Source organism: Roseburia sp. AF15-21, assembly GCF_003479505.1.
In the GTDB taxonomy this organism is placed as follows: Bacteria; Bacillota; Clostridia; order Lachnospirales; family Lachnospiraceae; genus Roseburia_C; species Roseburia_C amylophila.
Map to the genome: position 1 here is coordinate 1 of NZ_QUHG01000014.1, position 47,742 is coordinate 47,742.

General features: G+C 41.5%; 50 protein-coding genes and 15 tRNA genes. 59 read left to right on the top strand and 6 right to left on the bottom strand.

Annotated features, from left to right (window positions below; all coding sequences use genetic code 11):
* Nucleotides 1–102: 102 nt before the first annotated feature.
* The 33 genes from DWW33_RS14475 to DWW33_RS14630 all read left to right on the top strand — a co-directional run bounded on the left by DWW33_RS14475 (nucleotide 103) and on the right by DWW33_RS14630 (nucleotide 19,909).
* A tRNA-Asn gene (locus tag DWW33_RS14475) sits at nucleotides 103–174 on the top strand.
* A 30-nt stretch (nucleotides 175–204) separates the two neighbouring features.
* Nucleotides 205–276, top strand: a tRNA-Glu gene (locus tag DWW33_RS14480).
* A 75-nt stretch (nucleotides 277–351) separates the two neighbouring features.
* Nucleotides 352–424 (top strand) — tRNA-Thr (locus DWW33_RS14485).
* Between the two features lie 6 nt (nucleotides 425–430).
* Nucleotides 431–504, top strand: a tRNA-Ile gene (locus tag DWW33_RS14490).
* A gap of 18 nt (nucleotides 505–522) precedes the next feature.
* Nucleotides 523–596, top strand: a tRNA-Asp gene (locus DWW33_RS14495).
* Nucleotides 597–600: 4 nt separating this feature from the next.
* A tRNA-Val gene (locus tag DWW33_RS14500) sits at nucleotides 601–673 on the top strand.
* 3 nt (nucleotides 674–676) lie between these two features.
* A tRNA-Leu gene (locus tag DWW33_RS14505) sits at nucleotides 677–760 on the top strand.
* Between the two features lie 31 nt (nucleotides 761–791).
* Nucleotides 792–865: transfer RNA gene (locus DWW33_RS14510), tRNA-Arg, on the top strand.
* A 75-nt stretch (nucleotides 866–940) separates the two neighbouring features.
* The gene (gene nudC / locus DWW33_RS14515; RefSeq protein WP_118639748.1) at nucleotides 941–1,882 is read left to right on the top strand and encodes an NAD(+) diphosphatase; all 942 of its coding nucleotides are present in this window, start codon (nucleotides 941–943) and stop codon (nucleotides 1,880–1,882) included.
* Between the two features lie 79 nt (nucleotides 1,883–1,961).
* The gene (locus tag DWW33_RS14520; protein ID WP_118639749.1) at nucleotides 1,962–2,570 is read left to right on the top strand and encodes a hypothetical protein; all 609 of its coding nucleotides are present in this window, start codon (nucleotides 1,962–1,964) and stop codon (nucleotides 2,568–2,570) included.
* A gap of 39 nt (nucleotides 2,571–2,609) precedes the next feature.
* Nucleotides 2,610–3,053: a DUF1700 domain-containing protein gene (locus DWW33_RS14525; protein WP_118639750.1), complete on the top strand. Its 444-nt coding sequence runs from the start codon at nucleotides 2,610–2,612 to the stop codon at nucleotides 3,051–3,053.
* 54 nt (nucleotides 3,054–3,107) lie between these two features.
* A complete protein-coding gene (locus DWW33_RS14530) occupies nucleotides 3,108–5,477 on the top strand; it encodes a Crp/Fnr family transcriptional regulator (RefSeq protein ID WP_117841677.1) in 2,370 nt (789 codons plus the stop codon).
* Between the two features lie 359 nt (nucleotides 5,478–5,836).
* Nucleotides 5,837–6,013, top strand: coding sequence for a hypothetical protein (locus DWW33_RS15745; protein ID WP_158561539.1), 177 nt, complete (start codon nucleotides 5,837–5,839; stop codon nucleotides 6,011–6,013).
* A gap of 115 nt (nucleotides 6,014–6,128) precedes the next feature.
* The gene (locus DWW33_RS14535) at nucleotides 6,129–6,419 is read left to right on the top strand and encodes a rhodanese-like domain-containing protein (RefSeq protein WP_117698510.1); all 291 of its coding nucleotides are present in this window, start codon (nucleotides 6,129–6,131) and stop codon (nucleotides 6,417–6,419) included.
* Between the two features lie 63 nt (nucleotides 6,420–6,482).
* Nucleotides 6,483–7,640 carry a THUMP domain-containing class I SAM-dependent RNA methyltransferase gene (locus tag DWW33_RS14540; protein ID WP_117947596.1) on the top strand — a complete coding sequence of 386 codons (1,158 nt, stop codon included), beginning with the start codon at nucleotides 6,483–6,485 and terminating at the stop codon, nucleotides 7,638–7,640.
* A complete protein-coding gene (locus DWW33_RS14545) occupies nucleotides 7,637–9,352 on the top strand; it encodes a lectin like domain-containing protein (RefSeq protein ID WP_118639751.1) in 1,716 nt (571 codons plus the stop codon). The genes DWW33_RS14540 and DWW33_RS14545 overlap by 4 nt, the downstream gene beginning before the upstream one ends.
* Nucleotides 9,353–9,363: 11 nt before the next feature.
* Nucleotides 9,364–10,443 (top strand): N-acetylmuramoyl-L-alanine amidase family protein, encoded by a 1,080-nt coding sequence (locus DWW33_RS14550; protein WP_118639774.1) that lies wholly within the window; start codon nucleotides 9,364–9,366, stop codon nucleotides 10,441–10,443.
* A 1-nt stretch (nucleotide 10,444) separates the two neighbouring features.
* Nucleotides 10,445–11,044 carry an XTP/dITP diphosphatase gene (locus DWW33_RS14555; RefSeq protein WP_022243474.1) on the top strand — a complete coding sequence of 200 codons (600 nt, stop codon included), beginning with the start codon at nucleotides 10,445–10,447 and terminating at the stop codon, nucleotides 11,042–11,044.
* 13 nt (nucleotides 11,045–11,057) lie between these two features.
* A complete protein-coding gene (locus tag DWW33_RS14560; RefSeq protein ID WP_118639752.1) occupies nucleotides 11,058–11,567 on the top strand; it encodes a metallophosphoesterase family protein in 510 nt (169 codons plus the stop codon).
* Between the two features lie 124 nt (nucleotides 11,568–11,691).
* Nucleotides 11,692–11,766 (top strand) — tRNA-Pro (locus DWW33_RS14565).
* A 6-nt stretch (nucleotides 11,767–11,772) separates the two neighbouring features.
* A tRNA-Gly gene (locus DWW33_RS14570) sits at nucleotides 11,773–11,843 on the top strand.
* A gap of 22 nt (nucleotides 11,844–11,865) precedes the next feature.
* Nucleotides 11,866–11,939, top strand: a tRNA-Arg gene (locus DWW33_RS14575).
* Nucleotides 11,940–11,985: 46 nt separating this feature from the next.
* Nucleotides 11,986–12,059, top strand: a tRNA-His gene (locus tag DWW33_RS14580).
* Between the two features lie 36 nt (nucleotides 12,060–12,095).
* Nucleotides 12,096–12,167: transfer RNA gene (locus DWW33_RS14585), tRNA-Gln, on the top strand.
* A gap of 70 nt (nucleotides 12,168–12,237) precedes the next feature.
* Nucleotides 12,238–12,310 (top strand) — tRNA-Lys (locus DWW33_RS14590).
* 306 nt (nucleotides 12,311–12,616) lie between these two features.
* The gene (locus DWW33_RS14595) at nucleotides 12,617–12,844 is read left to right on the top strand and encodes a hypothetical protein (protein WP_117841681.1); all 228 of its coding nucleotides are present in this window, start codon (nucleotides 12,617–12,619) and stop codon (nucleotides 12,842–12,844) included.
* Nucleotides 12,841–13,329: a pyridoxamine 5'-phosphate oxidase family protein gene (locus DWW33_RS14600; protein ID WP_118639753.1), complete on the top strand. Its 489-nt coding sequence runs from the start codon at nucleotides 12,841–12,843 to the stop codon at nucleotides 13,327–13,329. The genes DWW33_RS14595 and DWW33_RS14600 overlap by 4 nt, the downstream gene beginning before the upstream one ends.
* A gap of 226 nt (nucleotides 13,330–13,555) precedes the next feature.
* On the top strand, nucleotides 13,556–14,224 hold the full coding sequence (locus DWW33_RS14605) for a response regulator transcription factor (protein ID WP_118639754.1): 669 nt from the start codon (nucleotides 13,556–13,558) through the stop codon (nucleotides 14,222–14,224).
* The gene (locus DWW33_RS14610) at nucleotides 14,212–15,132 is read left to right on the top strand and encodes a sensor histidine kinase (protein ID WP_118639755.1); all 921 of its coding nucleotides are present in this window, start codon (nucleotides 14,212–14,214) and stop codon (nucleotides 15,130–15,132) included. Before DWW33_RS14605 ends, DWW33_RS14610 begins: the two co-directional genes overlap by 13 nt.
* A complete protein-coding gene (locus DWW33_RS14615) occupies nucleotides 15,108–15,815 on the top strand; it encodes an ABC transporter ATP-binding protein (RefSeq protein ID WP_022243468.1) in 708 nt (235 codons plus the stop codon). Before DWW33_RS14610 ends, DWW33_RS14615 begins: the two co-directional genes overlap by 25 nt.
* Nucleotides 15,808–18,360, top strand: coding sequence for an ABC transporter permease (locus DWW33_RS14620; RefSeq protein ID WP_158577498.1), 2,553 nt, complete (start codon nucleotides 15,808–15,810; stop codon nucleotides 18,358–18,360). The genes DWW33_RS14615 and DWW33_RS14620 overlap by 8 nt, the downstream gene beginning before the upstream one ends.
* A gap of 101 nt (nucleotides 18,361–18,461) precedes the next feature.
* On the top strand, nucleotides 18,462–18,980 hold the full coding sequence (locus tag DWW33_RS14625; RefSeq protein WP_118639757.1) for an RNA polymerase sigma factor: 519 nt from the start codon (nucleotides 18,462–18,464) through the stop codon (nucleotides 18,978–18,980).
* Between the two features lie 110 nt (nucleotides 18,981–19,090).
* Complete coding sequence (locus DWW33_RS14630) at nucleotides 19,091–19,909, top strand: hypothetical protein (RefSeq protein ID WP_118639758.1); 819 nt, start codon at nucleotides 19,091–19,093, stop codon at nucleotides 19,907–19,909.
* A 47-nt stretch (nucleotides 19,910–19,956) separates the two neighbouring features.
* On the opposite strand, the gene DWW33_RS14635 is transcribed toward DWW33_RS14630, so the two are convergent.
* Together DWW33_RS14635 and DWW33_RS14640 are read right to left on the bottom strand one after the other, a co-directional pair.
* Nucleotides 19,957–20,036, bottom strand: a tRNA-Leu gene (locus DWW33_RS14635).
* Between the two features lie 49 nt (nucleotides 20,037–20,085).
* Entirely contained in the window at nucleotides 20,086–20,337 is a 252-nt protein-coding gene (locus DWW33_RS14640; protein ID WP_117698552.1) for a kinase to dihydroxyacetone kinase, read from the bottom strand.
* A 259-nt stretch (nucleotides 20,338–20,596) separates the two neighbouring features.
* Here DWW33_RS14640 and dltA point away from each other — a divergent pair, with 259 nt between their 5' ends.
* The 11 genes from dltA to DWW33_RS14695 all read left to right on the top strand — a co-directional run bounded on the left by dltA (nucleotide 20,597) and on the right by DWW33_RS14695 (nucleotide 30,480).
* Nucleotides 20,597–22,135 carry a D-alanine--poly(phosphoribitol) ligase subunit DltA gene (gene dltA / locus DWW33_RS14645; RefSeq protein WP_118639759.1) on the top strand — a complete coding sequence of 513 codons (1,539 nt, stop codon included), beginning with the start codon at nucleotides 20,597–20,599 and terminating at the stop codon, nucleotides 22,133–22,135.
* Nucleotides 22,132–23,286, top strand: coding sequence for a D-alanyl-lipoteichoic acid biosynthesis protein DltB (gene dltB / locus DWW33_RS14650; RefSeq protein WP_118639760.1), 1,155 nt, complete (start codon nucleotides 22,132–22,134; stop codon nucleotides 23,284–23,286). Before dltA ends, dltB begins: the two co-directional genes overlap by 4 nt.
* An 86-nt stretch (nucleotides 23,287–23,372) precedes the next feature.
* Nucleotides 23,373–23,612 (top strand): D-alanine--poly(phosphoribitol) ligase subunit DltC, encoded by a 240-nt coding sequence (gene dltC / locus DWW33_RS14655; protein WP_117947585.1) that lies wholly within the window; start codon nucleotides 23,373–23,375, stop codon nucleotides 23,610–23,612.
* Nucleotides 23,613–23,614: 2 nt separating this feature from the next.
* Nucleotides 23,615–24,811 carry a D-alanyl-lipoteichoic acid biosynthesis protein DltD gene (dltD, locus tag DWW33_RS14660; protein WP_118639761.1) on the top strand — a complete coding sequence of 399 codons (1,197 nt, stop codon included), beginning with the start codon at nucleotides 23,615–23,617 and terminating at the stop codon, nucleotides 24,809–24,811.
* On the top strand, nucleotides 24,780–24,929 hold the full coding sequence (locus tag DWW33_RS14665) for a teichoic acid D-Ala incorporation-associated protein DltX (protein WP_117698525.1): 150 nt from the start codon (nucleotides 24,780–24,782) through the stop codon (nucleotides 24,927–24,929). Before dltD ends, DWW33_RS14665 begins: the two co-directional genes overlap by 32 nt.
* Nucleotides 24,930–25,143: 214 nt before the next feature.
* Nucleotides 25,144–26,295 carry an ABC transporter substrate-binding protein gene (locus DWW33_RS14670; RefSeq protein WP_117698526.1) on the top strand — a complete coding sequence of 384 codons (1,152 nt, stop codon included), beginning with the start codon at nucleotides 25,144–25,146 and terminating at the stop codon, nucleotides 26,293–26,295.
* A 97-nt stretch (nucleotides 26,296–26,392) separates the two neighbouring features.
* Nucleotides 26,393–27,268 carry a branched-chain amino acid ABC transporter permease gene (locus DWW33_RS14675; RefSeq protein WP_117698527.1) on the top strand — a complete coding sequence of 292 codons (876 nt, stop codon included), beginning with the start codon at nucleotides 26,393–26,395 and terminating at the stop codon, nucleotides 27,266–27,268.
* A 9-nt stretch (nucleotides 27,269–27,277) separates the two neighbouring features.
* Nucleotides 27,278–28,357 (top strand): branched-chain amino acid ABC transporter permease, encoded by a 1,080-nt coding sequence (locus DWW33_RS14680; protein ID WP_118639775.1) that lies wholly within the window; start codon nucleotides 27,278–27,280, stop codon nucleotides 28,355–28,357.
* 1 nt (nucleotide 28,358) lies between these two features.
* On the top strand, nucleotides 28,359–29,117 hold the full coding sequence (locus DWW33_RS14685) for an ABC transporter ATP-binding protein (RefSeq protein WP_022243456.1): 759 nt from the start codon (nucleotides 28,359–28,361) through the stop codon (nucleotides 29,115–29,117).
* A 13-nt stretch (nucleotides 29,118–29,130) separates the two neighbouring features.
* The gene (locus DWW33_RS14690) at nucleotides 29,131–29,841 is read left to right on the top strand and encodes an ABC transporter ATP-binding protein (protein WP_117698529.1); all 711 of its coding nucleotides are present in this window, start codon (nucleotides 29,131–29,133) and stop codon (nucleotides 29,839–29,841) included.
* 9 nt (nucleotides 29,842–29,850) lie between these two features.
* The gene (locus DWW33_RS14695; protein WP_118639776.1) at nucleotides 29,851–30,480 is read left to right on the top strand and encodes a cytidylate kinase-like family protein; all 630 of its coding nucleotides are present in this window, start codon (nucleotides 29,851–29,853) and stop codon (nucleotides 30,478–30,480) included.
* A 128-nt stretch (nucleotides 30,481–30,608) separates the two neighbouring features.
* Here the strand turns inward: DWW33_RS14695 and DWW33_RS14700 are convergent, their stop codons facing one another.
* Nucleotides 30,609–31,259, bottom strand: a complete 651-nt coding sequence (locus DWW33_RS14700; protein WP_118639762.1) for a potassium channel family protein — start codon at nucleotides 31,257–31,259, stop codon at nucleotides 30,609–30,611.
* A 33-nt stretch (nucleotides 31,260–31,292) separates the two neighbouring features.
* Complete coding sequence (locus DWW33_RS14705) at nucleotides 31,293–32,636, bottom strand: TrkH family potassium uptake protein (RefSeq protein WP_118639763.1); 1,344 nt, start codon at nucleotides 32,634–32,636, stop codon at nucleotides 31,293–31,295.
* Between the two features lie 216 nt (nucleotides 32,637–32,852).
* On the opposite strand from DWW33_RS14705, the gene DWW33_RS14710 reads away from it, so the two are divergent.
* Nucleotides 32,853–33,380 carry a hypothetical protein gene (locus tag DWW33_RS14710; protein WP_118639764.1) on the top strand — a complete coding sequence of 176 codons (528 nt, stop codon included), beginning with the start codon at nucleotides 32,853–32,855 and terminating at the stop codon, nucleotides 33,378–33,380.
* Nucleotides 33,381–33,409: 29 nt separating this feature from the next.
* Complete coding sequence (locus tag DWW33_RS14715) at nucleotides 33,410–33,964, top strand: DUF1653 domain-containing protein (protein ID WP_118639765.1); 555 nt, start codon at nucleotides 33,410–33,412, stop codon at nucleotides 33,962–33,964.
* Here DWW33_RS14715 and DWW33_RS14720 read toward each other — a convergent pair.
* The gene (locus DWW33_RS14720; protein ID WP_118639777.1) at nucleotides 33,957–34,412 is read right to left on the bottom strand and encodes a CYTH domain-containing protein; all 456 of its coding nucleotides are present in this window, start codon (nucleotides 34,410–34,412) and stop codon (nucleotides 33,957–33,959) included. The genes DWW33_RS14715 and DWW33_RS14720 overlap by 8 nt on opposite strands.
* Before the next feature lie 179 nt (nucleotides 34,413–34,591).
* On the opposite strand from DWW33_RS14720, the gene DWW33_RS14725 reads away from it, so the two are divergent.
* The 11 genes from DWW33_RS14725 to DWW33_RS14775 all read left to right on the top strand — a co-directional run bounded on the left by DWW33_RS14725 (nucleotide 34,592) and on the right by DWW33_RS14775 (nucleotide 45,077).
* The gene (locus DWW33_RS14725; protein WP_118639766.1) at nucleotides 34,592–35,143 is read left to right on the top strand and encodes a DJ-1 family glyoxalase III; all 552 of its coding nucleotides are present in this window, start codon (nucleotides 34,592–34,594) and stop codon (nucleotides 35,141–35,143) included.
* Nucleotides 35,144–35,267: 124 nt separating this feature from the next.
* Nucleotides 35,268–35,483, top strand: a complete 216-nt coding sequence (locus DWW33_RS14730; protein ID WP_118639767.1) for an alpha/beta-type small acid-soluble spore protein — start codon at nucleotides 35,268–35,270, stop codon at nucleotides 35,481–35,483.
* 245 nt (nucleotides 35,484–35,728) lie between these two features.
* Nucleotides 35,729–37,072, top strand: coding sequence for a trigger factor (gene tig, locus DWW33_RS14735; protein WP_117841693.1), 1,344 nt, complete (start codon nucleotides 35,729–35,731; stop codon nucleotides 37,070–37,072).
* 115 nt (nucleotides 37,073–37,187) lie between these two features.
* Entirely contained in the window at nucleotides 37,188–37,769 is a 582-nt protein-coding gene (gene clpP / locus DWW33_RS14740; RefSeq protein WP_022243444.1) for an ATP-dependent Clp endopeptidase proteolytic subunit ClpP, read from the top strand.
* Nucleotides 37,770–37,898: 129 nt separating this feature from the next.
* Entirely contained in the window at nucleotides 37,899–39,152 is a 1,254-nt protein-coding gene (gene clpX / locus DWW33_RS14745; RefSeq protein ID WP_118639768.1) for an ATP-dependent Clp protease ATP-binding subunit ClpX, read from the top strand.
* Between the two features lie 16 nt (nucleotides 39,153–39,168).
* Nucleotides 39,169–41,496, top strand: coding sequence for an endopeptidase La (gene lon, locus DWW33_RS14750; RefSeq protein ID WP_118639769.1), 2,328 nt, complete (start codon nucleotides 39,169–39,171; stop codon nucleotides 41,494–41,496).
* Nucleotides 41,497–41,510: 14 nt separating this feature from the next.
* Complete coding sequence (gene yihA / locus DWW33_RS14755; RefSeq protein ID WP_022243441.1) at nucleotides 41,511–42,104, top strand: ribosome biogenesis GTP-binding protein YihA/YsxC; 594 nt, start codon at nucleotides 41,511–41,513, stop codon at nucleotides 42,102–42,104.
* On the top strand, nucleotides 42,094–43,098 hold the full coding sequence (locus DWW33_RS14760) for a metal ABC transporter substrate-binding protein (RefSeq protein ID WP_118639770.1): 1,005 nt from the start codon (nucleotides 42,094–42,096) through the stop codon (nucleotides 43,096–43,098). Before yihA ends, DWW33_RS14760 begins: the two co-directional genes overlap by 11 nt.
* Complete coding sequence (locus DWW33_RS14765) at nucleotides 43,095–43,841, top strand: metal ABC transporter ATP-binding protein (protein WP_022243439.1); 747 nt, start codon at nucleotides 43,095–43,097, stop codon at nucleotides 43,839–43,841. Before DWW33_RS14760 ends, DWW33_RS14765 begins: the two co-directional genes overlap by 4 nt.
* The gene (locus tag DWW33_RS14770) at nucleotides 43,838–44,653 is read left to right on the top strand and encodes a metal ABC transporter permease (protein WP_117698540.1); all 816 of its coding nucleotides are present in this window, start codon (nucleotides 43,838–43,840) and stop codon (nucleotides 44,651–44,653) included. Before DWW33_RS14765 ends, DWW33_RS14770 begins: the two co-directional genes overlap by 4 nt.
* The gene (locus tag DWW33_RS14775; protein WP_118639771.1) at nucleotides 44,646–45,077 is read left to right on the top strand and encodes a hypothetical protein; all 432 of its coding nucleotides are present in this window, start codon (nucleotides 44,646–44,648) and stop codon (nucleotides 45,075–45,077) included. The genes DWW33_RS14770 and DWW33_RS14775 overlap by 8 nt, the downstream gene beginning before the upstream one ends.
* Here the strand turns inward: DWW33_RS14775 and DWW33_RS14780 are convergent.
* Complete coding sequence (locus DWW33_RS14780) at nucleotides 44,983–46,302, bottom strand: DNA polymerase Y family protein (protein ID WP_118639772.1); 1,320 nt, start codon at nucleotides 46,300–46,302, stop codon at nucleotides 44,983–44,985. The genes DWW33_RS14775 and DWW33_RS14780 overlap by 95 nt on opposite strands.
* Before the next feature lie 165 nt (nucleotides 46,303–46,467).
* On the opposite strand from DWW33_RS14780, the gene DWW33_RS14785 reads away from it, so the two are divergent.
* Both DWW33_RS14785 and DWW33_RS14790 read left to right on the top strand, forming a co-directional pair.
* On the top strand, nucleotides 46,468–47,226 hold the full coding sequence (locus tag DWW33_RS14785) for an adaptor protein MecA (RefSeq protein ID WP_118639773.1): 759 nt from the start codon (nucleotides 46,468–46,470) through the stop codon (nucleotides 47,224–47,226).
* 18 nt (nucleotides 47,227–47,244) lie between these two features.
* Complete coding sequence (locus DWW33_RS14790) at nucleotides 47,245–47,628, top strand: hypothetical protein (protein ID WP_022243433.1); 384 nt, start codon at nucleotides 47,245–47,247, stop codon at nucleotides 47,626–47,628.
* Nucleotides 47,629–47,742: the final 114 nt, after the last annotated feature.

Here is a 47,742-nt window from a genome sequence, read left to right on the forward strand (position 1 = left end):
GAAAATGCGAAGCATTTGAGATGACCATCTTAGAAATAAAGTTTTCGGATTCCTGTATGTAGTTTTGAAGGTATGTTATAAAATAGCATAGCCTATTCATAATCCTCGATAGCTCAATGGTAGAGCGCACGGCTGTTAACCGTGATGTTGTAGGTTCGAGCCCTACTCGGGGAGTTTTTTTATCAACATTGATAAATAATATATGGCTCCGTGGTCAAGCGGTTAAGACATCGCCCTTTCACGGCGGTAGCACGGGTTCGATTCCCGTCGGAGTCACTTGGGTGAAAACTCATGGATTGTAAACTGCAAGATTGGCTGAAAGGCTGGGTTCATAGTCTGCAGAAGGCATACGCCGATGTGGCTCAATTGGCAGAGCAGCTGATTTGTAATCAGCAGGTTATCGGTTCGAGTCCGATCATCGGCTTTATATGGACCTTTAGCTCAGTTGGTTAGAGCAACCGGCTCATAACCGGTCGGTCCTGGGTTCGAGTCCCCGAAGGTCCACTTTTTTCTATTTTTTTTGGCCCAATGGCTCAGTTGGTTAGAGCGCCGCCCTGTCACGGCGGAGGTCGCGGGTTCGAGTCCCGCTTGGGTCGTTTTGGGATCTTAGCTCAGCTGGGAGAGCATCTGCCTTACAAGCAGAGGGTCACAGGTTCGGGCCCTGTAGGTCCCATATGCCCGCGTGGCGGAACTGGCAGACGCGCAGGACTTAAAATCCTGTTGTGGTGACACAGTACCGGTTCGATTCCGGTCGCGGGCATTCATACCGATGGTATGTAATAATTTAATATGTGCGTGTAGCTCAGCTGGATAGAGCACTTGGCTACGGACCAAGGTGTCGGGAGTTCGAATCTTCTCACGCACGTGGAAAAAGGACTTTGAATCTTTGTTTAGCAGAGATTTGGGGTCTTTTTATTATATAAAAAAGGGTGGCGCAGGTATGATACAGGATATTGCACCAATGAAATTTCACAATGAATATCAACAGAGAGAATGCCGGGATAAGGATATCGTATTTTTATTTTCGGGAAATAAACTCCTGGTAAAAAAAGATTCTAAAATCAGTTTCTTCTATATAAAAGAGTTTTCAAAAGAACTTATAAAAGAGACAGAACAAGAGGCTGACGGATTCGGTAACAAAAGATTGCAATATCTGTTTTCTATTGATGATGTACAGTATTATCTGCTGAATGTATGGACAAAGGAAGAAGCAGAAAAAGAGGTAGAAAAGCAGCTTGATGAGCAGGTCAATAGGCAGAGCAAAAAGCAGAACCATAATATTGGAAATATGGAATGGGTTACGATTCGCAGCCTGCGGGAAACAGTTTCAAAGAAAGATTGTTTTGCTGCGGCAACGGCATATCATTTGTATGTGTGGTATCGGGATAACCGTTATTGTGGCAGATGCGGAAAGGAATTGCAGCAGGATACGAAGGAGCGGATGATGCGTTGTGCATGCTGTGGCAATATGGTTTATCCAAAAATTGCTCCGGCAGTAATTGTGGGAGTAATATACGATAATAAAATATTGATGACAAAATATTCAGACAGGGAATATAAGAAATACGCATTGATTGCAGGTTTTACAGAAATTGGCGAAACTGCGGAAGAGACAGTTCGCAGGGAAGTCATGGAAGAAGTAGGATTGAAAGTAAAGGATATTGTATACTATAAGAGTCAGCCATGGGGCTTTGATTCCAATCTTCTGATGGGATTTTATGCCAGAGTGGAAGGAACAGATGCCATTACTTTAGATAAGAACGAACTTTCACTGGCAGAATGGGTACCAAGAGAACAGGTTGCAGGCATGGATGATAAAATCAGTCTTACCAGGGAGATGATGGAGAATTTCTATCAGAATGGCGAAAAATGTTTGCAATAACTACATTTTCTTGACAGTTTTGCATAAAAAATATATGATATAGAAGTGAAAAATCTTTTCAGAGAGGACTGATTTATTAATGAAGAATGAGAGTAAAAAGGCGAATGCAAAGCTTACATCAGTTCTTGCAGCAGTGCTTATTATAGTAGTAGCCATTGTAGCGGTAATTGCTGTAAAGACAAAGGATAGTGGAAGTCTTGGAACTTATTCATGTGAAATTATGTCAAGCGATAATTCATCGACTGTTTTTGAAATTACATTTAATGAAAAGAATAATACTTATAAAGAGAATATCAGTGTGGGAGACAAGGCAGTAGAGCTGGCATCAGGAACATTTGTCATGGATGGAAATAAGCTTACACTGACCTCCGATGGTGGCGATGTACAGAATCTTGTAAAACAGGGAAAATACCTGATTGCAAAAGATTATTTATATGAAGGTGAGATACCGGATGGAGATACTTTTGATGCTACCTGTACATTTAAGAATAGTAATAATGTGGTATATTTCATTACCTTTAAAGCGGATGGAACTTATGTACAGGATGATAATGGAGATGTATCGGAAGGAACTTATACGCGTGACGGAGACTGGATTAAACGTGAGAGCAGTTCTGGCACAAGCGTAGGAATTGATTATTTGATTTATAGCGGAAGAATAACTAATTCCTACTATATAAAAAAATAAAACAAAAAAGTAATGGAATAGAAGAGTTGAGGAAAATAAATGTCAAGAGAGGAATTCCTAACAGAATTAAGAAAGGCTTTGCAGGGAAGGGTAAGCCAGCAGGCGGTGAATGATAATCTCCTCTATTATGAAGAATATATTCTTACAGAATCTCATAAAGGAAAGACGGAGGCTGAAGTAATTGCAGAATTAGGAAATCCAAGACTTCTTGCAAAAAGCATAATTGATGCAGAAAATGCAACGACAGAGAAAACTACAGCAGAACCACAAAAGGAAATGGATGGGCAGGAAACAGCTTTCGGAGAGTATTCTTTTAAGAAGATTAAAATTCGAATCTGGCTTATATTAGCGACAGTATTTCTGTTTGTAATTTTGCTTATAATTCTGCTTGCACAGGTAGTTGCATTTTTACTTCCGGTTCTGCTTCCGGTAGCAATCATTTTCTTTTTATTTATAGCAATGGGGATGAACAAAAGATTTTAATAAGCAAGTATAATAAAGTAATTTTAATATAGAAATAACAGAGGAATTGGTGTTATGGCAATGATTAAGGTCCCGGCAGGGAAATGCTTTATCAAGCATGGAACAGCGGTAAATGCACTGTATATGGTAATTCATGGAACAGTGAGACAGGTGTCTAAGCTGGAAGAAGTGCAGATTGGAAGCGGTAATATAATAGGTCTGATGGATTGTGCAGAAGAAGAATATATAGCAGATTATGTGGCAGCGGATGATGTAACACTTTATCCGTTTCATTATCATGCTCCGGAGGACTTTGGTAAGATATTTATCAGTCAGCCGAAATATGCAGCAGCATTTTTATCTGTGGCAATTCGTGAGGCAGACCATATGCTTGGACGAAACCAGAGATTTCAAAACAGTACAGAAAAATATTATAGCTTTGCACTGGCAATGTATCAGAAATATCAGGAGTTATGTAGAAAATATTGCATTCAGGAGAAAAGTTTCCGGAGAATAGAGAGCCTGCAGCCTTATGTAAGAACCAATATGGCACCGAAATGGGAAGCGGATTATTTCCATGAACTGGCAGAACTTGGGAATAGTGGAACTATGGATTTCTTTCAGCAGAAAGAGGATTTGCTGACGGGACAGATTATGCAGGCAGCAAGAGCTATGTGCAAAGCGGTAAGAGAGATTGACCATGCAAAAGAATATTTACAGGAGCATGTAAATCTGTATCTGGATACCAATCGAATGGATTTATTACAGCTTTATTTTGACATGGCAGCCCGTGCAGCAGCAAGTGGAGCTGACATCGAGGAAATACGACAGGCAATAGAGCCATTGTTACAGTTTATCAAGGACAACCGTCTGGGAGATGCAGGAGAACGGGACAAACGAATTACGGAATATCAGACTTATGATTTTAGCAATATAAAGATAAAGGCAGATGCAATATATAACTTTGCAGGAGAACTGATTGGTGAAGTACCAAAGCCGCAGGCAGAGGATAAGCTGGTTCAGGGAACGGAAGATTTACTGGAACAGGAATATGCGGAAACCGATGGAGAAGAGGAAGAAGAAACAGAGGACTGTCTGGTACATATCTTAGAATATGCAGGAGTGGCAGCAGAGGATGTACATAAAATTCGAAGCAAAATGCATGAATATGATGCAATTCCGGATAATTTTGATAATGATGAGAAAACGAGAAAACTTCGGAAAGAGTTGACAGCATTATTCTATGCTACTTATAAAAATGTATTTAAGCATGCCATGAAAGATGCGGATGACCTAGACCCGGTTATTCAGATGTTTTTGAATTTTGGATTTATGGATGTGGGAATGGTAGGAGAAGATACCGCTAATGAACTTTATGATTTGACAGATAAACTGTTCAAGTGTAAAAGCGACCATGTCTATACCATGTTTGAGTGGCTAAAGAGCATCTATGAAGGAAAGAATGAACCAAGCCGGAATGAATTTGACCTGGATTATAATGGATATCTGGCAGAGCAGAAGCGGATGGGTAAGCTGGATGCAGCAGGAATGGAGCGGTTGAAAACAGACTGCTGGGAAAAGACCAAATATGAGATGAATAATATGTTTGTGTCAACGAACCGGGCAACTTATGGAAAAGTAAGTACCTTCTGTCCGATTCTGAGCAAGCATGACATGGTGCAGGAAGCAGAGAAGATGCTGGTGACTGCAGAGCGGATTGAGGAGGCAATCAAAAAAGTCCGTGAAGTTGATTATTCGTTGTTCTACCGTGAAGTGATTTTTTCAGATCCGATGCATGGTGTAAATGCTGAACCGGTGCAAAAAGAAGTATTTCCAGATGTTATTCTGATGCCGAATGTGGGAATGAAAGCAATGATGTGGCAGGAGACTGCCGGAGTAAAACGTGATACATCCGCCCGATTTGTTTTCCCGGTTATGACTATCTACAGCCTGCAGGATATGATGATAGAGACCTGCGGAAGATTCCGTTGGGAAATGTGCCGTAAGATACAGGGAATGCGTTGGAATGATATTACAGAGAAATCCCTAACTTCAGAATATTGTGATTATATCCAGTACTATCGGAAAAATCGTGATTTATCCACAGAGGCAAAGGAGAAGATTAAGAATACACTCTGGAAGTCAAAGAATAACTATCGTGAAGTATTTATTTCTGATTATATCGGATGGATTAAATACGAGGCAGGCGGCAGTTTCCGCCTGAACCGTGTAGCAAGGGATATTCTGTTCCGTTATTGTCCGTTTGCCAAGAAATACAGGGATGCATTAGAGGCAAACCCGATGTATCAGGATATGATTAGCCGGTTTAAAATATTCCAGGAACGTAAACTGCGTCATATCGATGGATTCCGTACCAGATATGAGAAGAACGGCGGCGAGATGAATATGGAACTGCAGGAAAATATGAATTTCTATAATATGTAAAGAACAATAACTACGAGAAATACGTTTTGCGAGCTATCGCGGTGCTCGCAAAATCTGAGTAGAAAAGAAGTTTGCTCAAGCGAGCTTGGCTCCTTCTTTTCTCCCAGATTTTTCTCGCTACTCGCGTAAATAAGAAAGCCACATGAATCTTAGGATTCCTGTGGCTTTCTTGAGGGGAGTATAAATAATTAATAAGGGGTATAACTGTATAAAAAAACAATTCTTATACGAAAAAAATTATAATATAAAAGTTTTTAAAATGCAATGCAAATGAGAATAATAATAAGAAATTAAGAAATAATATCACTGTATCAGAGAATCAAAAGAAAAAGTATCTGATAAAAAAAGGAGGCGATATTATGGCAAAAAATGCAGATAATGCAAAAAACAAAACAAGCAATGTAAACCGCACAATGAATGCTGATAATGATTTTGAAAATGCGGATAACAAAACCGGCAACAAAGCAGGCAATAAGACCAGCAACAGAAGTGATAATAAGGCGGATAACAAGACATCCAACAAATGTAATTACTAGGTCAATCTTATTGAAAAACTGCATATATTAAAATAAGAAACAGATTACAAGGAACACTTTGTAATCTGTTTTTTTATAGCAGAAAAAGTCAGGAGATTTTTGGGGGAGATGGCATATGAGATTTACGGCTATCAGTGTAGCGGAATTATGGAAACTAAAAGATGATCCACAGATATATATTGTTGATTTGAGAAGCAGGGAGGATTTTCAGGTATTTCATTTGAGAAATGCCCATTGTTATCCTTATGATGAGATAGAACACTGGGAGCATAAGCTGCCGAAAAATCGCAAGATACTGCTGTGTTGTGAGTATGGAAATACAAGTATGTATGCAGCAAAAAGACTGACGCGGCAGGGATATCAGATATATACTCTGATTGGAGGCCTAAATGCACTAAATGGATAGAAAAGAACATTGACAGTGTCATTTAGAACAGATAAGATAGTAGTGATAATGGAGAAAGAACATATGAAAACATACGAATTAACAGTGCCATGTCATTTTGGCTTAGAATCAGTTTTGAAAAAAGAAATATATGATCTGGGATATGAAATCTCAGAGGTGGAAGATGGAAGAGTGACTTTCATTGGTGATGCAGAGGCAATCTGCCGTGCAAATATTTTCCTGCGTACAACGGAGCGTGTGCTGCTTCGGGTAGGAAAATTTAAAGCGGAGACATTTGATGAATTATTTGAAGGAATCAAAGCACTTCCATGGGAAGAGTATATTCCTGAAAATGGTAAATTCTGGGTCACCAAGGCTTCTTCCATAAAGAGTAAATTATTCAGTCCGTCAGACATCCAGTCTATTGTTAAGAAGGCAATGGTAGAACGGCTGAAACAGAAATATCATACCAATTGGTTTGAAGAAAGTGGTGCATCCTATCCGGTACGAATTTTCCTGTTGAAGGACGAAGTAATGGCAGCATTAGATACCTCCGGAGAATCTTTACATAAGAGAGGCTACCGGACTCTGACCAGTAAGGCACCAATCACAGAGACCCTTGCAGCAGCATTGATAATGCTGACACCATGGAATAAGGACAGAATTTTAGTAGATCCATTCTGCGGAAGTGGAACATTTCCGATTGAAGCAGCAATGATTGCAGCCAATATAGCACCGGGCATGAACCGTAGTTTCTTAGCAGAGCAGTGGACAAACCTGATACCGCGTCAGCTCTGGTATGATACGGTAAATGAAGCCCAGGAAATGGTGGATACCGATATTAAGGTGGATATCCAGGGATATGATATTGATGAAGAAATTGTGCGTGCCGCAAGAGATAATGCAAAGCGTGCCGGTGTGGATGGCATGATTCATTTCCAGCAGAGACCGGTAAGCCAGTTGAACCATCCGAAAAAATACGGATTTATCATATCCAATCCGCCATATGGTGAGCGGCTGGAAGAAAAGGCGGCATTGCCGGAATTATACCGGACAATTGGTGAGGCATACAGAAGGCTGGATTCATGGTCTATGTACCTGATTACCAGCTATGAGAATGCACCAAAGGATATCGGAAGAAAACCGGATAAAAACCGCAAGATTTATAATGGAATGTTAAAGACATATTTCTATCAGTTCATGGGACCGAAGCCACCAAAACGGAAAGGGACAAAAGAGTGAGGGAAAAAGTACGTTATTCTAAGAGATATGTAGTATTCACGTTACTTTTAGTTCTTGCATTGATACTGAAATTTGCCAATTTTAAGGGTGTAACCGAAGAAATCGGGCAGTTCCGTGGTGCAGATTTGCAGAGCAGCGACTGGAACCCTCTGATTGCAAAAAGCATCAATGAGAAGAATCTTACGGTAGCGATTGATAATAAAGTATATACCAACAAGGACAATGGAATCTATATGGATGAAAATCTGAATCTGATGGTACCATTGGACTTGATTCGGGACAGTTATAACTGCAGCGTGCATCTTTATGATGACACGGCTCTTTTGATAGAAAAATATTCAGACAGCTTGTGGATGAGCTTAGATGACCCGGAAGTGCAGATAAATGATGAGAAGGAGAAATTTTCTTCCGCACTGACACGGATTGATGACCGTTATTATGTGCCGGCAGAAGTCATTGCTTCGAAGCTTGGTTATTCTTATGCCTGGGATGTTAACAAAAATGAAGCAGTGGTGGTGAATACTTCTTCTGAGACAAGCATTCTGCCATCTCATTATGACTTGCGGGAGAGAGGAAGAGCACCGCAGGTGAAGAACCAGGGAAATAAGGGAACCTACTGGGCTGCATCTTCCCTGGCAGCACTGGAATCCATGCTGCTTCCGGAAGAAAATGATGTATTTTCAACCGATAACATGAGCCTTGGAAACAGTTTTGGCTTAGGACAGAATGATGGTGGAGAGTATACTATGAGCCTGGCATATCTGACTGCATGGCAGGGACCGGTATTGGAAAAGGACGACCCATATGACGGTGAGCTGACAAAGAATTTAGCTCCAGTCAAACATGTGCAGGAAGCGCAGATTATTGAAAGCAAGGATTTGGAGAAGATTAAAGAGGCAGTTTTTAAATATGGTGCAGTCGAGACTTCTATTTACAGTACACTGCAGAATGTCAACAGCCGTTCCGAATATTTTAATCAGGAGACCAATTCTTATTGCTATGTTGGTTCAGAAAAGCCGAATCATGATGTGGCGATTATTGGCTGGGATGACAGTTATGCAAAAGAGAATTTCCCGGGAGATTTAGAGGGAGACGGTGCATTTATCTGCCAGAACAGCTGGGGAAAAGATTTTGGAGACAATGGGGTATTCTATGTCTCTTATTATGATACCAATGTAGGAATTCACAATCTGGTTTATACCGGAGTAGAAGATACCGATAATTATGATACGATTTATCAGTCCGATTTATGTGGCTGGGTCGGTCAGCTGGGATACAACCGTGATACCATTTACGGAGCAAATGTATATATAGCGGAAAACAATGAGAATTTAGAGGCAGCAGGCTTCTATGCAACCGGAAAAAATACGGAATATGAAGTATATGTAGTAAAGGACTATGATGGAAGGGAAAGTCTGTCCAAACGGCAGAAAGCAGCTTCCGGAAAGTTTGATAATGCAGGTTTCTATACCGTTACTTTTGATAAGAAAATTGCAGTGAACAAGGGAGAAAAATTTGCCATTGTACTGATGATAAAGACTCCGGATTCCGTGCATCCAATGGCAATTGAATATAAGGCAGATGAATCAACCAGAAACGTAGATCTTTCCGATGGAGAGGGATATATCAGTACCAACGGCAAGAACTGGGAAAATGTAGAAGAAACCCAGTCTGCAAATCTTTGTATAAAAGCATATGCAAAAGAAAGGTAAGTCAGAGCGGGATGGAAGAGAAAGTTATTAAAGCAGCTACCGTGATTATTACTGCCATAAGCATTATTGTGGCAGGAACGCTGCTGTTTTTTCCACAACTTCATATCCGGGCAGAGGAAAACAGGGAACTTCGGGCACAGGAAGCCATCGAGCGCAAGGAAAATATGGATGCGCTGGAAATGCTGCAGTATAATACGGCAAATGTAGACAGCCAGGAGGGCATCAGCTTTGATCAGCAGCTTCGTATTGCATTACCGGAAAATGTGACACCGGAAGATGTCAGCGTAGAAAATGACTATCTGACCCAGACCATTACCATTAAAATTCCGGGAGCAGATGAGAATTATCTTTATAACTATCCAATGATAGGAAAGAGCTATCATATAGATAATCTGACTTATGAAAGTGAGCCGGAATATGGTGTAATTGAGATCTCTTTAGATAGTGTGGTGGAATTACAAAAGACATCTGACGAGCATTATATTTATATGGATTTTTTGACACCACATGAAGTCTATGATAAAGTTGTGGTAATAGATGCAGGACATGGTGGAAATGCACCGGGAGCTACAAAGCAGGGCATTAATGAGAAAGATATTGACCTTGCTATAGTGCTTAAAGTAAAGGAATTATTTGATGAAGCAGGAGATGAGAGCGTCGGAGTCTACTATACGAGAACGGATGACAGCAATCCAAGTCTTGAACAGCGTGTAGATATGGCAAACAAAGCCGGAGCAGACCTCTTTATCAGCGTACATAATAATTCTACCAAGAGCGGAAGAATGTCCAGTATCAACGGAACAGCAGTCATGTATGATGAAGAGAAGGCATCTGAGGAAAATGGAAGTATGCAGTTAGCCCAGATTTGCTTAGAAGAAATGACAGCGGCGTTAGGAAGTACCAGTAAGGGAATTGTAAAAGGACACGAGATTTATATTATACGAACAGCAGAGATGCCGGTAGCATTGATAGAAGTAGGCTTTATGACAAATCAGGATGAACTGAACCGGTTGAATGATGAGGCATATCAGAAAGAGGCAGCACAGGCAATTTATAATGCAATTTACCGGGCATTCCAGGAGGGATATTAAGATGAATAAAATAATATTTGCAACAGGAAACAAGGACAAGATGAAAGAAATCCGCATGATTTTATCGGATCTTGATGTAGAGATTCTTTCTATGAAAGAAGCCGGAATCAGCGTGGATATTGAAGAAAATGGAACTACTTTTGAAGAAAATGCACTGATTAAGGCAAAGGCTGTGGCAGCATATACAGATGCTATTGTTTTAGCTGATGATTCTGGTCTGGAAATTGATTATCTGAATAAGGAACCGGGTGTATATTCTGCCCGTTATATGGGAGAAGATACCTCTTATACCATAAAGAACCAGAATCTTTTGGACCGTCTGAATGGAGTACCAAAGGAACAGCGGACCGCACGCTTTGTATGTGCAATTGCGGCTGTATTACCGGATAAAGAAACACTGGTAACCCGTGAGACAATTGAGGGATATATTGGATTTGAGCCTCAGGGTGAAAATGGATTTGGCTATGATCCAATCTTTTATGTGGATGAATATAACTGCTCCACAGCAAGCTTGCCACCGGATAAGAAGAATGAAATGAGTCATCGTGGAAAAGCATTACGCGCAATGAAAGAAGCACTCATGGGAAAAGGTTTATCATAAAGGAAGATAAAAGATGAGAGTATTGATAGTAAGTGATACCCATAAGAAACATGCAAATCTGATAACGATTATGGAAAAAGAAAGACCTTTTGATCGTATGATTCATCTGGGAGATGCAGAAGGTTATGAGGACTATATTACGGAACTGGCAGGATGTCCACTGGACATTGTGGCAGGAAATAATGACTTTTTCTCTGAACTTCCGAAAGAAAAGGAAATTGAAATCGGAGGATTAAAGGCATTGATTACCCATGGACACTACTATTATGTTTCTGCCGGTCTGGAGGATATCAAGAAAGAGGCAAGGGGAAGAGGCATGGATATTGTAATGTTCGGACACACCCACAGACCGCTTATAGAAAAGGATCATGGTGTAGTGGCATTGAATCCGGGCAGCACATCATATCCTCGTCAGGATGGACATCTGCCGTCTTATATCGTGATGGAAATCGACGCAAATGGTACTCCGGACTATCAGCTCAAATACCTTTCTGAAGAAGAAAAACCCAAAAAACCTTTATAAATTGGGGCAAGATTCGGAGTTGTAAAAATTTTTTGAAAAAATTTGAAAATAAATGTTGACAATTGGTATATGCTATAATATAATATGTCTTGCGTCACGGAAAAAGAAATTTAAATAGCGTTGACGGGGTGTGGCTCAGCTTGGCTAGAGCGCCTGGTTTGGGACCAGGAGGTCGCAGGTTCGAATCCTGTCACCCCGACTTCATGCGGGTGTAGTTCAATGGTAGAACACCAGCCTTCCAAGCTGGATACGTGGGTTCGATTCCCATCACCCGCTTTCTAATTGGAAAATTAGATATGTGTTCGTAGCTCAGCTGGATAGAGCAACGGCCTTCTAAGCCGTGGGTCGGGGGTTCGAATCCCTTCGAGCACATTTTCCCGAGAGGGAAGAGAGACCGCCTGATGGCCGGAATCTTATGGTGGGTATAGCGCAGTTGGTTAGCGCGCCAGATTGTGGCTCTGGAGGCCCAGGGTTCGAATCCCTGTATCCACCTTGATGCGATGGTTAGAGCATCTTTTGTAAAATTGATGGGCTATCGCCAAGCGGTAAGGCACAGCACTTTGACTGCTGCATACGTTGGTTCGAATCCAACTAGCCCAGTTAAGCTGCGATGTATCTTGAAGGATTCCAAAAGGATTCAGAAAGAGCACTTATCGAACTAAATATGTATGGGATATTAGCTCAGTTGGTAGAGCACTTGACTTTTAATCAAGTTGTCCGGGGTTCGAATCCCCGATGTCTCATTAACAGTGAAAAGCGTCATTCATATGAATGACGTTTTTTTGTACGAAAAAATATCTGTAAAGCCGCTATTAATGCGGGGGTTGTGGGAAGAATGAAACAGCACGGAAATGTAAAGTCCGATGGGAAGAGTAAAGAAAAATAATACTAAGAGGCTGACATTTTTATCTTTATTTTATTTTTAAGAGGGATTTTGAATATCTTCGTCTTCATTTCATCTTCAAAAGGAGAAAAAGAAGCGTTTGCGTAATTAGGTAGAATGCTTTATGATTAAGACAATGAGGTGTTAGGAAGGCTTTCAAAAATCTTTGGAGAAATATATAAAGATTGGAAGGAATGGTGAAACAATGTATTATGGGAAAGAAACAGGTGAATTAAAAAAAGCAAGAGAAGAGTATGAAAGTATTTTTGGTTATGATCCAAATGGAGAAATGGAATTAGAGTTTAATGAACAAGACGAATATTTAGCAGTTTTATTACAGTGTATAGAAGAAAAGAAAGATATGTTTGATGTACTTGGAGGAGAAAAAGCATGACAAGAAGAGAACGTGAAGTAACAGATATAAATGAAATCCTTAAGATTATGGATGCCTGCAAGATTGTGCATGTGGGACTTGTGGATGGTGACCAGCCTTATGTGTTACCGATGAATTACGGCTATACCTATGAAGATGGGAAAATGGTGATTTACCTTCATGGAGCAAAGAAGGGTTATAAGTATGATTTGATAGAGAAGAATCCGAAGGTATGCTTTGAAATGGAGTGTGATGTGGTGCCATTTGAAGGAAAGGTGGCATGTCAGTATGGTAATTCCTATTCCTGTGTTATGGGAAAAGGGAAAGCTGTTATCGTAGAGGATGTAAATGAGAAAATGCAGGCACTTTCTATTTTGATGAAATGCCAGACCGGAGGAGATTTTACTTTTAATGAAGAACTGGTATCCATTGTCAATGTGATTCGGATTGATGTAAGCGAATTCGGCGCAAAAAGAAGACCGGTTCCGGAAGGGTTGAAAAAGTAACAGAATAACAGGAGATTGACAAAGAAATATTGATAAAGTAGAAAGCAGGATTATGAAAGTGTAATTCCTGCTTTTTCTATCCCCAATCATTTATCACAAAACTGTGACAATCTATTCGTTGCGCGACGTAGGAAGCATTTGTATAATGAGACATAGGAATGAACCGGGGAAAAGTAGGAAAGAAAAACCGAATGACAACAGATAAGAAAAAGGATGTTTAGGGAAGATGGATAGAATATTAGTGGTGGAAGATGACCGGGAACTGAACCAGGGAATTTGCTTTGCACTGCAGCAGGCAGGGTATGGGACAGAAAGTGCCTACTCCATTCAGGAGGCAAAGCTTGCGGGTTTGAAGCAGGAATATTCGCTTATGATACTGGATGTAAATCTTCCGGATGGAGAGGGCTTTGGCTTTTGTAAATGGATTATGGAACGCAGGAAAGGAAAGGTCATGTTTCTTACGGCAAGAGATTTGGAAGAAGATGTGTTATCCGGGTATGAGCTGGGAGCAGAGGATTATGTGACAAAGCCATTTTCCATACATATTCTGCTAAAGAAGATAGCGGTCATTTTAAAAAGGGAGACGGAAAATCCAAGAAATATTTATGAAGATGGATATCTGCGGATAGACTTTGACCGGGCCAAGGTAGAAATAGAGGGGAAAGAGTGCATGGTAACACCTACAGAATTTCGGATGTTACGCTTATTTATTGAACATGCAGGACAGCTGCTTTCTTATAATGTGCTGTTAGAGCAATTGTGGGACTGTGATGAAGCATATGTGGACCGACACACACTGGCAGTCAATGTGAACCGGCTCCGTGGAAAGATAGAGGATGCGGAACACAAATATATTTCAAATGTATATGGGATGGGATATCAATGGTTGCGATAGGAATAATAGCAGGCTGTGGCATTGTGATAAGTTATCTTCTAGTCAGACTGTATCGGCAGAAGAAGGAAATCTATGATTTTACGGAAGAACTACAGCGGTGTCTGACGCTGATGAAAGCAGGCGAAGACATTGGAAATGAAGCGGAGTTTAAGGACAGCCTTTGGGATAAGATTTATCAGGATTTGCAGGAGCTTATGGATGTTTGGAACAGGAAGAACCGACAGAGCCATAAGGAAAAAGAACAGATAAAAGAGTTGATTTCTGATATTTCCCATCAGGGTAGAACGCCAATGGCGAATATTAAAATATATCTGGAAATCTTAGAAGAAGAACAGGAAGATAAGGTGCGGCGGCAGGAGTGTATTGGAAAGCTGATAAAACAGACAGAACGGCTGGATTTTCTGATGCAGAGTCTGGTGAAGCTTTCGCGCCTGGAAACCGGAATTATAGAAATATATGAAAAGGACACAAAGATTTTTGAAGTGTTAGGACTGGCAGTTGCGGCAGTGGTGCCGGGGGCAGAAGCAAAAGAGATTTCCGTCCATGTGGACTGCCCGGAGACACTGAAAATGTTTTGTGATGCCAAGTGGACGCAGGAAGCAATTTTTAACCTTTTAGATAATGCAGTGAAATATACTCCAAAAGGGGGAAGCATCTATATTTCAGCAATGGAACAGGAGGTTTTCGGAAAAATCAGCATCCGGGATACCGGAAGGGGAATCCCTGCGGAACATCAGGCACAGATTTTTCAAAGGTTTTACCGGGAACCGGAAGTCCATGATGAGGATGGAATCGGGATTGGCCTGTATCTGGCACGAAAGATTGTGACGATGCAGGACGGCTATATGGAAGTGCATTCAGAAAGTGGAAAGGGGGCAGAATTTTGCATTTATCTGCCAATGAAATAAAAGAAGTAGTACGGACAGAGGAGTTAAAGAAATATTATCCGTTGGGAACCCATACGGTAAAAGCCTTAGATGGAGTGAACCTTACCGTAAAAGAGGGAGAATTTGTGGCAATCACCGGAAAGTCCGGAAGCGGGAAAAGTACGCTGCTGCATATGTTAGGAGCATTGGATGTGCCAACATCCGGAGAAGTCTATATTGATGGGAAAAGCCTTGCATCAATGACGAGGGAAGAGCAGGCAGTCTTTCGAAGAAGGAAGGTTGGTGTAGTATTTCAAAGCTATAACCTGATTCCTGATTTGAGTGTGTATGAGAATATTGTGCTGCCCATCGAGCTGGATGGAGGTTATGTGGACAAGGCATATATAGAAGAATTGTTAAGGCAACTGAAAATAGAAGATAAGCGGGATGCACTGCCGGGTACGTTATCCGGCGGTCAGCAGCAGAGAACAGCAATTGCCCGGGCATTATCCTATAAGCCGGCTATTCTCTTAGCGGATGAACCCACGGGAAATCTTGATACACAGACCAGCCATGATGTTATGGGATTGTTAAAAACAGTGGCACGAAAATATCAGCAGACTACAATTCTGATTACCCATGACATGGACGTGGCGCAGTTGTCAGACCGGATTGTATACATGGAAGATGGGAAAATCAGGAAGGAACGAAAGCTCTATGCTTAAAAATAATAATCAGGCTGTCATCCGTAAGATGGCAGTCCGTTCCATAAGGAGCAACAGAAAGAAAAACAGCCTGTATCTTGTGGCAATTGTATTGGCGGTGCTGATGCTGTTTACGGTTATGCAGACAGGGGCTTCCTACATGCATATGCAGTATGTCTGGCGGCTGCATTCTGTGGGGGAACTCTATGATGGAATTCTGATGGGTGGAGTTACAAAGGAGCAGGAAGAAACAGTAAAAGCAGATCCTGGTATTGAGGTAGTTGGAATTACAGAATTTATGCTGGGAAACATCGGTGAAAAGAATATTTCTATCATATATGAGGATAAAAATTACCGGGAGAAAATGCATCAGCCCGGCATTCTGCATCAGGAGGGAAGGTATCCTGAGACAGCCGATGAGGTGATGGTTACAAAGACGCTGTTGGAAAAGCGGAAGTTGGAAAATCTTACAATTGGAGATACGCTGCTTTTAAGCTATCAGAAGAAAGATGGAACCCAGGTAGAAAAGCCCATGAAAATTACGGGCATCATAGATGACTATGAAGAAACTGCCAACTGTTTCGTGACGGAAGAGGTGTTTGAACAGGCAGGCTACAGCCAGGCAGACTATGGCTGTGGCATTCTCTACTATCAATATCGCTTCTGGTTTGCATCAGACCGGATAGAGAACCGGCTGAAAGAAGAATTAAATCTGGAACGGAAGCAGAACATTCAGACAACGTGGGACTGTGATAAGGTAAAGGGAATTTTTCTTGGAATGATAGGAATCATTATGTTAACCTGCCTCAGTGCCTATTTACTGATTTACAATATCATGTATTTATCCATAGAAGATAATATCCGCTATTATGGATTGCTTCGTGCTGTGGGAATGACAGAAAGCCAGATGCACCGGCTGTTGTGGCAGAAACAGATTATTCTAAGTGGAATCGGAATTTTAATGGGAATAGTTTTAGGATTTCTGACGTCCTATCTTGTGATTCCCGGAACAATCCGGGTACTGGGACTTCGCTCAGAAAAGATGGCTGTAACGATAAAACCGGAATTTCTGGTGCTGACGATTGCTATTATGGCAGTAACCATCTATTTTGCCAGCCGTAAGCCGGTAAGAGTAGCAGAGCGCATTTCTGTCATGGAGGCACTGGGATATCAGACTTCGAAGGTAGTCTATACCGGAAAGAAAAAACGAACCGGGAAAAATATTATTTACCGTCTGGCATGGCAGCAGCTGTGCCGGATGAAGAAGAAAACAATCCTTGTCATCCTTTCACTATCAACCAGTCTGACTGTATTTCTATGTGTGGTAACGCTGGCGGGAAGTCAGAGCAAACGGACGGCAGAGTTACAATATATGGATGCTGATATGGAACTGACCAATAAGAGTATGGTGGCTGATACATCAGACTGGAAACAGCCTTTCGATGACACATTTTGTGATAAACTTTCCAAAATAGATGGAGTAAAGGAAATCCACAAATTAAATTACAGTACAATCGTCGTACCCTGGGAGCCGGATTTTTCAGATCAGTGGATGCGTGATTTCTATGACCAGTGGATGTATATAAAATATGACGATGTAAGAGAAGAATATCAGCAGAATCCGGAACATTTCATGGCACTGGTGGTGGGAATCGATGAAAAAACATTTCATTATATCAATCAGCAGAATGAAACGGCAATTGATGAAAAATCATTTCTGGAAGGGGAAAGCTGCCTTTTATGCCAGCAATATATGGGATATACCAATGCGGATGTCAAAAATAAGAAAATAAGCTTTTATTTTCCGGGGCAGGAAACAAAGAAATACAGCACATCTGTTGCAGGGCTGCAGAAGGATGACAGCCCATATCGTGGACCCAGCGAGATAAGTTTATCTGTTGCGGGAATACAGGAGGATGACAGTCCGTATCTTGGCCCGAATGCCATGGGACCGACGATTATAATTTTAGTCAGTGACTCTTTTTTAGAGGATAAGGCAGAGAGCCTGTGGACATACAAGGTATCGGTGATTTATGACGAGGAATACGATAAGGAAACAGAAAAGAAAGTCAAAGAGCTGATACAGGAATCTAAGGATGCAAAAGATATTACCTGGAGCAGCAAGTTAAAGGGCATCAAAGAGCAGAAGCCGGCAGAACAGAAGATGTGGCAGCTAGGAATGGGAATCGCTATAGTTTTAGGGTTTATCGGTGTGATGAATTATATCAATACAGAGCTTGGCAGTATATCCGGCAGAAGGCGGGAAATTGCAATATTAGAAAGCATTGGCATGACCGGAAAACAACAGCGCAGGCTGCTTTTGACAGAAGGGATGTATTATGCGGGAATTTCGCTTTTCCTGACGGCAACGGTGGGACTTGGCATTGATGTGCTGTTGTTTCAGCGGATGAATTATCATAAGGTAGAATTTTCCATCCCTGTCATTCCAGTGGTTGTCATGATAGTGACACTGTTTGCACTGTGCATTTTCGTACCGTTGGCAGCAGGCAGATTCATGGAAGGAGATGGCACTCTGGTAGAGCGGATTCGTCATGTGGGAGAATAAAAAATAACTTTCACTGCAACCGTTTCTTCTGTTATTACAATATATAAGTGTAAGGGAAACATCCCAAAACAAATGACGGCGCGGTCTGGGAGAATGGAAACATGAACAAACAATTACTGGAACATTACATTGAGGCATACGGAACGGACATCTATTCCTTTTGTATCCGGCTGACACAGAACCGGGAACAGGCAGAAGAACTCTATCAGGATACCTTTCTTGCAATGTGTGAGAAGGAGGACTGGAAGGAAGAGGGAAATGTCAAAAGCTATCTGCTTGGAATTACCATAAAGCTCTGGCAGAACCGGAAGCGGAAATTTGCCTGGCGAAAGCGAATCGCAGCGGAGATTCCCATATCGAAGGAGCAGGGACTGGAAGCATTTTCGGCAGATGAAAATTTAGAGCAGCATATGGTAAGCAAAGAAGAGCAGGAAGCCGTGTGGAAGGCTGTATACAAATTGCCGGAGCAGCTTCGCATCGTGATTCTTCTATATTATATGGAAGATTTCAAGGTGGCTGAGATTGCAGAAAAGCTGTCCCTCTCTATCAGTAATGTGAAAAGTAAACTGATGCGTGCACGTAGATATCTGAAGCAGGAATTGGAGGATTTTATCATATGAAACCAACCTTAGATGATTTATTACACAACTCCCTTATAGCAACTGATATTCCCTCGGAAGAACTCAACGAGAGGATTTTAAACCAGTCAACCCAAAAGGAGGTTGTACCTATGCGGAAGAAAGAAACGAAGAAACCATGGAAAATGGCACAGACAGCAGCGGCTGTGGCACTTCTTGTTTTAGTCACCGGCTGTGGTGTATATGCGGCAGAGCGGATCCTTGCACAAAAACAGATTGCTATTATTGATAATGAAACGGAATTTATGGAAAATGTCACAGAGACAACGATTCATTATGAAGAATTTTCAGGAGAAAATCTTGATTTTGCAGACAGCAAGGTGACAGACCGGACAGAGGAACTTATTCAAACTTCTGATTTCGTTGGAACCGTTACCGAAGGAACCAAGGATGATCTATGGAGCTTGAAGGCAGAAGAAAAGATTGATGGCAAAATAGAGGTGGGTTATGTCTATCCGAAATTAAGCGATGCTTTTAAAGACCATAATATTGGCATTGACGTTTCTTATATAGAAGCAAATTATCCTACACTCTGGAGTGAAAAAGCCTGTCAGCTTTGCTATGATTCCAGGGATGCAGACACTTTTTCCCGGGGAGCATTCTTTGCCAGTTACCGGAAGGAAGACAGTCAGGCGGTGTCTATCCAGTATGAAGTATCGGATATAACAAATGAGGATGATTATATTTTTAAAGAAGCTTATGACAGCACCGGTACTTATACCACAGCAGATGGTGTGACACTGACCATTACCAGTCAAACAGCAGACAGCGGCTATACGATTACTTATGCCCGCATGATTACGGAATATAGTGATTTCGTTCTGACATTGCGTGGAGATTTTTCAGAAGAAGAAAGCCATGTGATTTATGACAGTTTAAATCTATCTTCAATCTGTGAGACTGGGAAGTAGAATAAAAACGGTTCAGGAATTATCCTGAACCGTTTTTGTGGTTGGACTGCGGGCAACAGGACTTGAACCTGCACGGTCTCCCACTAGAACCTAAATCTAGCGCGTCTGCCAATTCCGCCATGCCCGCAAGACAAGAACTATAATAATATAGAAATACAGTTCATGTCAAGTGTAGATTAACCCTGAAGCCCCCGTGCCTGACGGTCCATATCCTCTACTACAATGTCATAGATTTCACCAAGACCTGCGCAGTATTCTAAGACCTTCCAAGGCTCGTTGGTGTGATAATGAATCTTAATCAGTTCTTCATCACCAACTGCCAGAAGGCAGTCTCCTTTGAAATTTTCAGTAAAGTAATCATTAATTGCATCCTCGTTTAGATTTTCCCCTTCAATTAAAAGCTGAGTGTCATATCTGAATTCTAACATCATCGAATCCTCTCTTTCTGTCTATTTCCCTTTTATCAGGAATAAATTTCAAACACAGTATAGCATAACGTGGTAAGAGAAGAAAGTATTTCATAAAGCAGCAGGACTTTGTTGAGACAGATTAACCAAGTAGAAAGTTTTAGATTTCTTTAAGAACTGCCTAAGCAAAGATTAATGTTCTTTAAGAATTCGTAACTGTGATATTCTTGTGATTTTATTGTGCTATAGTTGTCCCTAGAAAAAAGAAAAGAGGGATGATATGGATATTTTAAAGAACATCAGGGAAACTGCCCTGACACATCCGAAGCGGTGTGCAGTGCAAAGCAGAGAACAAAAGTTGACTTATGAGGAGTTAGAAGAATATTCCAACCGGCTTGCAGTATGGATTGCAAAGAATAGTCAGGACCGTAAGCGGCCGGTTATTGTATATGGACATAAGAATCCGTATATGGTGGTATGCTTCCTTGCCTGTGCCAAGGCAGGTAGAAGCTATGTGCCGCAGGATATCTGCATTCCAGTAAGCCGGGTGGATGAGACCGTATTAAGCGTAGAACCGGAACTGACCTTTGTGGTAGAAGGTGATTATCAGACAGAAATAGGAACAGAAATCAGAAAAGATGAGATAGAAGAAATCGTAAAACAGGAGACAAACGAGACCGATGTGCTACAGCCTCTGACCAGAGATGAAGTATGGTATATCATATTTACTTCCGGAAGCACCGGAAAGCCAAAGGGTGTAGAGATTACAAGAGACTGCCTCAGCCACTATCTTGACTGGTCGGTTCAGTTAGGCAGTACCATGAAAGAAAAGAGCGGTGCGCATTTTATGAATCAGGCACCATTTTCCTTTGATTTATCGGTAATGGATTTATACACTTCCCTGGTCTGTGGCGGAACGCTTTATACCATGGATAAGAAGATGCAGAGTGACTACAGTGAAATGTTGGGCTTCTTAGAACAGTCAGAAATCGAAATCTGGGTATCCACACCGTCTTTTGCAGATATGTGTCTGGCAGACCGGAATTTCTGTGGGGAAAAGATCAAAGCCTTAAAACTTTTCTTATTCTGCGGGGAAGTGCTTACTACAGCTACGGTAGAGAAGTTAAAGGAACGTTTCCCGGAGGCAGTTATCATCAATACTTATGGTCCGACAGAATCTACGGTGGCAGTCACAGATGTGACTATAACAGAGAAGTTATTGCAGGAGACCATTGCCCGGGGCAAATCCCTTCCGGTAGGTCATGAAAAGCCAGGAACTTATATCGAAATCTGGGATAAAGCCGGAAAAGTGTTGCCGGAAGGAGAACAGGGCGAGATTGTTATTATCGGAGATACGGTAAGCTGTGGTTATTATATGAGAGCAGATTTGACAAAGAAGGCATTTTTCCATTGTATCCGTGATGGAAAAGCTTACCGGGGTTATAAGACCGGAGATGCCGGATATTTAAAAGGCGGGCAACTTTATTATAATGGAAGAATCGATTTGCAGGTGAAGCTGCATGGATACCGCATTGAAATTGAAGATATTGAGAATAACATGGTAAGACTTCCTCAGATTGATCATGCAGTCGTAGTGCCGAATCTGGAAGAAGGAAAGGTAAAGAGCCTGACGGCATTTGTGACAGGAGCACAGATGGCAGGAAAGAAAGCATCTGAGATTTCAAGACAGGTAAAAAACGGTCTGAAGGAATTCCTTCCGGTTTATATGATCCCAAAGAAAATAAAATATATCGAAACCATGCCAATGAATAACCATGGAAAGGCAGACCGAAAATATCTTGGAGGTCTGGCAGAATGAGTTTTTACAGCGGAGCACCATTCTTTGGCACATTGATTCTGTTATTGCTTTTCGCATTGATTCTTGGCTGTATGGAAAGGAGCCTGCACTGGTATAACCTTATCGTATCTGGTGTAATGGTTGTCTGCGTGTTAGGCGGAAATCTGACGGCGCTTGCGTATTTTGCAGGATACTTTCTGATTGAATGGATGCTGGTCAGAGGATATGAATGCATAAGAAAGAAATATGGAAGAAAGGCAGCATTTTATCGTAGTTTTGTGCTGCTTTCCATCCTGCCACTTGCATTATGTAAACTATGTGACCTTCCATGGTTAAAGGAGATGAATCTTTTTCAGTTTACCGGAATTTCTTACCTTACGTTCCGGGTGGTGCAGATTATCATTGAACTTTATGATGGCACCATAGAAGAGGTGAAAATCCTTGATTTTTCAGCATTTTTAATCTTCTTTCCAACCTTTAGCTGCGGACCCATTGATCGGAGCAGAAGATTCTTGGAGGATTATCATAATGTGCCGGGAAGAAGAGAATATCTTGAGCGGTTTGGAATTGGTTTACAGAAGCTTGTTTTAGGAGCAGCATATAAATTCGTATTTGCGGATTTCTTCTATCAGATTATGAATCAGTTCATGAACCGGACAGCAGGGAATATGGTTTGTTATGCATACAGCTATGGTTTTTATATGTTTTTTGATTTTGCGGGATACAGTCTGATGGCAGTGGGAACCGGCTATATGCTTGGCATCTGCGTACCGGATAACTTTAAGAAACCGTTTATCAGCCGGGATATGAAAGAATTCTGGGCAAGGTGGCATATTTCCCTGTCCGAGTGGTTTCGGGATTTTGTCTTTTCCAGATTTATGATGTTATCCATGCACAAAAAATGGTTTAAAAGCAGATTAAATGGTGCGGCAGCAGGCTTTCTTATCAATATGCTGGTGATGGGTGTGTGGCATGGTCTGACGGTGCATTATATTTTGTACGGACTCTATCATGGCATATTGCTGGCAGTTACGGAAATCTATCAGAAGAAGTCGAAGTTCTATAAGAAATATAAGAAGAAAACCTGGTATGCACTGGCATCATGGGGAATCACATTAAATCTGGTGATGTTTGGTTTCCTGATTTTCTCAGGACATTTTATTACAATTTAGGTTATCCCAACTTATATATAGAAGAAAAATTTTAGATGCAGAATCATTTGCAAAGAAAAATAGAAAGAGAAAAAGGAGATTATAAGATGAAAGAAAAGATTTTGGATATTATTGAAAAAGTATGTGAGGATGACAGCATCCGGGAAGACCTTACGATGAATCTTTTTGAAGAGGATTTACTGGATTCCTTAAGTTTTGTAGAACTTCTGGTGGAACTTGAGGATAACCTTGGTGTTGTAATTTCACCATCGGAAGTAACAAGAGAGGATATGGATACACCGGAGAAAATTATCGCGCTGGTAGAAGCGAAAGCACAGGAGAAGTAAGCATGAAAACGATAAAAGCATTTGCAGTTTCACTGCTCCTATGCGCTCTTACTCTTGTGGGACTGCATCTATGGTGTGGAAGAGGCCTTTCGGCAGAGGGAAAAGCAGGCACCTGGGTCAGTGATGCAAAATCCCAAAGCGGCAGTACATTAAAGAAGATGGCAGCCGATGAAAATGCAGTGCTGATATTCGGCTCTTCGGAACTGCGGCATGGACAGGGCAGTGGATTCCATGGAGATACGATTTTTGATGGCGCGGATATGGATCCCATTTATGTAGGAAAAGCAGGGTATCAGAGCCTGACCCATGCCATTACGCTGGGCGCGGTGGGCAGTCAGGCAGCCAATAAGAAGGCAGTATTAATCGTTTCGCCCCAGTGGTTTAAAGAAAATGGAGTAAAATCCACGGCGTTTGAAGCTGCTTTTTCAGAAGAAGAATATATTGCATTGCTGGAAAATCCGGATATCAGTCAGGAAACCAAAGATTATATCAATGGCAGACTGCAAAATATCATGGCAGATAATGAAACCATGTCAGAAAGAGTAAAAAAAGCCCGGGAATGGTATCAGCCGAAGGATGATAATACAGCAGAACAACTAGGCTGGCTGGAGCAGAAAAAAGCAGATTTTCATAAAGTACTGTTGGAAGAAAAGAATAATTATAAAGTGATGGCAGAGGCACTGATGGATGGAATCAGCAATCATAGGAGCAAGGAAAGTGGTGCAAAGCTGTCACAGGCTACCTGGGAGCAGCTTCGAAAGGAAGCTGAAACAGAAGGACATAAGCTTTCGGATGGCAACGACTATGGCATGTTTGACAGCGTATATAAAGGAACTTACCAGACGCTGATTGCCAACGGAAAACACAAGAATCCGAAGTACACCTTGGATTCCATGGAGTTTTCGGATTTGGAATGTTTTCTGTCAATTTGCAGGGAGGAGGGAATCGAGCCTTTGGTAGTAATCCTTCCTTTTAACGGATACTGGTATGATTATACGGAACTGACGGCAGAAGAGCGGGACGCATTTTATGAAAAGATAAAAAACATTGCAGAAGATTATGGTGCGCAGTGTGCCGATTTAAGTGGAAATGAATATACGGAGTATTACTTTGAGGATAATTCCCATCCAGCATTGAAAGGACTGGTAGATTTAAATGAAGCGATTTATGAATTTTATCGGAAAGATAAGACAGAATGAGAAGGCAGTATTTCTTGGTAAAGTGATTTTCTTTTACCTGCTGCTGATGATTCTGTGGATGCATTTTATGCTGGCAAAGGATTCTGCAGCACCGGCGTTTATTTATGAGCAGTTTTAAACTATACCGGTTTGGAATGCGATATATAACCCGTGGTTATACATTAAAATAAATCAACCTAGTAAAATCAATGCGTCTTTAGCACTTTAACGCGGCAAAGCATATGAAAAACCTAGAAAAATCAAGGAGTAGCAGGGAAAATGAGTATTGCTTTTCAAATTTTCATGTAGTAAGATAAGGCACATGAAACCTAGGAGTTAAAGGAGGAACTATTATGAAGAAAAAAATAGTCAGTGTAATACTGGTCGCAGCGATGGCAGTTGGATGCCTTGCAGGTTGTGGCTCAAAAGAAGCAAAAAATGAAGATGCATTCTATATCGGAGGAATTGGACCGGTTACCGGTGATGCAGCAATTTACGGAACAGCCGTTCAGAACGGTGCACAGATTGCTGTCGATGAGATTAATGAAGCCGGTGGAATTAACGGTCATCAGATTGAATATAATTTCCAGGATGATCAGGGAGACCCTGAAAAAGCAGCAAACGCATACAACACCTTAAAAGACTGGGGTATGCAGGTATTAATGGGAACTGTTACAACAGGTCCTTGTGTATCTGTGGCAGATTTAACTGCAGCAGATAATATGTTCCAGATTACACCATCTGCATCATCTACAGATGTAATCAAGAACGACAATGTATTCCAGGTATGCTTTACAGACCCTGCACAGGGAACAAAATCCGCACAGTATATCGGTGAGAATAACCTTGCCAAGAAAGTGGCAATTATTTACAATAGTTCAGATATCTATTCATCAGGTATCGAAGCAAAATTCGTAGAAGAAGCAGCAAACCAGAACTTTGAGGTAGTTGCAGAAGAAGCATTTACTGCAGATTCCAAGACAGATTTTTCTACACAGTTACAGAAAGCAAAAGATGCAGAAGCAGATCTGGTATTCCTTCCAATCTACTATACAGAAGCATCTATTATCTTAACCCAGGCAGATTCTATGGGATATGCACCGACATTCTTCGGATGCGACGGTATGGACGGAATCTTAGGTGTTAAGAACTTTGATACTTCTTTAGCAGAAGGACTTATGTTATTAACACCGTTTGCAGCAGATTCGAAAGATGAAAAAACTGCAAACTTCGTTTCTAAATATGAAGAGAAATATAAAGATACACCAAACCAGTTTGCAGCGGATGCTTATGATGCAATTTATGCAATCAAAGCAGCATTGGAAGAAGCAAATGCAACACCGGATATGAGTGCTTCTGATATTTGTGATTTATTGAAAGACGCAATTACAAAAGTCAACATTGATGGTGCAACAGGTAGCGGAATGACATGGTCAGCAACTGGTGAAGTAAACAAAGATCCTAAAGCGGTTGTAATTCAGAATGGTGAATACGTAGGAATGTAATGTATTTTATCAGATAAGCCAAAGAGGGGTTGCCAATGGCAGCCCCTTTTATGTATTATAGAGGTATATATTCTAAGAGAAAGCAAGAGGTGTTGTTATGAGATTCATAACGTATTTAATCAACGGTATCAGCCTTGGCAGCATCTATGCAATTATTGCACTGGGTTACACCATGGTGTATGGAATTGCTAAGATGCTGAATTTTGCCCATGGTGATGTTATCATGATTGGCTGCTATGTCGTATTTATGACAATGAGCGGCATGAACATGAACCCGCTTTTGAGCGTAATCCTTGCAGTTGTAGTCTGCACTGTGCTTGGCGTGATAATTGAAAAAGTGGCATATAAGCCTTTGCGTAAGGCATCTCCACTGGCAGTATTGATTACCGCAATTGGTGTCAGCTATTTACTGCAGAACATTGCATTACTGATATTTGGTGCAGATACCAAATCCTTTAGTTCTGTGGTTCCACTGCAGAATATCAAGATTGGCGGAATTACCATAACCGGTGTTACGGTAGTGGCAGTCCTGGCATGTATTGTTATCATGATTGGTCTGATGATTTTTATTAAAAAGACAAAAGCAGGACAGGCAATGCTGGCAGTATCTGAGGATAAGGATGCAGCACAGCTTATGGGGGTAAATGTAAACGGGACAATTTCACTTACTTTCGCAATTGGTTCCGGACTTGCGGCAATTGCAGGTGTGTTACTGTGTTCAGCATATCCGACACTGACTCCATATACCGGCGCTATGCCTGGTATCAAAGCATTTACTGCAGCTGTATTTGGTGGAATCGGTTCCATTCCGGGAGCATTTATCGGAGGAATCCTTCTTGGTATTATCGAAATCTTAGGAAAAGCTTATATTTCTTCACAGCTTTCCGATGCTATCGTTTTTGCCGTATTGATTATCGTGTTATTGGTTAAGCCTACCGGTATTCTTGGTAAGCCAATCCATGAGAAAGTGTAGGTGGCAGAAATGAGTAAAATGAATTTTAAAACAATGAAGAAGACAACAAAGAGTAATTTGATTACATATGCTATGGTAATCGTCATTTTTGCCGTAGTACAGATTCTGGTAGCAACCGGAAGCATGTCCAGTCTGATGCAGGGACTTTTGGTACCCCTTTGTACTTATTCTATCGTTGCAATCGGATTGAACCTCTGTGTAGGCTATCTGGGTGAATTAAGTCTTGGTCATGCAGGCTTTATGTGTGTCGGCGCATTTTCCAGTGCTTTCTTTACCAGATGTATGGAAAATTCACCGATGAATCCAACCCTGCGTTTTATCATCGCTTTATTAATCGGAACTGCTGTTGCAGCATTCTTTGGATTCTTAATCGGAATTCCGGTACTTCGTTTAAGAGGCGATTACCTTGCAATCGTAACCCTGGCATTTGGAGAGATTATCAAGAATGTCATCAATGTTCTTTATGTAGGCAAAGATGAAAACGGTCTGCATTTTGCAATCAATGACAACAAGGCTCTTAATATGTCGGGAACCGGAGAAATGATTATCGATGGTGCAAAGGGAATCACCGGAACACCAAGACAGTCTACTTTCTTAATCGGTGTTATTTTGATTCTGGTTGCATTGTTTGTAGTATTTAATCTGGTTAATTCCAGAAGCGGCCGTGCCATCATGGCAATCCGTGATAACCGTATTGCAGCAGAATCCGTTGGCATTAATATTACAAAGTTTAAACTGATGGCATTTACCATTTCTGCAGCAATCGCAGGAGCAGGCGGAGTGCTTTATGCACATAACCTTTCCAGTCTGATTGCCCAGCCGGCAAACTTTGGATACAATATGTCCATCATGATTCTGGTATTTGTCGTACTCGGTGGAATGGGAAGCTTCCGTGGCTCCATTATTGCAGCCGTAGTACTGACCATGCTTCCGGAAGTATTGCGTGGACTGCGTGATTACCGTATGCTGATTTATGCGGTAGTTCTGATTGCAATGATGCTCTTTAACTGGGCACCGGCAGCAATTACCTGGAGACAGACACATTCTTTGAAGAATTTATTTGCAAAGAAAACGAAGGAGGTACAATAAGATGGCAATGTTAGAAGTAAAGAATCTTGGAATTTCCTTCGGTGGACTCCGGGCGGTAGATGGATTTGAAATGCAGATTGAAAAAGGTCAGTTATACGGACTGATTGGACCGAACGGTGCAGGTAAAACAACCGTATTTAATATGCTTACCGGTGTATACAAACCGGATGATGGAAGCATTGTACTGGATGGAAAAGATATTACCGGAAAGAAAACCATAGATATTAATAAAGCCGGAATTGCAAGAACCTTTCAGAATATCCGCCTTTTTAAAGACCAGTCCGTGCTGGATAATGTAAAAGTCGGACTGCATAATCATCATACCTATTCTACTTTAACCGGAATTCTAAGACTTCCGAAGTATTTTAAAGTAGAAGCAGAGATGAATGAAAAGGCAATGGAGCTGTTAAAGGTATTTGGTCTTGAGGATGAAGCAGATTATCTGGCATCCAATCTTCCATACGGTAAACAGCGTAAACTGGAAATCGCAAGAGCACTGGCAACAGAACCAAAGCTTCTGCTTCTGGATGAGCCGGCAGCCGGCATGAACCCAAATGAAACCAAAGAATTAATGGATACCATCCGCTTTGTAAGGGATGAATTTGATATGACCATTCTTCTGATTGAACATGATATGAAACTGGTATCCGGTATCTGTGAGAAACTGACTGTATTGAACTTCGGCCAGGTACTGGCAAGCGGAAATACCAGTGACGTATTGAATAATCCACAGGTTATCAAGGCATATCTGGGCGAATAGGAGGGATGATAAAATGGCAATGCTTGAAATAAAAGATTTGGAAGTATATTACGGCGTGATTCAGGCAATTAAAGGGATTTCCTTTGATGTCAATGAAGGAGAAGTCATTGCATTAATCGGAGCCAATGGTGCAGGTAAGACAACTACACTGCAGACAATCACCGGAATGCTCAGTGCCAAAAAGGGAAGCATTCTTTTTGAAGGAACAGATATCACCAAGGTTCCGGGACACAAGATTGTATCCATGGGAATGGCACATGTTCCGGAAGGAAGACGTGTATTTGCAGAGCTTTCTGTATATGAGAACTTAAAGCTGGGTGCATATACCAGAAAAGACAAGCAGGAAATTGCAGAGTCTTTAGAGCGTGTATACAAGAGTTTTCCAAGATTAAAGGAACGTAAGAATCAGCTGGCTGGAACCTTAAGTGGTGGCGAACAGCAGATGCTTGCCATGGGCCGGGCGTTGATGAGTAAGCCGAGGATCATCCTTATGGATGAGCCGTCCATGGGATTGTCTCCAATCTTTGTAGAAGAGATTTTTAACATTATCAAAGAAATATCCGCATCCGGTACAACTGTTCTTCTGGTAGAACAGAATGCAAAGAAAGCCTTATCGATTGCAGACCGCGCATATGTACTGGAAACAGGTAAAATTGTATTGAGTGGTGATGCCAAAGAGCTTATGAATAATGAGTCTATTAAAAAGGCATATTTAGGAGAGTAGGTGTTAAATATGAAACATACGGTAATAACCATTGCAAGAAGTTATGGAAGCGGCGGAAGAACGCTTGGTAAGAAGCTGGCAGAAGAACTTGGAATTCATTGCTATGACCGTGAGTTAATAAGAATGGCTTCCGATGAAAGCGGAATCAACGAGGCATTGTTTGGAGAGGCAGATGAGAAACTGCGAAAGATGCCACTCTTTCGTATTGCGAAGAAAGCATATCATGGAGAAGTGCTTCCACCAGATAGTGATGAGTTTGTATCCAACGACAATCTCTTTAACTATCAGGCGAAAATTATCCGTGAGGTAGCCAAAGAAGAGTCCTGTATTATTATCGGACGTTGTGCGGATTATATTTTAAAAGATTGTGATTATGTAAAGCGTCTGTTTTTCTACGCACCGCGTAAGGACTGCATTGAACGTGTCATGCAGCAGAATGGCGGGACTAAGAAGGATATTGAAAAGAAGATAGACACGATTGATAAATATCGTGCAGACTATTACAAATACTATACCGGCAGGGAGTGGAATGATGCCAGAAATTACGATTTCTGTCTGGACACTACATCCTTAAGCTATGAGAAGCTGGTACAGGTTGTAAAAGCATATTTAGAAATCAGTGAGGCGGAGCTGCCTTAGGAACAATATTGCAGCAGAATATGAGAAAGAAGAGGTATCTGATGATTCGGGCATCGGATACCTCTTCTTTCAATGCTTATGCGGGCAGCGGGAAAACGCTGGACTTGCAAAGCATGTTTTCTGTAGTTTTACAGTTTCTTTAAAATTTTATCGATGTCATTTCTGTGGCCTAATATCATCAGATGGTCCGTGTCTTTAAAAATATAATTGGCATCCGGCAGCAGGCTCATGACACCATCTGTTTTAATACCGATGATATTGGCATGATAGCAGGCACGGAAATTTAGATCCTTAATACTCTTTCCAATCCATTCCGGTAATGGCGGAATCTCATAAATGGAGAAGCCACCGCCTAATTCAAAGTAGTCAAAGACCTGGTCGGCAGAGAAACGGACTGCAATTTTTTCTGCAATATCCCGGTCAGGGTAGATAACTTCGTCAGCACCGTTCCGCAGCAGAAATTTGGCATGAATATCACGGTTTGCTTTGCTGACGACATATCTGGCACCCATTTCCTTAAGCAGGCTTGTAATCTCTAAGCTGCTCTGGAAATTACTTCCGATACAGACAAAGCAGACGTCAAAATTGCCAACACCTAAAGTGGCAAGTACTTTTTCATTGGTGCAGTCGCCAATTTTTGCACTGGTGACAAAAGAGAGAACATCTTCCATTACGGCTTCATTCTCGTCCACAACCATAATCTCATTATCCAGTTTGGATAAGTCTTTGCAAAGGTGAGTGCCAAATCGGCCCAGTCCAATAATTAAAAATGATTTCATAGAATCCTCCTAGTATAATCAAGATATTTGATATTAACCGACATTGATTTTTTCTACCGGCTGCATCACATGCGCAATCCTCTTCTTATCCGTAAATGATAAGGCAAAGGAAAGGCTTCCCAGTCGTCCTAAATACATTAACAGAATTAGAATGATATGACAGCTGGTACTAAGGCTGCTTGTAATACCGGTTGACATTCCGACAGTGTCAAGAGCTGAAAATGCTTCAAAAGCCACATCAATGACTGGATAACCGGAAATAGCAGTAATTGCCAGTGTGGCGCTGAGTGCCAGCGTCAACTGGAACATAAGGACGACGACTGATTTGGTGATAACAGATTCTTCCAGTCTGCGTCCGAAAATATTTGTTCCGGTAGTACGGGTTAAGGTGGAACGTACAGATAACAATAGAACAAATATGGTTGTAACCTTTACACCGCCAGCGGTAGAACCCGGGGCACCACCGATAAACATAAATACAATAGAAAGAAATTTACTGCTTTCGCTTAACGCACCATTATCAACAGCGTTAAAACCGGCAGTTCGTGGGGTAACAGTACAGAAGAAAGAATTCAAAAGCTGTTCTCCGAAACTCATACCGGCAAATAGGCGGTTATGCTCAAAAAGATAAAAGAGCAGCGTGCCGCCAAAGAGGCAGACTGCAGTAGCACTTAAAACCATTTTGGTCTGCAGGGCATAGTGGCGGCAATGCAGCCCGTGTTCCCTAAGGTCATTCCATACAAAGAAACCGATACCACCAATCAGGATCAGGGCACTGATGGTAAGAATTACTACAGGATCATTGTAGAATCTGGTAATGGATGAAAATGGACTGTAACGCCCCATTAAATCGAATCCTGCATTACAAAAGGCTGAAATAGAATGGAAGATACCATAATAGATGGCATGTAAAACATCCATGTCTTTCAGAAAACGCAGTGTAAGAATGAATGCACCCGACATTTCAAAAAGAAACGTGCCTCCGATGACACGGCGGACAAGCCGCACGACACCGCCGATTTCAAGGGTGTTTAAACTTTCTTTAATAAGACCACGCTGTTTCAGCCCGATTTTCTTACGTAACATCAAAGAAACAGTAATGCCAATGCTGATAAAACCAAGACCACCAATCTGAATCAGAACTAATAAAACAAGCTGTCCGAAAATGCTCCAGTGGGTAAAGGTGTCAACCAGAACCAGACCGGTTACACAGGTAGCACTGGTTGAGGTGAAAAGGGCAGTTATAAATGGAGTCCATTCACCATTCCGGCTGGAAACCGGAAGCATCAGAAGTATGGTTCCGATAAAGATGAGCAATAGAAAACCAAGCGCTATCATCTGTGTACCGGACATACGTTTTTCAAATTTCCCAAACATAATAAAATTCCTATTCCTGATTTAAATAATTTTCGATAAATCTTATTTATCTATTATAGTAATTCTACTCCGCTTTGTCCAGAAAAGACAGTCTGACAGCAAGAAAAAATTATAGAATCAGTTGTTGTCTTAGCTGGTTTGTTTGAGTATAATAAAATAATAGGGTAAACTTGAAAAGAAAAAACTTGAAAAGGATAGAAAAAGGAAGGTTTTTATATGGGACTTTTTATTGTATTTATCATTATTATCATATATGTTGCTTTGTCCCAGAGTGTAAAGCAAAGCAATAATCAAAACAGGCGTGGAAATAATCCGACTATGGGGCGGCCGCCACAGCAGATATATCGTCCACAGATGAACCAGCCGCAGCGTACATATCAGCAGGTGCCAAACCAGCAGCATACATATCAGCAGACCATGAACCAGCCACAACGGGCATATCAGCAGGCACCAGTCCAGCCGCATCCCATGTATCAGCAGGCACCTGATCCGCAGATGAACAGACAGCAGGCACAGCAGCAGTTAAAGAACCGGCTGGCGGAAAAATATCAGTCTGCAGCGGCAGAGGAAATGTCTGCCATGGAAGTAATAGAACCGATGGAATTTACTTATGATATTCCACAAAGTGATAATATGAAGAAAGTGCAGGAGCTGATGGTAACTGGCTTCAGCGGCAATCTGAATTTTGAAAGAGATTTTGTGGCAGAAGGAATTGAAATGTTAAACCGTTTTGAATTACAGTAAAGAACATAGATAAGTGGAGGATGACAGCAATGGAAGGCAGAAGACCGGAAACCGGGGAGATTTACAGACATTTTAAAGGAAAATTATATCAGATTGTAGCCATAGCAACACACAGCGAAACAAGAGAAGAACTGGTAATTTATCAGGCACTTTACGGAGCTTATAAAGTATATGCAAGACCGCTTGCCATGTTTGTAAGCGAAGTTGATCATGAGAAATATCCGGCAGCAGAGCAGAAATACAGATTTGAAAAAGTAAAACTGCAGGAAGAAGCAACTCCACAGGAAGCGGTAAAGGTTAGTCAGGAGACAACACAGCCGCAGGCAACAGCCCAGCCGCAGGAAACTTCAGAATCCGAAGAGCAGGCGAATCCGTTCCTGCTGCGTTTCTTAGATGCAGATACCTATGAGGAGAAATATAAGATTTTAAATGAGATGGAAAATGATATCACAGACCGTCTGATTAATGATTTTTCCGTAGTATTGGATGTGGTAATTCCGGAAGGAGATTTAACCGGCCGTTATATACAGTTAAAGCAGTGCGTGGCAACCATGTGCCGTTATGAGACTACCCGCCTTAGGTAGGCAGTCCCACACGACTCAAAGTGCTGTTGTGATAATCAGAGGAGAAGGTGACATCTTTCCCAAACCACTTCGGTGGAAGGAAGGATTCAGCTTCTTCTTTTGTTTCAAATTCCACTTCGGCTAATTTCAACGGAGCAAGGTCTCCTTCGAAAATATCAAGCTCAATGGTCAGCCTGTCAGTCAATGGAATCAGATAGCGCTTCTTGGAAATGATAATGCCATCGGCTTTTTGAATCAGATGCCGGTAAGCCTCTTCATTCAGAGGAAGATTATATTCTTCCCGCACCATAAGACCGGAGCCTTTGTAAGTAAGAATATATTTGTCATTGGAGCGGCGCACCCGCACTACAGGGTCCGTATTGAGATACCCCTGCTCAATGACTTTGCAGGAATAGTCTTTTAAATCAAAAGGAATCTCATCAATTAAATATTTACGTTCAATTTCCATAATAGCCTCCATATAGTCAGGAAAAATAATGATACATTTATTGTAAAATATTTTAAAATCCACTGCAACCATGGAATTGAAAAAGCGCAGTAACCATGCTAACATAAGAGACAGCATAGAAAAATTTCGTGTTAGAAAATTTAATATCAGAAGAGAATAGAAAACAGGAGGAAGATAATATGAAGAAAATCGGTATTTTTATGGCGGATGGCTGTGAAGAGATTGAAGGACTTACCGTAGTGGATGTGGTACGCAGAGCAGGAATTGCGATTGATATGATTTCCATTACCGGAAAGAAAGAAGTGGCAGGAGCCCACGGAATTACGTTTGCAGCAGATGTACTGGCAGAGGAAGCTGATTTTGACAGCTATGATGGAATTGTACTGCCGGGTGGAATGCCTGGAACTTTAAATCTCGGAAAGCATGAAATTGTAAAGAAAGTGATTACATCTTATGCAGCAGGCGGTAAACTTACTGCAGCAATCTGTGCTGCACCAAGCGTATTGGGTGAGAATGGAATATTAGAGGGTAAACATGCAGTCAGCTATCCGGGTTTTGAAGAAAAGCTTCTTGGAGCCAGGGTCGGAGCAGAAAAAGTTGCAGTAGATGGCAACATCGTTACCAGCCGGGGCATGGGAACAGCCATTGAATTTGCCATGGCTATTGTAAAGTGGCTGGATCCACAGGCAGATATTGATGTGATGGAAGCAAATATCATGTATTTTAAATAAAAATAACCAGAACTTACCAACATAATTTATTCTCTGGAAGCCATACTAAAAACAGGATAAGCAACTAACAAAAGCTTATCTGAAAATAGATAACAAAGAGAAGAAACTATGGAGGTAGAAACAAATGAGCGGAACAAACAGTTCTAATTCAAGTAACCAGATGGCAGTGCCACAGGCAAAAGAGGCAATGAACCGTTTTAAACAGGAGGTTGCATCTGAAATCGGAGTACCTTTAAAAGAGGGATACAACGGTGACCTGACATCCAGACAGGCTGGCTCTATCGGTGGAGAAATGGTTAAGAAAATGATCATGAGACAGGAAGAGCAGATGTCTAAATAAGAAGAAAGACAAAAAGCCTTCGGGAAAAGCGCAAAAGTGCATTTCCCGGGGGCTTTTTACATGACTGTCACCAATTGAAATCTTGTACCGAAAAAAAAGCTAGTAATTTTACAAACGGTGTGTTATAATCTCTAAATGACTGTTAGTAGCTCTAAGTATGCCTATTTTTAGGGGAGCAGTCGTAAGATAAGAAAATATTTGTACATGTATATTTTATATATAGTTATAAGGAGGAAGAAACAAGAATGAGTGTACAGGTTGAAAATTTAGAGAAAAATATGGTAAAGCTTACAATTGAAGTGGCAGAAGATAAAGTGGCAGAGGCTTTGAAAGCTGCATACAATAAGCAGAAAAACAAAATCAGCATCCCTGGATTCCGTAAAGGAAAAGTTCCAATGGCTATGGTAGAGAAAATGTATGGTCCGGAAATCTTCTATGAAGATGCTGCAAATATCATGATGCAGGAAGCTTATCCGGCAGCAATCGATGAGAGCGGTGTAGATATCGTTTCCCAGCCAACTGTTGATGTGGTTCAGTTAGAAAAAGGAAAACCATTCATCTTCACAGCAGAAGTTGCAAAGAGACCAGAAGTTAAACTTGGCAAATATAATGGTGTAACTGTAACAAAGATTGACACATCCGTATCTGATGAAGAAGTTGCAGAAGCATTAGAGAGAGAAAGAAATAACAATGCAAGAACTGTAACTGTAACAGACAGACCTGTTGCAGAAGGTGATACAGCAGTTATCGACTACGAAGGATTCGTAGACGGTGTCGCATTTGAAGGTGGAAAAGGAGAGAATCATCCATTAGAGATCGGTTCCCATTCCTTCATCGATACATTTGAAGATCAGTTAGTAGGAAAGAACACTGGCGATGAGGTAGAAGTAAACGTTACATTCCCGAAGGAATATCATGCAGAAGACTTAGCTGGAAAACCAGCAGTATTCAAAGTTAAGATTAACGAGATTAAGACAAAAGAACTTCCAGAGTTAAACGATGAGTTCGCATCTGATGTTTCTGAATTCGAAACTTTAGAAGAATACAAAGAGAGCGTGAAGAAGAACTTAGAAGAGACCAAAGAGAACAATGCAAAACGTACCAAAGAGGATGAAGCAATCAAGAAGATTATCGAAAAATCTGAGATGGAAATCCCGGATGCAATGATTGAATCCCAGGTACAGAATATGATTCAGGAATTCGCTCAGAGACTTGCCCAGCAGGGATTAAGCTTTGACCAGTATATGCAGTTCTCTGGAATGACTATGGACAAGATGAAAGAGCAGGTTCGTCCGGAAGCATTAACAAGAATCCAGAGCAGCTTAGTATTAGAACAGATTGCAAAAGAAGAAAACTTCGAGATTACAGAAGATGATGTAAATGCTGAAATCGAGAAGATGGCAAAAGCATACGGAATGGAAGCTGATAAGCTCAAAGAGTATGTTGGCGATGACGAGAAAGAATCCATGAAACGTGATATTGCAATTGAAAAAGCAGTTCAGTTCATCATGGACAATGTAAAAGAAAGAGCAAAAGCTAAGACTAAAAAAGAAAAAGAAGCAGAAGCAGCAGCTAACGCAGAAGCATAAGAGAAGCACGTAAAGAGACAGACTGACTTGGAATCAGGTCGGTCTGTTTTACGCAAACCACTTGAACCAGAGATAAAGTTGCAGCAGAATGTATGGTAGAAATGGAGGTTATCATATGAGTTTAGTACCTTATGTCATTGAACAGACCAGCAGAGGAGAGCGTAGTTACGACATATACTCCAGATTATTAAAGGATAGAATTATTTTCCTTGGTGAAGAGGTAAATGAGACCACAGCCAGTCTGGTAGTGGCACAGCTTTTATTCTTAGAGTCCGAAGATCCGGGAAAAGACATTCAGTTATACATCAATTCTCCGGGTGGAATTGTAACAGGCGGATTGGCAATTTATGATACCATGCAGTATATCAAATGTGATGTATCTACAATTTGTATCGGACTTGCAGCCAGCATGGGTGCATTCCTGTTGTCCGGTGGAACAAAAGGAAAGAGATTTGCATTACCAAATGCAGAGATTATGATACATCAGCCTTCCGGTGGAGCAAAAGGACAGGCAACTGAGATTCAGATTGCAGCAGAGAATATCTTAAAGACCAAGAAACGTTTGAACGAGATTTTAGCTGCAAATACCGGAAAGCCATATGATGTAATTGCCGCAGATACAGAGCGTGACTATTATATGTCCGCAGAAGAGGCAAAGGAGTATGGCCTGATTGACGGTGTAATTACAGCAAGATAAGAGAAATAAGAAAGAGGCTGTCTCTGGGCGGATTATCCGAAGCACATATGCGGAATTCGACTACGGGCAGCCTTTACCTTTTTTTCGAAGGATTTAGAAAAGATAAATGGAAATAATCGAGGTGGAAAGATGGCAGGAAGAAATAGCGAGGACAAAATCAGATGTTCCTTTTGCGGAAAATCACAGGATCAGGTACGCAAGCTGATTGCAGGACCAAACGGTGCATATATCTGTGATGAATGCGTGGACATTTGTGCAGAAATCATAGAGGAGGAATTCGAAGATGAGGAGATTTCCGGAAAAGGAAAGGAAGATTTAGAAGAAATCAACCTGATTAAACCGGAAGAGATGAAGAAATTTTTAGATGAATATGTAATCGGTCAGGACGAAGCCAAAAAAGTCCTCTCTGTAGCCGTATATAATCACTATAAAAGAATTACTTCTGATGTAGATATGAATGATGTGGAATTGCAGAAGAGTAACATTCTGATGTTAGGACCGACCGGTTCCGGTAAGACCCTTCTGGCACAGACACTGGCAAGAGTCTTAAATGTACCGTTTGCCATTGCAGATGCCACCACATTAACAGAAGCAGGCTATGTCGGTGAAGACGTAGAGAATATCCTTCTGAAACTGATTCAGGCAGCAGATTACAATATCGAGCGCGCCCAGTGCGGTATTATTTACATCGATGAGATTGATAAGATTACGAAGAAATCCGAAAATGTATCCATTACCAGAGATGTGTCCGGTGAAGGTGTACAGCAGGCATTATTAAAAATCTTAGAGGGAACTGTGGCTTCCGTTCCACCACAGGGTGGAAGAAAGCATCCACAGCAGGAATTAATCCAGATTGATACTACGAATATTTTATTTATCTGTGGTGGAGCATTTGATGGATTAGAGAAGATTATCGAGCAGCGTATGGATCAGAAATCCATCGGCTTTAACGCAGATATTGCAGACCGTACCGAGCGTAATCTGAGCGAAGTCTTAAAGCAGGTACTGCCGGGAGATTTTATTAAATTCGGTCTGATTCCGGAGTTTATCGGACGTGTTCCGGTAAATGTATCCTTAGAGCAGCTGGATAAGGAAGCGTTAATCCGTATCTTAAAGGAGCCGAAGAATTCCCTGATTAAGCAGTATAAGAAGCTGTTTGAAATTGACGGCGTAGAGCTGGAATTTGAAGATGATGCAGTAGAAGCAATTGCAGAGAAATCCTTAGCCCGTAAGACCGGTGCCCGTGGACTTCGTGCAATTATGGAAGATACCATGATGGATTTAATGTATCAGATCCCTTCTGATGAGAGTATTGTAAAATGCACCATTACAAAAGAAACGGTAGAAGACAAGAAAGCGAAGATAGAATATCATAACGCATAAATAAGAGGAGAAAAGGATGAGCAGGACAGTAATTCATTTACCGGCAGTTGCACTTCGTGGAATGACCATTCTGCCGGGAATGGTGGCTCATTTTGATATTAGCAGGGACCGTTCCATTCATGCCATAGAAGAGGCGATGGTTGGAGACCAGAAAATATTCCTGATTACACAGCAGGATGCTTCCGTAGAGGAGCCGGCCAGGGATGATTTATATCAGATTGGTGTTATTGCTGAAGTAAAGCAGGTAATAAAGATGCCAAATGAAATCGTGCGTGTTTTGGTAGAAGGATTGGAAAGAGGCGAGTTAGCCTCTTTTCTGTCACAGGAGAAGTATCTGATGGCAGAGGTCATCCTTTTTGATGAAAAAACGGCAGAAGAGGAAGAACTGATGCCGGAAGCGAAGGAAGCAATGCTTCGCTGTATCAGGGAAACCGTACTGAAATATCAAAAAGCCAATGGACATATGAGCAAAGAATTCTTACGTCATGTAGAAGAACAGCAGGACGTTGGAACTTTGATGCAGCAGGTTGCATACAATCTGCCGCTTTATTATACCCAGAAACAGAAAATCTTAGAGGCAGTAGATCTCACTTCCCAGTATGAGACTTTAATGGCAATTCTGCTTAATGAAGTAGAAGTTATTTCCCTGAAAAATGAATTTCAGGCGAAGGTGAAAGAACGCGTGGATAAGAATCAGAAGGAATATCTTTTGCGGGAACAGATGAAACTGATTCGGGAAGAACTAGGTGAGGATAATACACAGTCAGATGCGGAACACTTTTTAGAGGAAGTAAAGAAGCTGAAGGCAGATAAGACGGTCAAAGAGAGAATTAAAAAAGAGATTGAGCGTTTTAAGAATATTGCATCCAGTTCTTCGGAAAGTGCAGTCAGCAGAGGCTATATTGAGACATTGCTGGAACTGCCATGGAATAAGGCTTCTAAGGATAATAAAGATTTAGCTAATGCAGAGAAAATTTTAGACGAAGACCACTACGGACTGGAAAAAGTAAAAGAGCGTATGCTGGAATTCTTGGCAGTCCGGAATCTGACTCATAAAGGAGAAAGTCCAATTATCTGTCTGGTGGGACCTCCTGGAACCGGCAAGACAAGCATTGCCCGTTCTGTGGCAAAAGCATTGAATAAAAAGTATGTCAGAATCTGTCTCGGCGGTGTCCGTGATGAGGCAGAGATTCGTGGACACAGAAAGACCTATGTGGGGGCAATGCCGGGCAGAATTATCAATGGTTTAAAGAGTGCCGGAGTAAAGAACCCGCTGATGCTTTTAGATGAGATTGATAAAGTTAGCAGTGATTATAAGGGAGATACATCTTCTGCACTGCTGGAAGTATTGGATAATGAGCAGAACAGCCATTTCAGGGACCACTATGTGGAGCTTCCGGTAGATTTGTCTGAGGTATTGTTTATTGCGACAGCCAATTCCGTACAGACAATACCAAGACCTCTGTTAGACCGTATGGAGCTGATTGAGGTAAGCAGTTATACGGAAAATGAAAAGGCTCACATTGCAAAAGAGCATCTTATAGCAAAGCAGATTGAGAAAAATGGCTTAAAGGAATCAGAGCTTACATTCCAGAATGGTGCAATTGAGCAGCTGATTCGCAGCTATACAAGAGAAGCCGGTGTGCGTAACTTAGAACGCAAAATCGGTGAAATCTGCAGAAAAGCAGCAAGAGAGATTTACGAGGGCAAGAAAAAGAAAGTTACTATAAGCACAAAGAACTTAGAACATTATCTTGGCAAAGAGAAATATACCTTTGATAAGAAGAATGAGAAGGACGAGGTTGGTATTGTCCGGGGACTGGCATGGACCAGTGTCGGTGGTGATACATTAGAAATCGAAGTAAATGTAATGCCGGGAAAGGGTGAATTTAAACTGACAGGACAGCTTGGCGATGTCATGAAAGAGTCTGCACAGGCTGGAATCAGTTATATCCGTTCTGTCAGTGAGCAGTATCAGATACCGGACGATTTCTTTACCAAACATGATATACATATCCACATTCCGGAAGGAGCCGTACCAAAGGATGGACCGTCCGCCGGTGTTACCATGGCAACCGCAATGCTTTCTGCCATTACCGGGAAAAAGGTGCGTGCTGATGTTGCCATGACAGGAGAGATTACCCTCCGCGGCAGAGTGCTTCCGATTGGTGGATTAAAAGAGAAAACATTAGCAGCGAAAAATGCCGGTATCCGGACAGTCTGTGTGCCGGGAAAAAATGAAAAAGATATTGAGGAACTCTCAGCAGAGATTAAAAAGGATTTAGAAATTGTCTATGCAGATACCATCGAAGATATCTTAAAGGTTGCTTTTGTAAAAGAGTAGTAAAGGAGCAGAAAATGGTTATAAAAGAAGTAAACTTGGAAACGGTGTGTGGTGTTACCAGTAAGCTTCCGGAGAATACATTGCCGGAGGTGGCATTTGCAGGAAAATCCAATGTTGGAAAGTCGTCATTAATTAATGCACTGATGAACCGGAAATCCCTTGCAAGAACCTCTGCACAGCCGGGAAAGACACAGACCATTAATTTCTATAATATCAATGATGCCATGTATCTGGTGGATTTGCCGGGATATGGTTATGCGAAAGTAGCAGAGAGTGAGAAAGCAAAATGGGGTAAAATGATTGAAAATTATCTGCATACCTCAAAGCAGCTGCGCCGGGTATTCTTACTAATTGATATCAGGCATGACCCGTCTGCCAATGATAAACTGATGTATGACTGGATTATCCATCAGGGCTTTGATCCGGTTATTGTGGCAACCAAGCTGGACAAGCTGAAGAGAAGCCAGGTGCCAAAATGTATCAAGGCAGTAAAAGAAGGTCTGAAAGTAAAACCTGGGACGGTAATTGTTCCGTTTTCTGCAGTAACCAAGCAGGGCAGGGAAGAAATCTGGCAGATTATGGATGAGGCTGTTGGCTATGAAGAATAAATATGTATTTGTAACGGTTCTTTTGCTGGTACTTTTATTGACTGGTGCAGGACTGACACAATTATATGTAAAAGAAGAGACAAAACAGCAGGATAGTGAACTTACGGTAGTAACATCCTTTTATCCGATGTATATTGCAGCAATGAATGTCATCGGAGACACTCCGGGTGTGGATTTGCAGAATCTCAGTGAGCCGCAGACCGGCTGCCTTCACGATTACCAGCTGACTCCGGCAGACATGAAGCTCCTTTCCGGTGCAGATGTGTTTATTGTAAATGGTGGCGGAATCGAATCTTTTTTATCGGATGTGGCAGCAGATTATAAGAATCTTTCCATTGTAAATGCCTGCGAGGGACTTAATCTTTTGTCCGAAGAGGATGAAGGAGAGGAACATGCTCACGGAGATGCCCATGAAGATGCTGCAGAGGAGCATATCCACGGAGATACCGAGGATACTCATGAAGATGGGCACAATCACGGAGATGTGAATGCCCATGCATGGATGAGCATTGCGTTATATAAACAGCAGGTGGAAAATATTTTAGAAGGTCTTTGCAGGATAGATCCGAAGCATCAGGATGCCTATGAAAGCAATGCAAAGGAGTATCTGGCAAAGCTTGAGGATTTAGAGAGAGAGCAGCAGTCCTTAAAGGAAGAATTATCAGGAAAGCATATTGTTATTTTCCATGAAGCCTATGCCTATGTGGCAGAGGACTACGATATGGAGATTTCCTATACCATGGATTTGGATGAGGAGCGTCAGGTCAGTGCCGGTGAAGTGGCAGATGTGATGGGAGCCATTGAAAAGAATGATATATCAGTGGTGCTGGCAGAAGAACTCTATGGCAAAGATATGGGAGATACGGTAGAACGGGAGACCGATGCGAAAGTATGTTATCTTGATACCTTAACCCGCGGGGAGTATGAAAAGGACAGCTATCTTGATGCAATGAGACATAATATGGAACTGCTGAAGGAGGCTTTTGCAGAATGAGAAAAATAGTAAAACCATGTGGACTGCATTGTATCCGGATTAACCATCTGGGTGTTACTATTGGAGAACAGCAGATATTGTCAGATGTGAATCTGCATATTCATTGTGGAACACTGACGGTACTGATTGGTCGGAACGGAGCAGGAAAATCAACTCTGATCCGGGCTATTTTAAATGACATTCCACACACGGGAAGCATTGAATTTAAGGACCGGGAAAATGGTCATATCCAGAAGCTTAAGATTGGTTATGTACCACAGAATCTAAATATCGAGAAATCCACTCCGGTCAGTGTCTATGATATGATTGCAAGCTATCAGTCCAACCGGCCGGTATTTTTATATAAGAGCAAAAAACTATATCAGGAAATCAAAGAAAGCTTAAAAATGTTTGAAGCCGAGCATTTGATTGACAAGCAGGTATGTAATCTTTCCGGTGGGGAATTACAGCGTGTACTTCTTTCCATGGCGGTGATGGATGAACCGAATCTGCTGCTTTTGGATGAGCCGGTGTCTGGTATTGACCAGAATGGGATGGAGTTATTTTACCGGAATATCGAATATCTGAAGGAAAATTTTGACCTGGCAGTTTTGCTGATTTCCCATGATCTTGATTATGTAAGAAAATATGCAGACCATGTGGTTCTCATAGATGGCAAAGTGCTGACCCAGGGAACACCGAAGGAAGTCTATGACAGTGATGCTTTTAAACAGGTATTTACAGATATGGAGGTGCGGGGATGATAGAATTTTTTACCGCGTGGTGGTCTTATGGATTTATGCGGAATGCATTTATCGCAATCCTGATTATCACACCATTGTTTGGAATCCTTGGAACCATGATTGTAAATAACAAAATGGCATTTTTCTCAGATGCATTAGGTCATTCTGCATTGACGGGAATTGCTCTTGGCGTTGTGATGGGAGTTGCAGATACGACCTTATCCATGATTATTTTTGCAGTAATTTTTGCACTATTACTAAACTATATCAGCAGTAAAGCATCGGCATCCAGAGATACGATTATCTCCGTTTTTTCTTCAGCGTGTATTGCTGTGGGACTGGCCATCTTATCGAAAGGTGGCAATTTCAGCAAATATTCCAGTCTTTTGGTAGGTGATGTTTTAAGCATCTCTAAAAAGGAAATTATTTATCTGATTCTGATTTTTGCGGCAACACTGATTTTCTGGGGCATGGCATTTAATAAGTTAAATGCAGTAAGCCTGCACCGGGCACTGGCAAAGAGCCGGGGAATCCGGGTGAAGCTGATAGAAAATATTTTTGCAATTTTTATTGCATTAATTGTAATGCTTTCCATTAAATGGATTGGAATTTTGATCATCAATGCACTGCTGATTCTTCCGGCAGCAGCAAGCCGGAATATTTCGGTCAACATGCGGGAATATCATTTATTTTCTGTTATCTTTTCCTTGTTTTCGGGATTGCTCGGATTGATGATTTCCTATTTTACCAATGTTGCAACCGGTCCGATGATTGTGATTGTAGCAGCCATCATTTATTTTGCAACTTATGTATACGGAAGGAGAAATGCATGATGAGAACCACGAAAAAGGGAAGAAAAGGCGCACTTTTACTTACCTTTCTTCTGGCAGGAAGTTTACTGCAATCCGCTATGAGAATGAAAGTAAGAGTTACATTATAGATAAAGGGGCATTTCAGATGCCTTATGGTGAGGATACAACGGTGCAGGCACAGCTTGACGACTGGATTGCACAAGAGGATGGAAGTTATCTTGTAACGACCTCCCTCTTAACCTATAGTGATGCAGAGGGAAGCAGTAACAGAACCTTCCAGTTTATATTAAACGATAATGGATATAAGGATGAACTTCCGGATCCATTATTCTACTATACCATCTCAAACGTCAGTCCGATGGATGATTCTTTTTCGGATCTGACTCAGGAGACGGAAGAAAACTCCCCCGGACAAGAGCCTTCGACCCAAAACGTTTCCGAATAGAATCAATGGCTGCATCCAGTTGCTTTTGCTTATTGGCAGAAGGCATCTGGGTGCGGTTTTTTTTGTTGCCATCTGGGAGTGGATTGCCGGAAGCTGTACTTTCTGTGGAAATCATGGCAGATGCCGATGAATCGGCTGTATAATCAAAAATAGAAAGCTGCACCGGTGCATCTTCAGAAAGCAGACGGCTGGTACGGATGCCAAGGAGTCGGACAGGTTCACTATTCCAGAGCTGCTGGAAAAGGGAAACGGCAGTTTTATAAAGGGCATCTGTAGTATTTGTGGCTGAGAGGAGACTGCACTGGTGGGAAGTATTCGTAAAATCATGATAGCGGATTTCTACCGTAATACTCTGGGCTAACATTTTTTCTTTCCGGAGGCGCATGGATACAGATTCGGAAAGAGAGAGAAGAACCTTTTTTGCATCTGCTAAGGTGCGGGCGTCCTCCTTTAAAGTGGTGGAATTGCCAATCCCCTTGGCTTCCCGCTTGGTAGAATGCACATGGTCATCTCCGATTCCATTGGCATATTCCCACATCAGTGTGCCGTGGCTTTTGAATTCCTGCCGGAGGTAATCCGGGTCAGTGGCTGCAAGTTCTCCGATGGTACGGATGCCAAGTGCTTTCAACCGGGCAGCACTGGAATGCCCTACCATGTAGAGATCATCCACCGGAAGCGGCCACATTTTTTTTTCAATTTCATCCGGAAAAAGAGTGTGAATCCGATCCGGCTTGGTAAAATCACTTGCCATCTTCGCCAGAAGCTTATTTGGAGCAATTCCAATATTAACGGTAAAACCAAATCGTGATTTAATATTTGCAGAAATGATTTTGGCTGCTGCAAGAGGAGATTCATACCGGTGGGCAATGGGCGTAAAGTCAAGAAAACATTCATCTATGGAAAGCTGCTCGATATCATCGGTGTAGGTATGTAGCAGTTCCATAAGTGCATGGCTTTTTTTCTGGTACATGGCATGATCCGGCGGAACCAGCATAAGGGTAGGACATTTGCGTAAAGCATTGGCAACCGGTTCGCCGGTGACAATCTTATAGGCTTTGGCAGGCACAGACTTGGCAAGAACCACACCGTGTCTTGTAGCAGAGTCACCGCCAATAATTGCCGGTATAGCGCGGATATCTAAAGTTTCACCATGCTCTAGGCGGTCAACAGCACTCCAGCTTAAAAAAGCAGAATTGACATCAATATGAAAGATAATCCGGTGCATAATGCTCCTCCTTTACCGTATTATGGAATTGCCGGCTGTTTACGGGCTTAATACCTTGGATACCTATATTATAAAAGCTTTCCGGTTGAAAAGAAAGGGCTTTTAGTGTATAGTAAGGTTACAAATAAGGGAAAACGCAGCGAGAATAATGGCAGGTGATTGTTTATGAGATTTAAAAGAATCGATGTGGATACGGTGCGCTGTATTATTTCAGAAGAAGAATTAATGGAAAATGGGCTGGAAGTAGATGATTTTCTGCAGAATGACGGAAGAACAGAAACGTTTCTGCGTAAGATTATTTCCATGGCAGAAGAAGAGGTCGGATATAAAGTACAGGGTGGAAATATTACCATTCAGGTTGCAGTACTGCCGGAGCATACACTGGCACTTACTTTTTCGGAGAAGCCGGAGCTTGGCATCAGCAATATGTTGGAAAATCTGAAGTCTGCAGTAGAAAGTCTGGTTAAGAATGCTCCTGATATTGAAAAGCTGAAACAGACGTCAAAAGAGCTGGCAAATCAGAATCATACGGATGAAGGCATTGCAGAAATACAGCCGGAGCAGTCAGATTCCAAGGCGGAAGAAAGCACAGATAAGAAACAGTCTACCGGTGGCTTTACACTAAAAGACCGGAATTTTTATCAGCTTTGCTTTGCAAGCATGGAACGTGCAATTTTTTATGCCAAGGGCGTCCGTCTGGAACTGCCAATGAAGAGCAGTCTTTATTATCTGACCAGGGAGGATGCTTATTATCTTTTGCTTGAGAAGGGAGAACTTAGTGATAAACAGCTTTGTCGTCTTTTAAGTGCTTCTTTGGAATTTGCAGATGATATTTATGCGCATGGACCGACCCGGGCATATATTATGGAGCATGGAAAATGCATTTTGCCGGAGCAGGCGTTAGAACATTTACAGGAAATTTAGACAGACAGAGGAATTGGAATGGAAGAATATAAGGATAAAGCATCTTTTGAAGAATTTTTTAAGCAGAACTATGTCCCACTGGATTATAAATCCATTCGGAATGAGATGCGGGAGGCAGCCGGAGATGGCTGGAGCCTTTTTACCGATGAATACAAATTCCGTGGAAAGATAGATAAGAAAGATTTTATTGTGCATATGACAGGCGATGCCTACTGCACTTTTGAAGAGATTGTGGAAAATGCAATTGATGAGTTGAACAGCGGAATCCTTGACATTGTGATGGAAATCGGCAATGAGATGGAATTTGACAACGATACAGCAGAAATTTATTTTGATACCATTGAAAAGCAGCTAAAGGAAATGCTAGATGCCCTTTATGATGATGTGCTTAAAGATTTATAAAAGCAGGCAAAATAAACAGTAAAGATAGAAAAGACCCCGGAAGAACGATTGTATGTATGATATGTACCCTCTTTACTGGACAACCAGTAAGGAGGGTGTTTTTATGCGTTATAG

Excerpts from the sequence above, each read along its gene's own strand:
- DWW33_RS14785 (WP_118639773.1), top strand. The coding sequence starts at position 46,468 with ATGAGATTTAAAAGAATCGATGTGGATACGGTGCGCTGTATTATTTCA.
- DWW33_RS14790 (WP_022243433.1), top strand. The coding sequence starts at position 47,245 with ATGGAAGAATATAAGGATAAAGCATCTTTTGAAGAATTTTTTAAGCAG.
- DWW33_RS14630 (WP_118639758.1), top strand. The coding sequence starts at position 19,091 with ATGCGGAAGAAAGAAACGAAGAAACCATGGAAAATGGCACAGACAGCA.
- DWW33_RS14620 (WP_158577498.1), top strand. The coding sequence starts at position 15,808 with ATGCTTAAAAATAATAATCAGGCTGTCATCCGTAAGATGGCAGTCCGT.
- dltA (WP_118639759.1), top strand. The coding sequence starts at position 20,597 with ATGGATATTTTAAAGAACATCAGGGAAACTGCCCTGACACATCCGAAG.
- DWW33_RS14700 (WP_118639762.1), bottom strand. The coding sequence starts at position 31,259 with ATGAAATCATTTTTAATTATTGGACTGGGCCGATTTGGCACTCACCTT.
- DWW33_RS14770 (WP_117698540.1), top strand. The coding sequence starts at position 43,838 with ATGATAGAATTTTTTACCGCGTGGTGGTCTTATGGATTTATGCGGAAT.
- DWW33_RS14625 (WP_118639757.1), top strand. The coding sequence starts at position 18,462 with ATGAACAAACAATTACTGGAACATTACATTGAGGCATACGGAACGGAC.
- DWW33_RS14715 (WP_118639765.1), top strand. The coding sequence starts at position 33,410 with ATGGAAGGCAGAAGACCGGAAACCGGGGAGATTTACAGACATTTTAAA.
- DWW33_RS14555 (WP_022243474.1), top strand. The coding sequence starts at position 10,445 with ATGAATAAAATAATATTTGCAACAGGAAACAAGGACAAGATGAAAGAA.
- DWW33_RS14535 (WP_117698510.1), top strand. The coding sequence starts at position 6,129 with ATGAGATTTACGGCTATCAGTGTAGCGGAATTATGGAAACTAAAAGAT.
- yihA (WP_022243441.1), top strand. The coding sequence starts at position 41,511 with ATGGTTATAAAAGAAGTAAACTTGGAAACGGTGTGTGGTGTTACCAGT.
- DWW33_RS14760 (WP_118639770.1), top strand. The coding sequence starts at position 42,094 with ATGAAGAATAAATATGTATTTGTAACGGTTCTTTTGCTGGTACTTTTA.
- DWW33_RS14600 (WP_118639753.1), top strand. The coding sequence starts at position 12,841 with ATGACAAGAAGAGAACGTGAAGTAACAGATATAAATGAAATCCTTAAG.
- dltD (WP_118639761.1), top strand. The coding sequence starts at position 23,615 with ATGAAAACGATAAAAGCATTTGCAGTTTCACTGCTCCTATGCGCTCTT.
- DWW33_RS14605 (WP_118639754.1), top strand. The coding sequence starts at position 13,556 with ATGGATAGAATATTAGTGGTGGAAGATGACCGGGAACTGAACCAGGGA.
- DWW33_RS14560 (WP_118639752.1), top strand. The coding sequence starts at position 11,058 with ATGAGAGTATTGATAGTAAGTGATACCCATAAGAAACATGCAAATCTG.
- DWW33_RS14675 (WP_117698527.1), top strand. The coding sequence starts at position 26,393 with ATGAGATTCATAACGTATTTAATCAACGGTATCAGCCTTGGCAGCATC.
- DWW33_RS14690 (WP_117698529.1), top strand. The coding sequence starts at position 29,131 with ATGGCAATGCTTGAAATAAAAGATTTGGAAGTATATTACGGCGTGATT.
- lon (WP_118639769.1), top strand. The coding sequence starts at position 39,169 with ATGAGCAGGACAGTAATTCATTTACCGGCAGTTGCACTTCGTGGAATG.
- DWW33_RS14710 (WP_118639764.1), top strand. The coding sequence starts at position 32,853 with ATGGGACTTTTTATTGTATTTATCATTATTATCATATATGTTGCTTTG.
- DWW33_RS14520 (WP_118639749.1), top strand. The coding sequence starts at position 1,962 with ATGAAGAATGAGAGTAAAAAGGCGAATGCAAAGCTTACATCAGTTCTT.
- nudC (WP_118639748.1), top strand. The coding sequence starts at position 941 with ATGATACAGGATATTGCACCAATGAAATTTCACAATGAATATCAACAG.
- clpP (WP_022243444.1), top strand. The coding sequence starts at position 37,188 with ATGAGTTTAGTACCTTATGTCATTGAACAGACCAGCAGAGGAGAGCGT.
- DWW33_RS14550 (WP_118639774.1), top strand. The coding sequence starts at position 9,364 with ATGGAAGAGAAAGTTATTAAAGCAGCTACCGTGATTATTACTGCCATA.
- DWW33_RS14730 (WP_118639767.1), top strand. The coding sequence starts at position 35,268 with ATGAGCGGAACAAACAGTTCTAATTCAAGTAACCAGATGGCAGTGCCA.
- DWW33_RS14705 (WP_118639763.1), bottom strand. The coding sequence starts at position 32,636 with ATGTTTGGGAAATTTGAAAAACGTATGTCCGGTACACAGATGATAGCG.
- DWW33_RS14540 (WP_117947596.1), top strand. The coding sequence starts at position 6,483 with ATGAAAACATACGAATTAACAGTGCCATGTCATTTTGGCTTAGAATCA.
- DWW33_RS14530 (WP_117841677.1), top strand. The coding sequence starts at position 3,108 with ATGGCAATGATTAAGGTCCCGGCAGGGAAATGCTTTATCAAGCATGGA.
- DWW33_RS14610 (WP_118639755.1), top strand. The coding sequence starts at position 14,212 with ATGGTTGCGATAGGAATAATAGCAGGCTGTGGCATTGTGATAAGTTAT.
- dltC (WP_117947585.1), top strand. The coding sequence starts at position 23,373 with ATGAAAGAAAAGATTTTGGATATTATTGAAAAAGTATGTGAGGATGAC.
- DWW33_RS15745 (WP_158561539.1), top strand. The coding sequence starts at position 5,837 with ATGGCAAAAAATGCAGATAATGCAAAAAACAAAACAAGCAATGTAAAC.
- DWW33_RS14640 (WP_117698552.1), bottom strand. The coding sequence starts at position 20,337 with ATGTTAGAATTCAGATATGACACTCAGCTTTTAATTGAAGGGGAAAAT.
- clpX (WP_118639768.1), top strand. The coding sequence starts at position 37,899 with ATGGCAGGAAGAAATAGCGAGGACAAAATCAGATGTTCCTTTTGCGGA.
- DWW33_RS14665 (WP_117698525.1), top strand. The coding sequence starts at position 24,780 with ATGAATTTTATCGGAAAGATAAGACAGAATGAGAAGGCAGTATTTCTT.
- DWW33_RS14725 (WP_118639766.1), top strand. The coding sequence starts at position 34,592 with ATGAAGAAAATCGGTATTTTTATGGCGGATGGCTGTGAAGAGATTGAA.
- tig (WP_117841693.1), top strand. The coding sequence starts at position 35,729 with ATGAGTGTACAGGTTGAAAATTTAGAGAAAAATATGGTAAAGCTTACA.
- dltB (WP_118639760.1), top strand. The coding sequence starts at position 22,132 with ATGAGTTTTTACAGCGGAGCACCATTCTTTGGCACATTGATTCTGTTA.
- DWW33_RS14670 (WP_117698526.1), top strand. The coding sequence starts at position 25,144 with ATGAAGAAAAAAATAGTCAGTGTAATACTGGTCGCAGCGATGGCAGTT.
- DWW33_RS14765 (WP_022243439.1), top strand. The coding sequence starts at position 43,095 with ATGAGAAAAATAGTAAAACCATGTGGACTGCATTGTATCCGGATTAAC.
- DWW33_RS14720 (WP_118639777.1), bottom strand. The coding sequence starts at position 34,412 with ATGGAAATTGAACGTAAATATTTAATTGATGAGATTCCTTTTGATTTA.
- DWW33_RS14775 (WP_118639771.1), top strand. The coding sequence starts at position 44,646 with ATGCATGATGAGAACCACGAAAAAGGGAAGAAAAGGCGCACTTTTACT.
- DWW33_RS14525 (WP_118639750.1), top strand. The coding sequence starts at position 2,610 with ATGTCAAGAGAGGAATTCCTAACAGAATTAAGAAAGGCTTTGCAGGGA.
- DWW33_RS14685 (WP_022243456.1), top strand. The coding sequence starts at position 28,359 with ATGGCAATGTTAGAAGTAAAGAATCTTGGAATTTCCTTCGGTGGACTC.
- DWW33_RS14695 (WP_118639776.1), top strand. The coding sequence starts at position 29,851 with ATGAAACATACGGTAATAACCATTGCAAGAAGTTATGGAAGCGGCGGA.
- DWW33_RS14680 (WP_118639775.1), top strand. The coding sequence starts at position 27,278 with ATGAGTAAAATGAATTTTAAAACAATGAAGAAGACAACAAAGAGTAAT.
- DWW33_RS14780 (WP_118639772.1), bottom strand. The coding sequence starts at position 46,302 with ATGCACCGGATTATCTTTCATATTGATGTCAATTCTGCTTTTTTAAGC.